Origin of the sequence: Rothia koreensis (assembly GCF_004136575.1) — a bacterium.
In the GTDB taxonomy this organism is placed as follows: Bacteria; Actinomycetota; Actinomycetes; order Actinomycetales; family Micrococcaceae; genus Rothia; species Rothia koreensis.
Genome location: NZ_NOIQ01000001.1, coordinates 171,999 through 225,730 on the forward strand (window position 1 = coordinate 171,999; position 53,732 = coordinate 225,730).

Below are 53,732 nucleotides of genomic sequence, written 5' to 3' on the forward strand. Positions count from 1 at the left end.
ACGTACTGTTGAGACATGGACGCGTCGCTTAACGAGCTCTTCACCGACCGCGAACTCAGCGCCGGTCTTAACCATGCCGGTAAGAAGTATGCCGCTGGTCGTGCGGCCGAGCTGCTGGCCGAGGACCCCGTTCGGACGGCGCAGCAGCTCGTTGACCTGCTCCGTGAGGAGGCACGGGCCGCGGAGGCGGAGTTCGAGCAGGTCCGCGGCAACGCTTAGCTAGCAGAGCTCTCAGAGCTCGATCTCTCCTCGGAAAAGCAAACCGCCGGCTGCCGTGGCTACACCGGGGGCCAGCCTCGCTCACATCCAGACGGTAGGAGCTAAAGCCTTTGCGGTTACCACCGTACCCCAGCGCTCAGACGCCGAGGACGAAGACGGCGACCGGAGCGGGGAGGCGAGCGAGGCGAACGGTGGGTGGAGCTCGCCGTGGCCGGAGTGGGTGGCTTCCTTTCAGCCGGGGGCGGACCGGCCAAGTCGCCAGTACCCGTAGAAGGAGACGTCCCGTTTGGGTATGCCACGGTCGTTGACTAGGTGTCGCCGAATGCCAGTGGCCAGCTTGGCCTCGCCAGCCACCCACGCATAGAGAGGGCCTTCGGGCAGTTCGGCACCAGCAACCGCCTCCAGCGCGCGGACGCCGGGACGCAGACTCTCGCTGTCGCGGCTGAGCCAGTGGACACGCACGCCGGGCTGCGTAGGAACGGCGCGGATGTCATGCTTGGTCGCCACCTCCACGAAGACTTCCGTGGGCGACGGGTTCGGATCCCTGTCTAGGATCGACAAGATGGCTGGCAACGCAGTTTCGTCACCCGCCAGTAGGCGTCCTCGGGTGTGCTCAGGCGGACCGTACATGGAACCGAGATCGAAGATCCCGGCAGGGTCTCCCGGCTGGACCCGACGTACCCACGAGGTCATGGGCGAGTCGCCGTGCAGAGCGAACTCGATGTCGAGTTCCTGCTCGGCTGGGCGCAGGCTGCGGACGGTCAGAGTGCGCACCCACGGACGGGTCGCTTTCGGCATCCGCAGGACCTGAACCATCCACGCTTCGTTCGAGGCGGTCGGCATCTGCAGCTTATGTTGCCCCTCGCGTGGGAAGAAGAGTCGCACAGCCTGGTCAGCTTCTCCTGGAACGAGGTGCCGTATGCCAGGCCCACCCAGGGTGAGTGTGGTGAAGCCGGCGGAGACCGGCTGACAGCGCCGTACCTCCAAGGTGAGCATCTTGCGCTCTCGTGGGAGGCGGACCCGGGGGCTCAACGCCACACTCGCAGGTTGTCGGTTCTGGTGTTTTCATAGCTCATGACACTATTGTGAGTAAAAGCTCAGCTATTTGCTACTCGCTTTTCACCGGCCAGGAGGAACAACGGATGACCCCCGGCGATCGCCGCCTCGCCCCACGTCGCAAGCCCCGGCAGGTTCGCGCCGAACTCACCCGCGAGCGGGTCCTCACCGCAGCTGCTCAGGTTTTCGCCGAGTACGGATACGCGGCCGGCACAACCAACCGCATCGCCGAACGGGCCCGCATGTCCATCGGCTCGCTGTACCAGTACTTCCCGAACAAGGACGCCATCCTCGCCGAGCTGCTGGTCCGGCACATCGACCGCGGCTCATGGACAGGAGCCGAAGAACTGGACATGACTCCCGGCAGCCTCGAAGGCGTCATCCGGTCCCTGGTGCGCGACGCGATCGACAATCACCGCGACGACCCCCAGCTCCTGCAGATCATGATCGAGGTAGCGCCTGTCTCCAGTGACCTGATCGAAGCGATCGACCGGCACGGCAAAGCCCGGGTGAGCCAGGTGCGCGAGGTGTTCGCCCGTCATCCCGACGTCCAGGTGAAAGATCTCGACATGGCCGCAGAACTCGTCGTGGGAACCTTAGAGATGAACACCCACAAACTCATGGCAACCCTCCACCCCGACCACGTCGAAAGGCTCGAAACGGAGCTAGTCGCCATGGTTACTCGATACCTGCGCGGCGATCGGTAACGACGAGCTCGCCCCGGCAATGCCGACAACGCTCGCCATGCTGCCTCTTGGCATCGAATCACTCAGTCACGCGTAGTGCGTCGGGGGAGACCCGAACGCACGTGTGAACGCCGCGGTAAATGCTGCCGGGGACGAGTACCCGAGCCGGACGGCTACCTCGGTGACCGACGCTGACGGGAGCATCCGGAGGCCGGCGAGCAAACGCGCTCGAGATCGCCAGGCCGCCGGGCTCGTCCCTGTCTGGGCGAGGAACCGGCGGTCGAACGTCCGCAGGCTCATTGCTGCCGTTCGCGCCCAATCGGCGTTCGACACCGCCAGGTCGGGTTCAGCCAGGTAACGACGGCACAAGGATCGGAACGGCTCATCGTGTGGCAGAGAGACCGACAACGGTGTGGGCGTCAGTCCGCGAAGCTCATGGAGGATGAGGTCGATGACTGCCCCGTCGCGCCCCGCAGCATCGTAGTCCGCGGCGAAGGCGTTCGCGGTGCGCAAGAGCTCTCGAAGCAGCGGGCTGATCTCGGCGACGACGCATCGGGTCGGCCACCAGGGTACGGCGTCAGGTTCGATGTACAGGCTCCACGTCGTCACGGCGTCCATGACCACCTCGTGCGTGGTGCCGGCCGGTATGAGCACGGCCCGGTGAGCGGGCACAGTCCACGACCCGTCGTCGGTGTCGACCTGCATGACGCCCCGCGCGCCATACAGCAGCTGAGCGCGGCGGTGAGAGTGCCGCGGGAGCAGATGGCCGGGTGCGTAGTCGGTGCCGATCGGCAGCACGTCGATCGGCAGATGGTCCACCTCAGACAGATTGACGTTGTGCACTCGGTCATCATAATGGCTGAGACTCGAAGGAAGGTGGTGCGGATTCGATTGCCTGCCGTGGGTGTCGCGTGTTCAGATGGAGGTATGAAGCTGCTGGTCCTGTTCTTCGCGATCTCGCCGTGGGGTTGATTATCGTGCTGTTCGGTTCCGGCAATGGTCTCGTCGTTGTCCCGATCAGCAGGCTTCGCATGTCAGAGCCGAAGCGGAAGGTCGATCTTTGATGCAAGGAGTAGCTGTCAGCCAAGCGTCCGTCGGAGACCAGAAGGCGATCCACGACCTCGTCGATCGCGCCTACCGTGGCTACGTACCCCGGATCGGCAAGCGGCCCGCACCGATGACGGACAACTACAGGCAGCGGATCATTGACGGCGAGGCCTATGTGACGCGGATCGATGGCTGCATCGTCGGGCTCATCGTTCTCTCACCCCGCGACGATTATCTGCACATTGGGAACATTGCGGTCGATCCTGATCGGCAGCGCGAAGGCATCGGGACTGCCCTCCTCGGGTTCGCTGAAGAGCGAGCTCGCGAACTCGGCCTGACCGAGCTGCGCCTCTATACAAACGCGGCCATGACCGAAAACCTTGACTACTACCCGAAACGTGGGTTCACGGTTGTCGAACGGCGACACGAGGACGGCTTCGACCGCGTCTACTTCTCCCGGGTTCTCTAGATCACTCGGCGACAGGCATGCCAAGGTGCCGTGCGCTGATCTTTGACCAGAAGTCGGCCGCGTAGTCGGTGACAGATCAGTTGCCGATACCGGGTTCCACCGACGAGTTGCAGCTCGCCTCAGATTCTTCGCCGAGCATGACGCGCACGAACTGCGCGGCGGGGAACGCGGCGGGAGTGCATGGTCCCCTCGGATAGCGCCGCTCCAGTGTGTCGATCGGAAGGTCCACGTTGGGCCCGCGATCGTTATGATGGCCGAAACTCAAAAGAAGTTGATGCGTAATCGATTGCCCGCCACATGCGTGTCACGGTCAGATGGAGGCATGACACTCCTGGTTCTGTTCTTCGTGGGTCTCGCCGTCGGTGTGACCACCGTGCTCTTCGGCTTCGGCGGTGGTTTCGTCACCGTCCCGATCATCCTGCTCGTTGACGCGTCAAGGGGCGGCGATGCGATACGAATCGCGGTGGCGACATCGGCGCTGGTCATGGTCGTCAACGCGATCATTGCGACCCTCTCCACGAGGCGCAGCATCTTGGAGCATCTCCGTGGTCGCCGAGCACTGTTCGTTCTCCTCGCCGTCGGCGGCGCAGCGGGTTCAGCGGCGGCCCTGTTCGTCCCGGACGCGGTACCGCGGTGGGGATTCGTCGCCTATATCGGCATCACTGTCGTCGATCTTCTGCTTCGCCCTGGGTTCCTCCCGCGACGAGCGACCGCGAGGCCCGCCGATGAGGCTGCGGGTCGTGGACTGCCGGACGCACTCGGGGCCCCGGTCGGAGCGATCGCGTCGTTCCTCGGTGTCGGGGGAAGCGTGATGACCGTGCCCATGATGCGCCGGTCCGGCATGGAGATGAGCACAGCCACCTCCCTGGCCAATCCTCTGACGATCGCCATCGCCGCGCCGGCCATGCTGGTGGCGTTCGCGTTCGGCGGGGGAGTGGCCTCGGGTTCCGGGTTGATCGGAACAGTCGACGTGGCATCGGCCATCGCTCTGTTGGCGGGAGCAGTTCCGGTCATCGTCGTCCTGCGCAGGCGACCCCCGAGGATCCCGGAGGCGGTGCATAGTTGGGCGTATCTGGTGTTGCTCGTCGTCGCCGCGACTACCGTCGCGCTCACCGGGTGATCAACTGCTCAGAACGGGGGCGGCACCGCGGAGGAACTGAGCGACTGCGTCTTCGACGAGCGCGTCCAGTCGGTCGGTGTCGAGGAGCCCGTTGTTGACCATGATGGCCAGGCCGTTGACGGTCGCGTAGAGGATCATCCCGATCTCATCGACCGGCCCGGCTTGAAGCGCGTGGATGGCCTGCCCTTCTTCGATCAGCTCGACGAGTGGAGCGAAGGCTTCCTCGGCGGCACGGGTGATCTGCGGCGTGTCGGGTTCGTGCTTGGCTGCGTTCATCAGTTCGAGGAGGGCTGGGTTCTCGGTCGCGAAGCGTGCGAAGGCGACCGAGGCTCTGCTGATTCGGGCCGCGAGATCTTCGTCGCTGTCGGCGATGGCATCGCGGATCGTCGCTCCGAGGCGCGTAAAGCCCGTCTCGGCGAGGGCGTCGAGGAGGTCCTGGCGTTCGGGGAAGTGCCGACGGGGCGCTGCGTGGCTGACGCCGACTTCCCGGGCGAGGTCGCGCAGCGACAGTTGTGCCAGTCCGCGTTCGCGCAGGCTGCGCTCCGCGGCCTCCATCAATGCCTGGCGCAGCTCCCCGTGGTGGTAGCGGCGCTGTTCGTCCTGTCGCGTCATGGCACAACGATAGAGCACCAAAGTAGACATTGACAACTTAGGTAGGCAGTGGCTACATTCGTGGCAGGGCCTCGCGCCTGTTCAACCACGACGAAAGGAACACCCCCATGTCTCATGACGCAGACCGTGCCGACATCATCGAACTCTTCGGTCGCTACGCCGACATCGCCGACACGAAGAACTTCGATGACCTGCCACCGCTGGTCCACACCGACCCGTTCACGCTGGACTTCGCATCCGTGACCGGCATGCCCCCGATGCAGGCCCCGCTGGCCGAGTACGTTCAGGTGCTGCAGGGATCGTTCTCGCCGTTCATCGCCACGCACCACACGATCACCGGTCACGTCATCGAGATCGACGGAGACCGCGCCACCGCCCACGCGCACGTGCAGGCCGAGCACTGGGTCCCGGATGAGGTCGCTGACGGTCGGGCGAACCGGTGGCTGGTCGTCGGCTTCTACGACAACGAGGCCACCCGCACAGATGAAGGATGGCGATTCAGCAGGGTCAAGCTCACCGCTGTCTACCAGGAGAACGCGCATCTCCTCGCCGGAAACGCAGAACCCGCGGACAAGAGCTGACCGGCGGGGGTACCGATCGTGAGGTCACTCGGTGGCGTCGGCGAGGAGTCCGTGCAGGACAATGTCGGTCATGAGGTCGTGATCGTCGGCATCGTCGGATCGTCCCATCAGCCTGGCCAACGGAGGTTGGCTGTAGAGGCTCGTGGGGGAGGTGGTCAGGAAATAGAACAGGTACCAGGGCATCGGGCGAATCCGACCGTCGTCCACCAGGCGCTCGAAGAGCGACTTGATGGTGTCGTTCATCGGAGCGAGCAGCTCATGCAGATGCGCCAGCCGTGGCGAATCGATCCGGGCCTCCTGGTCGATCAGCCGAGCGAAGTGGGCCGACTCCGATGCCGCCCGATGCAGGGCGCGGATCGCGCCGACGAGACGCTCGAGGTCGTCCCTGCCGTCCTGCTCCAGCTCGACCGTGATTACCTCGAGCCACGGTCCCATCGCGTACTCGACCACGTGCTTCCAGAGGCCCTCCTTCGAGCCGTACCGGTCGGAGATGAACGTGTGCCCCATGCCGAGCTCGGTGCTGAGGCGGCGCACGGACACCGCCTCGTATCCCTGGTCGGCGAACGCCTCCAGGGCGTGTTGCAAGACGGTCTCCGGCTCGAGCACAGGGTCGGTCTTGGTCGGTCGGCCCGGGCCGCGGCGCACTGAACGAGTCATCAAGCTCCTCCGTTCGATCAATACTCAGACTAGTAATCCGACGCCTGCCGGATTATTCTGATGATACGTGCTCGCACACCGCGGCCGCGATACGTGAAAGGGTCCTCATGACTGATCTGCACGGCAAGTCCGCTCTGGTCACCGGCTCGGCGCGGGGAATCGGGCGCGCCATCGCGCTGCGATACGCGTCGCTCGGGGCACGAGTCGTCGTCAACTACGCCAGCAGCGAGGAGGCGGCGTCTGCCGTCGTCAAGGAGATCGAGGCGCTCGGCGGGGAGGCGATCGCCATCCGTGCCGACGTATCCGACCTTGGTGCGCTGGACCGGCTGTTCGAAGAGTCCATCGCGGCGTTCGGCACGCTCGACATCGTCGTGGCCAACGCGGGTGTGGAGATCGTCGACCAGCCGATCCTCGAAGCGACAGAGGAGCAGTTCGACCGTCTGTTCGCGACCAACGCCAAGGGCACCTTCTTCACCCTGCAGAAGGCCGCCCGTCATGTTGCCGATCACGGCCGGATCATCAACGTCGGCTCCAGCACCACGGCGATGGTGCAGCCCGGGGTGGGCCTGTACGGGGCGAGCAAGATGGCCGCTCGCTACGCCGTCGAGGTCCTCGCTCTGGAGGTGGGGGCGCGCGGTATCACCGTGAACTCGATCATCCCGACCGCCATCGAAGGCGCAGGTGTGTTCACCGAAGTACCCGACGACCACCCGATGCGCGCCCTCCTGAAGCAGGGTCGGCCCATCGAGGGGAGATTCGGCACCGTCGATGACGTCGCCGACGCCGCCGAATACTTCGCAGGGCCCCTTTCCCGCTGGATCAGCGGCCAGCACCTCCTCGTCAGCGGCGGCGCACCCGCCTGACCGACCGAATTCCGACCTCCTCACGAACGGAGCGCACGTGGCACGCGAGAACATCGACATCACCATCCCCGACCTGCGCGGAAAGCGCGCTGTCGTCACCGGGGCCAGCGACGGCATGGGCCTGGGCATCGCGACCCGGCTCGCCTCCGCCGGGGCGCAGGTCGCACTCCCCGTGCGCAACCCGCGCAAGGGAGACGCGGCGCTCGCGACGATCCGGGAACACGTCCCGAACGCCGATGTGACCCTGCACTCGCTCGACCTGTCCTCCCTGGACTCCGTCGCCGCCTTCGGGCAAGAGATGACACAGCAGGGAGACCCGATCGACATCCTCATCAACAACGCCGGCGTCATGACGCCACCGGACCGGCAGGCCACTGCCGACGGCTTCGAGCTGCAGTTCGGAACCAACCACCTCGGCCACTTCGCCCTCGTCGCGCACCTGTTCCCGCTGCTGCGCACCGGACGGGCCCGCGTCACTTCGCAGATCAGTATCGCCGCCGACCAGCACGCCATCAACTGGGACGACCTCAACTGGGACCGCAACTACCACGGCCGGGCCGCCTACAGCCAGTCAAAGATTGCGCTCGGACTGTTCGGGCTCGAGCTCGACCGGCGCAGCCGCGAATCAGGTTGGGGCATCACCAGCAACCTCTCCCACCCAGGCGTCGCCCCGACCAATCTCCTGGCAGCGCGGCCTGAGGTGGGCCGAACGCGACAAACACCGCTGCGCCGAGTCATCACGACACTGTCCGCGCGAGGCATCCTCTTCGGCACCGTCGAGACGGCGAAACTGCCCGCCCTGATGGCGGCCACCGTGCCCGAACCTGCCGGCGGGAAGCTCTACGGGCCGACCGGATTCCGACACCTGGGAGGCCCGCCCGGAGAGCAGTCCGTCTACTCCCGTCTGCGCAACCCGGAAGAAGCCGGCCGTGTCTGGAGCGTCTCGGAGCGACTGACACAGACTGCCATTCCCGACGTTCGCGAGTAGCGACGTCGATCGGGCGCATCCTCGAGTCGAGAGGCAACAGCGATTCCGGATGACCGCTCTGGTCGTCGACCCTGTCGGCTTGCTCATCCGGGAGGAGGACTTTGGCCGCGACGCAGGAACATCCAGCTCGGCTAAAGGTCGCCTTCCGTGGGGCAACCGCTGATGAAGCAGTTCCGGTCATCGTCGTCCTGCGCAGGCGATTCCCGCGGATCCCGGAGGCGGTGCATAGTTGGGCGTATCTGGTGTAGCTCGTCGTCACCGCGGCCACTGTCGCGCTCACTAGGTGATCGATGCCCTCGGGCCCCGAACTGAGGCAAACCGTCTACACGGAATCCAGTCTCGGCGGCGTGCGAGACCTCTGAGGTGGAGGATGCTGCAGTTCAGAGATCGATCTCGTCGGACTCCAACCGCTTGCCCATGCTCACAGCCTGGTAGGTCGCGTAGCCCAGCCTCTCGTAGAACTCGATAACGCTTGTGTTCTCGGGGCGCACTTGGAGCTGGACCTTGGGGCAGCCCAGGGCAGCGAGCATGGATTCGGCGCGGCGGACGAGCTCCGTGCCGAGTCCTGTCCCGCGATGGGAGGCGGCGACGGCGAGATAGTGGATCCACCCCTGTGGCCGACGTAGCCAGCCAGAGCGCTGCCGACCACGTGCCCCTCGTCGTCCTTGGCGATCAGGAACATCTCCGGCTGCGTCGTCGTCTTTCGCCAAACGTCCTTCACTGGATCGTTCCATGGCCGCGTGAGCCCGGCCTCGGTCCAAAGAGCCACAACGGCGTCGGAGTCATCGGCTGTGAAAGCGTGAATGTGGGCCATGTGGGCACCCAGAACATCTACGACGCCGGCGAACTCCCGCCCCAGAACGACCGGCAGCGTGACCGGAAAGAATGCCGCACCCGACCGGATCTTGCCGTCCATCGGATTCACCCCGGCCGCCACGGTTCTGACTCTGATCTGGCCATCACCAGGTTCCGGAATCGGTACGTCCTCCATATGGAGAACCTCAGGCCCGCCGAACTCTGACACCAAAACAGCTCGCATTATCGCTCCTTTTGACGGTGGAGCGGCACGCGCGCACACCCCGACCATCGTCGGTAGTGCCGCGGACGCAAAGCGTGGCTCGTGGTTGCAACGGCTTGGACCACCCCTCGGCCAAACCACTCAAGCCTTTTCGACAACGCATATGTTAACTCATGACGTGGCTCCTCGAAGCCGCGCCCCGCACTCGCGCGACCGTCCGTCGACCTCGGCGGACGCGCCGGACCGCGCGCGCCTTCAGCTGCGCCGCAGTCCGTCGATCATGAGCTCGATCACGCCATCGGCCTCCTGACGCCGCTCGGAGTGCACCGCCGCCACGGCGATGCCGTGGAGCGCGAGCATCACCGCGCCCGCGGGGACGTCGTCTCGAAGGTGCCCCTGTTCGATGCCCCGGCTCAGCATCCCAGTGACCGCGTCTTCGAGCACCTGCCCCTCGTCGGAGAGTGCGCCTCCCGCCGACTCGGATGCAGCGAACAGCGTTCGGGCAAGACCGCGCTGCGAATACATGTGGTCGACCATCTCGCGGAGGAACGCTCCCAGGGCATCGCCGGGCGGCAGGGTCTCCATGAGCTGATCCGCGCGGCCGCGGAGCGCGGCGACCTCGCCCTCGAACACGGCGGCGAGCAGAGCGTCGCGGTTCGGGAAGTGGCGGTAGAGCGTGCCCGCACCGACGCCGGCCCGTCGCGCGACGTCCTCGAACGGCACCTCCTTCTGCTCCTCGGAGAAGATCTCGCGCGCAGCGCGCACGATCGCGTCGCGGTTGCGCTGCGCGTCGGCGCGGAGGGGCTTGGGCTGGGTCATCGTCACCTCGGATTGACAAGCGGAGGGAGTCTCCGTATCTTCTAAGCGGGGAAGGCCCCCGGTTAATGCTAACGCAGCGAGGTCGTATGCGGATACTGATGTTCGGACGTGGCGTCATCGCCTCCGTCACCGGCTGGGCGCTGGTGGGCGCAGGACACGACGTCGAGTTCTACGTACGCCCGGGGCGTGCGGAGCTCTACGGCGACGAGATGACCGTCGACATCCAGGATTCTCGTCGTCGGCGGCGGCGGGATCAGCACGTCCGGGAGACATGGTCGCCGCGATACCGCGAGGACCTCCCGGAGGAGCACGACTTCGACCTCATCGTGGTGAGCCTTCCCCACCACCGCCTTCCCGCCGCGGTCGACTTCCTCTCGACGCGACTGGGCGAGGCGACGCTCGTGATGCTGAGCAACATGTGGGACGAGCCGCTCGACATCATCGCCCCGCTGCCGCGTGAGCAGGTGGTCTGGGGGATTCCGCCCGCCGGCGGCGGATTCGACGCGACCGGACGGCTTCGCGCGACGCTGCTCTCCACCGTCGTTCTCGGACGTGTCGGCGCGAGCCAGACGGATCGCGAGCTCGCGGTGCGCGAGGCGTTCAGCCAGGCGGGAATCCGCGTGCGCGAGCAGCCGGACATCCGCGGCTGGTACTTCCTCCATACGGCCACCGACGCGAGCCTGTACTCCCAGGCGCTCCGGCACGGTTCCATGGCCGATCTGATCGGCAATACCGCGGCCCTGCGCGAGGCGATGCTGGTCGGCCGCGAGCTGCTCCCGGTGGTCGCGGCTCGCGGCGTCGATCTGCGCCGCCATCTGTCGTCGACGCTGGCGTTCCGACTGCCGTCGTGGCTGGTCGCGGGAGCTTTCGCGCTGGCGAACTCGAAGGTTCCCTTCGTACGGCGTGCCTTCGAGACGCACGACGACCCCGCCGCGGAAGAGCCTCGGGCCGTGTACCGCGACGTCCTGTCCGAGGCGCAGCGCCTCGGCGTTCCGACCCCACGGCTGGCGGCCGCGGCTGCGGACTTCTGACGCGGCCCGAGCAACTGACTCAGCCGTCTCGCCATCACCTCTCACCTGGAAAGGAGACGCTCGCGTGGCTTCTCTGCTCTTTCGACTCGGTCAGTTCTCCGCTCGCCGTCGCTGGCTCGTCATCATCGCCTGGCTCGTCATCCTCGGCGCTTCCGCCGTGACCTTCACCGCATTCTCCGGCGCAGTGTCATCGGCGTTCTCGATCCCGGGAACGCAGACCGACAAGGTGCAGGCAGAGCTCAAAGAGAAGTTCCCGGCCGCTCAGGGCGGCACGGGAACGATCGTGTTCGCTACCGACGATGGAACGGAGTTCAGCGATCAGCAGAGGGAGGAAGTGGGAGCATTCCTGTCTGACCTCAGCGACATCCCCGAGGTGAAGGGGACCGTAGACGGGTTCGACACACAGCAAGAGCTCGATCTCCAGCGCCAGCAGATCGACGACGGCAGAGCTCAGCTCGAGGCCGCCCGTGCCCAGATCGCGCCCGGACAAGCGGCGCAGCAGGAGGAGCTGGACCGACAAGCCGCCGAGCTGGAGCAGGCGGCCGCGCTGCTGGAGCTGTCCGAAGACGCGCGGTTCGTGTCGGAGAGCGGATCCGCTGCGATCGGAACCGTCACGTTCACGAAGAACACCGACGAGGTGCCTGAGGAGACCAAGACGACGATCGCTGACCGAGCGGAGCATGCCGCGATCGACGGTGTCCACGTCTATGTGTCCGATAACCTCGCCCAGAGCAGCCCGTCGCTGATCGGGCCGGGCGAGATCGCCGGCATTCTCGTTGCCGCGATCGTGCTCTTCCTGATCCTCCGCACGCTGCTCGGAATCACGCTCCCGCTCCTCTCCGCATTCCTCGGCGTCGGAGTCGCGTCCCTGGCGGCGCTGTCATTCTCGGGCATCGTCGAATTCACGACGTTCACACCGATCCTCGGAATGATGCTCGGCCTGGCGGTCGGCATCGACTACTCGCTCTTCATCATCAATCGACACCGCACGCAACTGAAGCGAGGTATGGGACTCATCCAGTCCATCGGTCTGGCCAACGGCACGTCAGGAAACGCCGTCGTCTTTGCGGGTGCCACCGTCATCATCGCGCTCCTGGCGCTCAACGTCACCGGGATCCCCCTGCTCGGCCTCATGGGCACCGTAGGTGCCGTCGCAGTCGTCGTCGCGATCGCGATCGCCACCTCGTTCACTCCTGCGCTCCTCTCGATCGTCGGGTTCCGCATCCTCAGCCGAAGCGAACGCGGCACCATCGGACACCCGGCCACGCAGGGCGTGCCCCATACGCCGATGCCGACCTGGCGCGCGATCACGACGGTGATCGTCGGTGTCATCGCGCTCGGCGTGATGGCGATCCCTGCCAGCCAGATGCGTCTCGGTCTGCCCACGGGCAGCGCCGAAGCTCCCGACTCCACGCAGTACCTCGCCTACAGCACCATCTCCGACGAGTTCGGTGCAGGGCAGAACGGCCCGCTGCTCGTCGTTGCGAACCTCCCCGAACCGATTACTGATGACGAGGTGACAAGTTCCTCGGTCGAGATCGGCCAGGCACTCTCGCGCCACTCAGACGTTGCCGCGGTTCTTCCCGTTGGTACCTCTGCGGACCGCGACATCATCGCCTTCCAGGTCACGCCCCGCAGTGGCCCCGACAGCCCCGCGACGGAGCGACTCGTCACCGATCTCCGCGAGCAGACCATCACGACAGGCGACGGAGACGCCACGCTCGGAGTCGCCGGCAACGCGAGTGCGAACATCGACATCACTCAGAAGATCGCGACTGTCCTGCCGATCTATCTCGCCGTGGTGATCGGGCTCTCCCTTCTCATTCTGATCCTCGCGTTCCGCTCTGTCCTCGTGCCGATCATCGCGACCGTCGGCTTCGTGCTCTCTCTTCTCGCGACACTCGGCAGCCTGACCGCGATCTACCAGTTCGGGTGGCTCGGGGAGCTGTTCGGAGTGCACAACCCGGGCCCGATCATCAGCTTCCTGCCGATCATCCTCATCGGGATACTCTTCGGTCTCGCCATGGACTACCAGCTCTTCCTCGTGACGGGCATGCATGAAGCTCATGCTCGTGGGGCAAGTGCGCGCGTCGCCGTCCAACGCGGAGTGCACGCGGGTCGAGCCGTCGTGATCGCCGCCGCCGCCATCATGATCTCCGTCTTCGCGGGATTCATCTTCTCCGATACATCCACCGTGAGACTCATCGGATTCGGGCTCTCGTTCGGCGTTCTCCTCGATGCGTTCGTCGTCCGGATGCTCCTGATCCCCGCCGTCATGCACCTGCTCGGTGAGCGCGCTTGGTGGTTCCCGAAGTGGCTCGATCGGCTGACGCCCAACGTCGACATGGAAGGCCGTGCACTCGAATCCCACGTCGAACACCACGTCAGATCTCGTGCGTCACAGGAGCGACTGACGTACACGAAGGCGTAGACAACGCTCCACCCATTCTGGTCATTGGCGGACACCGATCAAGCCTCCTGATCGGAGTGGGCATCGAGCGCATCGACGATGTGCTGCGGGTGGGCCATGTACGTTCCTTTGCTCGGAGCGGGGCGGACTTGGAGCGGTGGTCGAAGGTGCTCAGGCCCGCAGAGGTCTGTATTCGTCCGTCGATTCCGCCATGTCCGTCGCTAGGCAGTCATCCTCTTTGACTATGCGTCAGGACCTTGTGCTGGTGTTTCGGTCTGCGAAGCGGGCGCGCGCTTCGGCAGAGACGGGGGTGAAGAGGTTGACGAGGTTCCCGTCCGGGTCGCGCAGCAGTGCGGAGCGGTTTCCCCACGGCATGTCGGTAGGTACTTGCACCCAGGAGTCGACCTGGTCCTGAAGGCGACGGTGCACGGCATCGACATCAGCGACACGAAGCTCGATGATCGCGGTGCGGTTGGCGCGAGGTTCAGCGACACCTTCGCCGAACAGTGGCACGGTGCTGGAGTGTCCGATCGCGAGAGTCGCCAGCGGGGTCACCAGCTCGGCGAAGACAGGTGCGGGGCGTTGAGCGCAGATGCCCGTCACGAGCTCGTAGAAGCCGACCATTTCGTCGAGGTCGTCAGTGATGATGCGTACGGAGGCGAGTTCCATGAGTGTTTCCCTTCACTACTACAGCGTTCAACGCTACGCTACAGTATCGTAGCGAAACGTGGAAAGGACGACTCATGCCTACTCAGCGCCAGGCCGACCCATCAGCTGGTACGGGCTCCAGGATCGACGCGCGGACTCAGCGCTCGCGTGCGACCGTCCTTGCCGCGGCAACGGACCTGCTGGAATCGACTGGGGTCGGCGGGTTCAGCGTCGACGAGGTTGCGCGCAGGTCTGGCGTGGCGAAGACTACGATCTATCGGCATTGGCCGACCCGAGAAGCCCTCGTGCTCGATGCGTGTGCAGGTCTCGATGATCGCTACGACCTCCCCGACACCGGGACTCTTCATGGCGACCTCAGGACGTTCGTCGCCGATCTCGTGCGCATGGTGGAGCAAGCGGGATGGGCTGCTGTGCTGCCTTCGATTGTCGATGCGGCGGAACGCAATGCCGCGTTCGCCGATATGCATGCGCAGATACAAAAGGGGCACGCGTCCCTGGTGAGTCAGATCGCCGAACGCGCGATCGGTCGCGGCGAGCTTCCTGCCGAAACCGATACGGCACTGCTCGCCTCTACCGTTCTAGGCCCAGTCTTCTACCGTCGGTGGTTCTCCCGCGAACCGTTCGATGCTGCGTTCATCGATGCGGTCACGACTCGAGCAATCCGCGGCGCACAAGGATCCGACTAATCTCGGCGACGTTGTATCGAGACGGGCACTTCAATCGGAATGGCTCCGGATCGGATGGTGTCCAACGACAATACGGTTAGTCAGGCAGTACTCGGCAGCACGAGCGGAAGGAAGATCTGATCGACGATGGCGGCGATGTCTTCGCGCGGCAACGGCTTCAGCGTCATGAGCGTTTCGTGCCGAAGGAGGTCGAATGGCAGACGAGCTGTGCGCTCCGTCAGTCGATCGGGATCGATCTCGCCTCGGCCCACCGCCCGCGATAGCACACCTTCGATGATCGACCACCGCTTTTCGACCAATCCAAGCCGTAGTTGGGCCGGGCTTGTCCCTGTCGCGCCATAGTACGCGGACAGCTCTGCGGTTAATGAGGCGGCGAACATCGCGAAAGATTCATTGAGCTGCACCATCAGCCCGATGATGTCCTCGCGGAGGGTTCCGGTGTCAGGGTCGGCGAGCAGGAACCGATCGCTCGCGTAGTGGATGGCATCCCTCACCAGGTCGGTCTTCTTGTCCCAGTGCCGGTTCAGGCCGGGCCGGCTTGTTCCGGCTCGCCGAGCGACTTCCGACAATCTGAACCCGTCATACCCTCGCGCGAGTAGCTCTTCCCACGCTGCCGACAGGATCGCGGACCGGAGGGTCTCTCCACGTCGTCGTCGAACGGGCTGAGACTCTTGTTCGTTAAGGTGCATGAATGTACCTTAACATGGTATGTTCACGAAGAACTCGCGAGGTGGCTGTCACTTCGCGAGTCGGAGAAGCGGAGAGGAATCGCTATGGAGATGAAGGCAACAGTCGTCGTGAAGACGATGGGGCGCGAGTTCGACGAAACCGCCGTCGACCAGTGGGAGCTGGCGGCTTCCCGCAGGGCGCTGCGCAATCTGAAGACGATCGCGGGCGGACAGATCATGATGGATCTGATCGCGGAGCAGGTCGCCGAGGGTGACCGCTACCAGAAGAGCATCATCGAGGAGTCAGGCGGCAGGTTTCGAGAGTCGCGCACGGAGTTCACCGTGCGCGGTCTGACCGGAACGCAACTGGCGACCTGGTTCCAGGCTCAGGCCGGGTCCGGCGAGTTCGGCGACAAGTCGTTGCTGCTCAACGCTCATCCGGAGCACTACGTCGAGCCACCAGCGTACCGAGGCGGCATGGTCGAGACGATCGGCGGATACCTCACCAGATTCAAGGTCTCTGTCGCCCGCGAACTCCCGCCTCAGGTGGCTGTGTTCCGGCAGCCCGAGTACCCGATCACCTTGATGAACGCACTCCTCAGCCTGGACGACGGAACCCCTTTCGCCTACTGCGTTCACCAGGCTCGTGACACGGACGACGGTGCCGACGTCGTCGTGCGAGTGGTCTACCCAGCCGCAGCGCCGGATGCGCTCATCGAGGGCCACTGCGAACATCTCGCCATCGAGTTCCGCAGCTGGATCAGGAACGCCGCAGCATCCCTCGCGTAGGCGGAGGCGCGAGTGCATCGGTCCCGCGACTCTCCTTCCGGACTTCTGCGGTCGCAGGCCGGTAGCTCGACACTTCATCAGAACACGATCAGTTCGACACCGCCGCGATCGGTTGGCCCACGGCGGCCGGTGTAACGGGAGCGTGAAGCTTGAGGGGCCCTGCTCGCGAGCCGAAAGGACCAGTGCATGTACGCGTCCAAGATTGACTTCCCCGTTACCTTTCTGGTTACCCCGGTGGGCCTGGCATGGCGTATTGCCCTGTCTCTCTTATGACCCGGGTCATGTTGTCACCGGGTCTGGGGCGTTGGATGATCGCTGATAGGGCGAGCTCAGCCTCGTGCGTAACCCGGAAGAAGCTGGCCGAGTCTAGAGCGTCTCGGAGCGACTGACACAGACACGGCCATTCCCGACGTTCGCGAGTAGCGACTCTGGTCGGGCGCTTCCTCGAATCGAGAGGCACAGTGATTTCGGATGATCGCTCTGACCGTCTATCCCGTCGGCTTGCTCGTCCGGGAGAAGGACCATGGCCGCGACGCAGGAGCAGCCAGCTCGGCTGAAGGTCGCCTTCCTTGGGTCAATTGCTGATGAACCGGACCACCGCATCAGGTCTCGGCGGCATTCGGTTGAGGTTCGGCATCGCCAGACGGTTGCTCGCGGCAGGTGGGGCCGCGCCATCCATGATTGATTTGACCGCGCTTCGGATCATGAGATGACGGTCAGTGGACCTTCGTCGGCGCTGGGCGGTTCGAAGTGATCGAAGTAGGAGGCCGCGAGCTCAGGCTCGAGTTGATACGCGTCCGGCTGATCGGTCCGGCGAGCGGCCACCCTTTCGAGCACGGTCGCGCGGGGCGTGTCGAGATAGATCGTCTCCGGCTCGACACCAAGCGATCTGACCAGGCTGCGCCACTTCTCGCGTTCCCGCCGCGACCAGAACGAGAAGTCCAGGACAACATCCACCCCCGTGGTGACGAGGCGGCTCAGCCGGGTGCGGAGCTCGGCCTCGATCTCTTGGTGGAGATCCGTCGGCAACGGCATCGACCGGATGCTGCGACGCCATGCTTCCTGATCGAAGGACAGCCGCGCCATGCCGCCCTCTTCGAGCCGGCGAGCGACGGTCGACTTTCCCGAACCGGCCGGACCGCACATGAAGATGACCCTGGTCACAGATACTCCTCCTGTGGTCCCGCGCAGCCTCCCAGGCTTTGTGCTCTCAGAGTCGACACGAATATGACGCGACTGCGGCATCGAGAGCACTCGGCACCAGATTAGTTGACTCGGGAGTGCCGACGTCGACACGCAACGGGTTCGTGGTCGTGCCTTGGATCCACATGCCTGATTGCCGACGGTCGCGAGCATGACGTACTCCATCGTGAAACCGCCGCCCCTGGCGTCAGTCGCGAGACCGACGGCATGCAGGATCTCCGTCTCCGGGCGTACATCGGAGGACTGTCACCAGTGCGCGCCCCGCGCCCGACGTCAAGGGGCGGCCAATCGTCATGAAGCGCGGTGACTCGGCAGGTGTTGCGCGGCTGTCTAGGTTGCCCCCGATGCTCACAAAGATCGGGAAGATGGCAAATGGACACCGTTGTTGCCCTAGTAGTGCAGTATGATGCACTCATGGATGTGAACGCAGAGGGCTTGGCCCGCGCCATCGGCGCGAGGGTGAAGCAGGAGCGAGCTGCCCACGGCTGGACGCTCGACCGGCTTGCCGAGTATGCCGGCGTGAGCAGGCGCATGGTGGTCAGCGTCGAGCAGGGCTCGGTCAACCCGAGCGTGGGAACGCTCCTGCGGCTCTCTGACGCCCTCGGCGTGGGGCTTCCTGCACTCGTCGAGCCCCCAGCTCCGACGGAGGCGAAAGTGACCCGCGCCGGCCAGGGTGCGGCCCTGTGGACAGGCGAGCATGGCGGGTGCGGCGTGCTCGTGGCCGGAACTCGGCCACCGGACGTCGTCGAGCTGTGGGACTGGACGCTCGGTCCCGGTGACCGCCATGAGAGCGGGGCCCATGCCGAGGGCACCCGCGAACTCCTCCAAGTCCTGGAGGGCACGGTCACGGTCGAGGCCGACGGGCGGTCCCATGTGCTCGCGGTCGGCGACGCGCTGGCGTTCCACGGCGATGCCGAGCACTCCTATTCCAACCCGAACGATGCCCCTGCCAGGTTCGCGCTCTGCGTCCATGAGCCGGGAGTGGGCCGCGCTCGTCGAACGGAGGCCGTCGATGACTGAGACTCAGACCCCCGATGCCTTCCTCGCTTCATGCGAGATTGCCCCTGCAGTGCTTGAGCTGCGCCCGGATTATCGCGCCCTCCTCGTCGTGGTGAGTGGGCTCGAGCCCCGGACGTCGTCATCGGCGGCCGACGAGCTGATCGACCGTGCTGAGGCTCGTGCGCGAGAGCTCCTCGCGCACTCGCCGGTGGACGAGCTGGACCACATCGCGGCCTGGCGAGAGGCGTATCGGGTGTTCGGCGCGAAGCCGCAGCGCACCCGTAACAGCGTCGAGGCGCTCACCCGGCGCGCGAAGAAGGGCCTGCCGCGGATCAACGCGCTCACCGACACCTATAACGCGATCTCGGTCCTCCATCAGATCCCGCTCGGCGGTGAGGATTTCGATCTCTACGAGGGCCACGCCCGTCTCGTCCGCGCGATCGGTGACGAGCCCTTCGATACGACCGCGGGCGGGGAGACGGTCATCGAGCATCCGGAGCCCGGTGAGGTCGTCTGGCGCGACGACGCCGGGGTGACGTGCCGGCGCTGGAACTGGCGGCAGGGCCGTCGGACCGGACTCACCGACGGCACCCGGAGCGCGTTCTTCATCTTCGACGCCCTTGCGCCGGTCCCTGATGCGCAGGTGCTCGCTGCCGCTGACGCGTTGGTCGACGCGCTCTCGGACCTCGGCCCCGGCGTCCGGGCCGCGAGCCGACTTCTCGGGACGCCGTGCCTGGACGTCCCTCGCCCGCTGACCTCAGGAGCAGACTCATGAACACCGAGTATCCGTCACCGGCCGGCCCAAGGCCTGATAAGCACGACCATGCGACACTGACTGGGGACACCTGGGCCGTTCACGGCGGCAACCGCACCGACGAGACCACCGGCGCGATCCGCACCCCGATCGTGATGGCGAACTCCTACCGCCTGCCCGCCGACCCGGCCGGCTTGGCCGAGGGCGACCCCGACCTGTTGGTCTACACCCGAGAGTCCGGAGCCAATCAGCTCGGCCTGCAGGACAAGCTCGCCCGCGCCGAGCACGGCGAGGCCGCCGCTGTGTTCAGCACAGGGATGGCGGCTCTGCACGGTGCGCTCTTCACGATCCTGAGTCCGGGCGACCACGTCATCGCCTCCGACGTCCTCTACGGGGGCACCTTCGACCTGTTCAGCTCGCTACTGCCCGAGAAGATGGGCATAGAGGTCGACTTCGTCGACATCACCGACCCCGACGCCGTCAGAGCGGCCATCCGTCCGAGCACGCGGCTGATTCACACCGAAGTCGTCGGCAACCCGGACCCGAAGGTCGCCGACATCGCTGTGCTCGCCCGAATTGCTCACGAGCATGACGCCCTCCTGTCCGTGGACTCGACCTTCACCCCGCCGCCGCTGGTGCGACCGCTCGAACACGGGGTCGACCTCGTGATCCATTCGCTCACCAAGTACATCAACGGTCACGGGGACGCGATGGGCGGAGCGGTGATTGGGAGCCGCGAGCTGGTCGATGCGATCAAGTACGGGGCGCTGCACCACGTCGGTGGGGCAATCGCCCCGTTCAACGCCTGGCTGATCATGCGCGGCTCGCTCACCCTGCCCCTGCGGCTGCAGCGCCACTGCGAGAACGCCCAGGCCGTTGCCGAGTTCCTGGCCGCGGATCCCCGCGTCGCTCACGTCGCCTACCCCGGGCTCACGGGTGACCCCCACCACGCAGCGGCTTCGGTACAGCTGTCCGGCGGCTACGGCGGCGTCGTCTCCTTCACCCTCGCCGGGGACCCCGCGGACCGGGTCCGGTTCATCGAGGATCTGCGCCTGATCACCCCCGCGGTCTCGCTCGGCCACGACGAGACGCTCATCGCCTACGAGGCGTACCCGCCCGAGCGCGCCGCCGGCTTCAGCCAGCCCTTCCGCGAGCACGGCCTGATCCGCCTGGCCATCGGGCTGGAGTCCTCACAAGATCTGATCGCCGACCTCGACGCGGCCCTCACCACCGTCTATGGGCCGGCCGCCTGAGCTTATCGCTCAGCCCCTGGCCTCGCCCGTCGACATCGCACAGGAGCAGACATGACCTGCACGTTCACCGGCCTCAGCGGCTTCCCCTTGACGCCGCTCAAGGACGAATCCGTGGACGAGGCGGCGTTCGCGGGCCTCGTCGAACGCTCGGCCGCAGCCGGTGTCGACTCGATCACGGCACTTGGCTCGACAGGCTCCTACGCCTACCTCACCCCGGCGGAGCGGGCCTGCGTCGCCAATCTTGCGGTCGAGCACGCCGGGGACACCCCGGTGCTTGTCGGGGTGGGGGCACTGCGCACCTCCCATGTCCTCACCAACGCCGAAGCCGCTCAGGCTGCTGGCGCTGCCGGGCTTCTGCTGGCCCCGATGAGCTACCAACCCCTGACCGATCACGACGTGTTCGAGCTCTACCGTGCAGTTACCGTCGCGACCGACCTGCCGGTGATCGTCTACGACAATCCCGGCACAACCCACTTTGAGTTCACCCACGAGCTCTACGCCCGCATCGCTGAGCTGCCCGGCATCGCCTCGATCAAAATCCCGGGCGTCCCCGCTGACCCCGAGGCCGCCCGAGAGCACGTCGGGGCGATCCGTGCCGTCATTCCGGAGCACGTCACGATCGGCGTCTCCGGCGACGCTTCCGCTGCCACGGGCCTCAACGCCGGCTGCGAAGCCTGGTGCTCGGTCATCGGCGGAACCCTGCCCGAGCCGGCTCTGGCGATCACCCGGGCCGCCCAGGAAGGCCGGGCCGCCGACGCCTTCGCGGAGTCGGAGCGGCTCGCGCCGCTGTGGGACCTGTTCACCAAGTTCGGTGGCAGCCTGCGCGTCGTCGCCGCGATCGCCGAGCAGCTCGCTCTCGCCCCGCGCGGCTGCCTGCCCCTGCCGATCCAGCCACTTTCCGACGACCAGCGCGCGAGGATCTCCGGCGTCCTGGACAGCCTCGTGTTGAATTAGGCGCTCTGTATCCGGGGCGCGAATTCTGGTCACCGGCACGGTGTTGGCTTGAGCGAAGGAGGTCCCTTGTCTACCTCCGGAACCGATGTGCCTCTTCGAAGTTCGTGGCACTCGCCCTACGGCAGCTTGTCGTTATCCCTGCCCAGCCGGCCGAGCCATTCGATGAGGAGCTGGGTCTCTGCCCTGCCAAGGACGTCTGGATTCGCTGCGGCAATCTCGATGGCGGTGGTGAGAGGGTCGTCGGCTCGTGTTCCCTTGCCGGTGATCGCTGAGATAACACCCTCACGGACAGCTTGAGAGAGCCCCGGGTCCGGCGCTGCCAGGATAATCTGACGCAGGGTGACGCCGATGTTGGTCACGAGGATGTGCGCGGCAGCCTGCTCAGAGGGCACCAGGAGCCGACCCTGCTCGGCGGCCCGCGCCGTGAGCGCGCGTAGGATCTCGCTGGGACGCGACTGCGCCTCGGGGGAGTGCCCAGGGCGGACCTTCCCGTACATCAGCGTGTAGAACCCGGGGTTGGCCAGGCCGAAGGCGACGTGGGCGTCCCAACCGGCGCGGATGTCCTGGATGGGGTCGCCGGAGGACTCCATCGACGACTTCTCGCCCAGGTAGAGGTCGAACCCGTGCGCGATGACAGCGTCGATCAGCCCTTGCTTGGAGCCGAAGAAGTGGTAGAGCGTCGGCATCTTCACTCCGACCGCCTCACAGACCGCCCGCAGGGAGAAGTCCTCGCCGGGAGAGGCGGCAATGAGGTCCGCGGCCGCCAGGATCATCCGCTCCCGTGTATCGCTTGTCGGCGTTCCTGTCATGATGCTACGTTAGCTTATGTATCAGAGAGATACAGTTGCATAGTGACGATACAGAGGGAGCTTCATGGCTGAGCACACACTCAAGGGCAAGAACGTTCTGATCGCGGGCGGCGCGAAGAACCTCGGCGGGTTGATCGCTCGCCAGGCGGCCGAGGCTGGCGCGAACGTGGCGATCCACTACAACTCCGACTCCAGCCGCGCCGACGCCGAGCAGACGCTCGCTGCTGTCGAAGCTGCTGGAGTCAAGGGCGCTACGTTCCAGGCAGACCTCACGGTTCCGGCGAACGTGACCCGCCTGTTCGCCGACGCGGAAGCGGCGCTGGGTACGATCGACATCGCGGTGAACACCGCCGGCAAGGTCCTGCGCAAGCCGATCGTGGAGACGACCGAGGACGAGTATGACTCGATGTTCGACATCAACTCCAAGGCCGCTTACTTCTTCATCAAGGAAGCCGGGAAGAGTCTCGCCGAGGGTGGCAAGATCGTCACCATCGTCACCTCGCTGCTGGCGGCCTTCACCGACGGTTACTCCACCTATGCCGGCGGCAAGTCGCCGGTGGAGCACTTCACCCGCGCGGCGGCGAAAGAGTTCTCCGACCGCGGCATCTCCGTGACCGCGGTGGCACCCGGTCCGATGGACACCCCGTTCTTCTATGGGCAGGAGACTCCGGAGCGAGTCGCTTTCCACAAATCGCAGGCCATGGGCAATGAGCTGACCAAGATCGAGGACATCGCCCCCATCGTCCGCTTCCTCGCCACCGAGGGCTGGTGGATCACCGGTCAGACCATCCTCGCCAACGGCGGCTACACCACCCGCTGAGAACGGAGCAGACTCATGACCGATCAGACTATTCCCGAGCCAGTGGCGTCCTTCATCGACGCCGTCAATCGCCATGACGAGGCCGCGTTCCTCGACGCCTTCACCGCCGCCGGCGCGGTCGACGACTGGGGGCGGATCTTCACCGGCCGCGATGCAATCAAGGCCTGGAGCGACAGGGAGTTCATCGGCTCCCGCGGCACGCTTGCCGTCGAGGAGGTAGACGCTGCAGGCGAGACGGTCACCGTCGTCGGCGACTGGCGCTCCAACCACGCCAACGGCCGCTCGAAGTTTATCTTCGACGTCGACGGCGACAAGCTCGCGAAGATGACGATCCGCGAAGGCTAGAACCGACACTGGCATCTCGAGCGGGCGTCCAGCCAGATGGACGCCCGCTCGGTGTTGTCGCCTTCGAAGCAAACGCACGACACGCATATACGAGGTTCGTCAACCATGACTACCGTCCCGCTCGCCCGCACCGGGCAACGTCGATCCGAGGTCGGCCCTGTCGAGCTCTTCTTCGACCTGGTCTACGTCTTCGCCATCATCCAGCTCTCGCACCTGCTCATCGAGCACCTCTCTTGGGAGGGTGCAGCCCAGACCATCGTGGTGTTCGCCGCGGTGTGGTGGGGCTGGAACTACACCGCTTGGGCGATGAACTGGCTGGATCCGAGCCGCACTCCGGTGCAGCTGCTCTCCGGGGTGCTCATGCTTGCCGCGCTGGGCATGTCGATCGCCATTCCTAGTGCCTTCGGCGACGGAGCCTGGTTGTTCGTCGGGTGCTATCTATTCATGGGCATCCTTCGTCCAGTCTTCATGATGATCGCCTACCGTGGAAACCAGCTCGCAGCCAACTACCGCATGCTCCTGCTGTGGACCCTCCTGGCCGGCATCTTCTGGGCCCTCGGTGCGGCACTGCCCCTCGAGTGGCGGCTGGGTCTCTGGTTGATCGCGGTGCTCATCGACTACGCGGCCCCGCTGGCCCACTACCGGATCCCCGGCATCGGTGCAGCACCCATGCACCTGTGGGACACAGACGCCGAGCACCTGGCCGAGCGCAACCGTCTCGTCTTCATCATCGCCCTCGGCGAATCCATCCTGCTCATGGGCGGCAGCATCGTGTCCCACGGCCAGCTTTCTCCGTCGCTCGCCCTGAGCATGCTCGTCGGCTTCGCATCCCTGTTCGTGCTCTGGTGGAACTACTTCGCCCTTGCTGGCCCTGATACTCACGGCGGGGACTCGTCGACCGGGGCTCTCCGATCGGCCTATGCCTACGCGCATGCCTTCATGGTTCTGGGCGCGATCCTCGTCGCCGTCTCCATCGAGCTGCGACTCTCCCATGATCACCTCGCGCCCGCAGTCGTTATCGTGACGGCAGCAGGTCCGCTCGTCTACCTGGCGGGGAACCTGTTGTTCCTCCGGTCCCGGTTCGGACGCCTCGCGCGGTCCCGGTTCATCGCAGCAGCCGTGCTGGTGGTGATCACGGTCGCCGCGATGCTGCTAATCGATCACGTGCCGGTGATTGCCTTGAGCGTCGCCGTGCTCGCCGTGACGGCGGTTCTCGCTGCCCACACCGCGTACACGACAGCAAAACGGTCGGCACTCGAATAGCTGGTGGTTACCTCGCATTCGTTCACGTGGGATTCTTCTGCGCCCGATCGCGGTGCTCAGGAGCGAGCGATGCGCATTGGCTCGCGACTGTGGACCCCTGCGACGACCGACCGCATCCCGCTGAGCAGCACGTCCAGGTATCCCAGGGCAGACATTCACGGCTTCGCGAAGCCTCACACCCCGAGCTCGCTGAACCTGATCATCATGTGGTCCTCACCTTCCAGCGCGAGTCGATATTCTTCGGTCGCGTAGGCGGGATCCGACTCCCGGTGTTCGCGGACGATTGCATCATGACTTGTCAGGTCGGGCAGCCTAATGACGCCCAATTTCGTCCTGGCCTGGTGGCCGTGGCAACCCCTCGGTTCGACGGGTCAAGATCGGCGCGAGGGAACACGATCCGAGTACGTTTGCCGCACGGTGTCACGTGGACCTGAAGTGTATCCGGTTCTCCACAGTCATAGCAGGCCGTGGCTGCCTGCTTGTTTACACACCAGTCCCGTGCACAACTGATCGGTTCAGCGGGGTCGGCTGTGTGCCGCGGCGGCCTCGATGAAGCGGCGTGTGAGAGCTGCGGTGCGGCTGGGCAGCCACGCCAGGCGGAGGCTGGCAGGCGGTGCTTCGTCGAGCGCGATGAAGGTGACCCCCGCTGGGGTATTGGCCGATGCCGCCGACAGGGCGGTGGCCCCGACGCCGCGGTCCGCGGCGATGAGGGCGATCCACTCGTCGTAGTTGTCGCATTCGACGACCTTCTCCGGTCGGTGCGCGGGATCCCACAGGTCGACCCGTGTGCTGCCGCTGGCCGTGTTGATGACCAGGGGATGTCTGGCGAGTTCGTTCCAGGTGTACCGCTCATTCTTGGCGAGCGCGGAGCGGCTGCTGACTGCGGCAACTCGGGGCTCGTTGAACAGGACCAGGGACGTCGCACCTGGGACGGTGAGCTCGTGCCGGACCAGTGCGACGTCGACTTCTCCACGTTCGAGCGCCGATGCCAGATCATCGCGACGCATAAGGCGCGCCGATGCGCCGGTCGTCTCCTCGAACGTTTCGACGACCTCGGTGACCCACGGGGTCGGCGGCACCCAGGAGAACCCAATCTTGAGGCTGCGCTCATTGCGGGCCTCGGCCACGGCGAGATCGAGGTCGCGCAGGAGGACTTGGGAGCGCCGCAGGAATTCACGTCCGGCGTCGGTGAGACGCACCGATCGGGAGGTGCGTTCGAGGAGTCGGACCTCGAGGCCCTGCTCCAGTTGCTGGATCGTGCGGGTCAGGGCGGGCTGGGTGACCATCAGCAGCCGGCTCGCCGCAGTGAACGACAGGTTCTCCGCGACGGCTACGAAGGCGCGTAGGTGCCTCAGTTCCACATCCATAACCCCCAAGCATAGATCATGCAAACGCGGCAATTCTCTTCTGTGCACGCCGTGCTTAGCGTTGAAGTGTTAACGAAAACGAACGGAAAAGTGAGAGTCATCCGATGGGAATTTCGGGATCAGCAGAAACTGCATTCGAGGAGCTACTCGCCGTGCGTGGGCACGGCCCGGTCGCCGCGGACGAGGTCAGGCGCACGGGAGACGACCCGCTGTTCGCCTCGCCGTTCCGAATCGGCACCACCCTCGCCGATGCCCTGGCAGCACGCGCCATCGCCGCGAACGACCTGTGGGAGCTGAAGACAGGCCGGCGGCAGAAGGTCAGCATCGACGTGCGGGCAGCGGCAGCCACCGCGCTGGGTGGAGAGGACATGACGCTTGCACGCTCTGGCGATGATCGCTATCACCCGATCCCGGTGTCCCCGGACGTCGCGCACATGGTTGCCCTGACGCAACCGTGGCCGACACGCGACGGTCGATGGTTCGTTCCGCACTTCAATCTTCCTCACCTCGAACGCCGCGTCCTGGACGTGCTGAAGGCGGAGGCCACGCCGGAGTCGGTAGCTGCCGCGGTCAGCCGATGGGACGCCCAAGATCTCGAGGACGCGATTGCGGAAGCGAAGGCCGCAGGCGGCATCGTGCGCACCCCCGAGGAATGGCTGGCACACCCACACGGAGCCCATTTGGCTGAGCAGCCGGTCGTGCGGATCACCAAGATCGCCGACGGCCAGCCCGAGCCCCTCCGCGCCGGGTCGCAGCCCCTGTCCGGCGTCCGCGTGCTCGACCTCACTCGCATCCTCGCCGGCCCGACCGCATCGCTGAGCCTCGCCGAGCACGGTGCGGACGTTCTCATGGTCACCGCCCCGCACCTGCCCCAGGTCACCCCCTTCGTGAGGGACACCAGTCACGGCAAGCGCAGCGCATTTCTCGACATCACCGACCCCGAGCAGGCCCAGACGCTTCACCACCTGGTGCGCGATGCCGACGTCTTCGTCGAGGGATACCGCCCCCATCGGTTGGCCGCACACGGCTTCGGGCCCGATCAGCTCGCACAGGAACGGCCTGGCCTCATCTACGTCACCGTCAACTGCTTCGGCTCGGACGGCCCGTTCGGCGACCGCGCCGGGTGGGACCAGGTCGCTCAGGCTGTCACAGGTGTAGCCGATATCCAAGGGACGGTGTCAGGGAAGGGCCGGCCGCAGCTGACACCTGTGTACCTGTGCGATTTCCTCACTGGGTTCATGGCCAGTTTCGGAGCAATGGTCGCGCTGCGCCGCCGTGCAACCGAGGGCGGCAGCTACCGCGTGGAAGTCTCTCTCGCAGGCGCGGCGATGCTGTTGCAGCGCCAGGGCCTCATCACCGGATTCACAGATGCGCCCGGGCAGCTGACGCCAGAGGAATTCGAGCGCTACGCCGTTCTCGACGAAGGAACGGTCTACGGCGACCTCAAGAGCCTCGGCCCGGTGATCGGCATGTCCGAGACCCCACCTGCCTGGCAGCGCACCACTCCCGCTCTGGGCAGCAGTCGCCCCGAATGGCTCGCCCGATGAACGCGCACCGGAACCGTCTCCACGAGAAAGAAGCACAGCCAATGACACCGCTGCTCCAGTCCCGCCTGCCGATCGTCGCGGCCCCGATGGCCGGTGGGCCGTCGACCACGGCACTGGCCCGGGCCGTCGCCTCGGCCGGAGCCTTCCCGTTCCTCGCCGGCGGCTACAAGTCCGCTGAGGCCCTCAGAGCCGAGATCGATGAACTTCAAGACAGCGTCCAGGACTTCGGGGTCAACCTCTTCGTGCCCTCGACTGAACCCGTCGACGAGGAAAGGTTCGCCGCCTACGCCGAGGAACTCGCGGACGAAGCCGGAGCCTACGGGGTGCTGCTGGACCCGGCACCGGTCGTCGATGATGACCATTGGGAGGAGAAGCTCGCGCTGCTTGTCGAACGTCCGGTGCCGGTCGTGTCGCTGACCTTCGGACTGCCCGACCGCGCCGATATCGCGAGCCTTCAGCGCGCGGGCACCCGGGTGCTGGCGACCGTGACCACTGTGGGCGAGGCGTGCCAGGCCCGCGAAGCCGGCGTCGACGGGCTCGTGGTGCAGGGCTCTGGTGCGGGAGGCCACCGCGCGACCTTCGACCCGGCTCGCGCCGTCGCGGACGTGGAGACCGCCGACCTGGTCGGCGAGGTCATTCGGTCAACGGATCTGCCGGTGATCGCCGCCGGCGGGGTCGACGGGCCAGACGCGGTGCGCGGGCTGCTGCATGCCGGAGCTGAGGCCGTCGCAGTCGGGACTCTGCTGCTGCGCACCGACGAGGCGGGGACCTCGCCCACGCATCGGCAGGCTCTCGGTGACGACTCATTCACCGAGACCATCCTCACCCGTGCCTTCACCGGCAGGCCCGCACGAGCCCTGCGCAACGAATTCATCGACCGTCACCACGCGACCGACCTGAGCGCCTACCCGGCGGTGCACCATCTTACCCGCGGCCTGCGCCAGGCCGCGGGTAAGGCCGGCGACGCCGACCGGCTCCACCTATGGGCCGGGACCGGTTGGCGCTGTGCTGTTACCGGACCCGCCGCCGCCGTCATCGACCGCCTCGCTGAAGGAGTCTGAACTATGCTGCTCATGACCACCGACGTGATGCGCCGGCGCGACGAAGCGCGTCTGAACACTCTGCTTGAAGCCAACGACGCCGCTGTCGTGGAGGCATTGGGCGTCCCCGACACCGTTCGTTACTGGTTTCTTACCGGCGACCTCAGCGGTGATGCACTGCAGGAGCAGGCCGTGGAGGTGCTGCCATGACCGCGACGTTCCCCGGCTGGATCGTGCGCAAGGACGATGGTGCGAGCACCGCCACCCTTGAGGATCTCGACGACTCGATTCTCGAAGACCTCGACACGACGATCCGCGTCCGCTTCACTAGCATCAACTACAAGGACGCCCTGGCACTCCACGGTCGTCCCGGTGTCGTCCGCCATACCCCGCTCGTTCCGGGGATCGACCTGACCGGCGAGATCGTCCAGACGAGCCATCCTCGGTGGAAGGCCGGCGACGTGGTGACTCTCAACGGTGCAGGCCTCGGCGAAGAGCATCACGGCGGGCTCGCCGGCATCGCCCGCGTCTGCGGAGACGACCTCGTCGCGGTCACCGAGGCCTTCACTCCGCGTCAGACCGCGGCCATCGGCACCGCCGGCTTCACCGCGGCGCTGTCTCTACTGGCGTTGGAGCGCCACGGCCTCGACCCGCAAGACGGGCCTGTGCTCGTCACAGGAGCGGGTGGTGGATCCGGGAGCATTGCCGTCGCCCTCCTGGCAAGCTCTGGTTATCGGGTCGTCGCCGCCACCGGGAGGCCCGACCGGCTCGCCGAGCGCCTGTCGGGCCTCGGGGCTGCCGAGGTCATCGACCGGTCTGAACTCGAGCAGCAGACTCGACCGCTTGGTGGGCAGCGATGGGCAGGCGTCATCGACTCCGTCGGCGGCAGCGTACTGGCAGGGGCCCTGGCCACACTGCAGCACGGTGGCGTCGCAGCGGCCTTCGGCCTTGCTGCGAGCTCCCACCTGCCGACTACTGTGCTGCCGTTCATTCTTCGCGGCATCGCCCTGCTCGGCGTCGACTCAGTACGTACCGAACCGGCGCTGCGCCAGGCGGCCTGGGAGCGGCTGGCGCGCGACCTCGACCCTGTCCACCTGGACTCCCTTATCCGCACGGTCCCACTGTCCGAGGCAAGGACCGCCGCCGAGTTGCTACTCGCCGGTCAAGGCACCGGGCGCACCGTCGTAGAGGTGACTCCGTGAGCAGACGACGAGCGATGTCCGGCCAGGAACTGGTGTGGGCTGTGACCAGCGATGTCTGAATGCTGGTACGCGACCATCTCGTACGACTCGGACCATGACTCTCCCGTTGCAGCATCCGGCCAGTGAGGCCAGAGTGCGTCAGCTACGGCGAGTGGCCAGAGATGGGGCCGGCAAGGCCGCCGCTCAGCGAGGTGAGTCTCGTGGACATCTCCTTGATGAGACGAGAACCGATCGCCGAGCTGAAGTCGATCAGTTCCGCGGAGCAACTACTTGATGCGGTGGGCGAGCAACCAGGCGTGGAGGTCCTCGACGAGGTACACGATGCGCGTGCCGATCTTGACGTAGGGCGGGCCATCGCCGGTTACTCGCCACTTCTTGAGCGTCGCGGGCGCGAGCCCGATGTAGTAGGCCGCGTCAGTCGTGGCGAGGGCGGCGCGGCCGGTCTCAGAAGAAGACGTGAGGCGAACCCTCGGGTTTCGGTCGGCTGCTTCAGACATGACGGCCCTTCTTCCTGCGTGGCACCAGGCTACATGGGCGACTTCGTTGGCCGCCTTAGACCGGACGACGACAAACGTATCCTAATAATGTACGTTATTGCGCATACATTCCGGTAGGATGGAGCCCATGGACATCGGGCTCTACGAGCCGCCGTCGACGCCTCCCCGGGTGAGCGTCAGCGCGGTGACGGCCGCTTATGAGGACGCGCGGTCCGTCGTGCCGTCGACTGTCCACCGCACCGTGGCGCTGTCCGTGCGGCGCGGGTCCGAGAAGACGGCCCGGCTCCGGCTTGAGCGACTGGCTCGCGTCGTCATGGCGACCGATTCCCGCATCGCCCACCCGGCCGCGGTCTGGTCGGCGGACTGGTCGTCGATGCCTGTCGAGGCGTTTGAGGCTCTCGATGGCGGCATTCGCTCCGCATGGTCCTCGCCATCCACCCGCAACGCCATGCGCGACTCTGTCCGAGCCGTGGTCCGAGAGTCCCTCAACGCCGGTATCCTCACCCACGACCGGGCGACCCCGTTGCTGAACGCGGTCAAGCCGGAGAAGCTGCCGCGCGACGAGGAGAAGCAGTCCCGGGGGCACGTCCCGGCGTCCCGAGTACGAGAGGTGTTCCACGAGCTCGCCCGGGACGACTCGATCACCGCCCGGCGTGACGCCGCGCTTATCGCGCTCCTGGTCGGCGCTGGACTGCGCCGCGACGAGGCCGCATCGGCGATGCTCGACGACCTCGACGCCGACCGCGAGACGCTCGTGGTCACTGGCAAGGGCGGGAATGTGCGCTCGGTACCGCTGGCTCCGGGCACCCGGCGAGCAGTCAAGGCCTGGCTGAACGTGCGCGGAGACGGGCCCGGCCCTATCCTCGCACCCCTGACCAAGACGAAACCGCGCGAGCCGATCATCGGTCGTCGGCTGTCGACCGACACGGTCGCCCAAGTCGTCGCGCGCCGGTTCGGACCCGGCATCGCGCCCCACGACCTGCGCCGGACCTTCACCGGGGATCTGCTCGACTCCGGTGCCGACCTCTCGACGGTCGCGAAGGTCCTCGGACACACCAGCACTCAAACGACGGCAGGGTACGACCGCCGCGGCCACGCCGCCCGGCGCGCGGCCGTCGAGAAGCTCGACGTGCCGTTCGAGGACTACGGCGCTGACGACTAACGCGTCCCGTGCGGTCACCGGCCCTCAGCGCATGCGCTCCGCCAGCTGGTCGAAGAAGTCGGCGAGCATCTGAGCAGCACCGTCGGCCATGAGCTCGGCCCCGCCGAATCTGTACACCTCGTAGCCGGTGAGCCTCAGCCGACGGTCCTCGGCGACCATCTCGCTGTAGAGCTTTGGGCTCGCGACGTCGCCGTGCGCGTAATGCTGCTTCCCGTCGACTTCGAGCACGACGCGGTGCCTGCTCGAGAAGAGGATGAGGAAGTCCATCCGCTGCCGGGCGAGCGGGCTGCCGTTCTGGCCCGTCGCCCGCCGCGCCAGCTGCGTGGCCGGGTCGAAGTGGAGATAGACCTGCGGGATCAGCGCCGGCACGTCGAAACGGTTGTTCCTGTAGCGCGCTGCGTACGTGTCGAAGACGAGGGTCTCGACGGGGTTAACGCCGAGCGACTCGCGCAGCCGCGCGTGGAGATGGACGCCGACCTCCCTGTCCGACGTGGTTTCGGGGAGACCTTGCCGCTGCCGCCACCAATCGATCAGGTTCTGGTAGGTCAGACCGTCTGCCGGAATCGGCTGGTCGAAGACGAGGCAGTACTCGCCGTTGCGCGTGATCTCGATGTCGTTGTTGACGGCGTCGCGCAGCACCAGCTCGGGCTTCGGCCCGTTCGCCGCGAAGATGAGGTTCTTCGGCGGCGTAACGACGCCGCCGCCTCGGTCATGAGCTGCCAGGAGCGCGTTGAGGTCGGCGAGGAGCACCTCGTTGAGATCGAGTTCGGCGACCATCCTCCGGGCGAGGGAGACGAGCTTCGGGAGGTCCCAGCCCTTCGTGTAACCCTTGATGACGTCGCGCTTGGTGTACTCGCTCTCGGACGGCTCGGTGTTCATCACGGGCCAGGAGAGCTTGAGCTCTTCGCCGAGCACCGTCTCCAGGTCCTGCCTCGTGTAGGTGCCGATTAGCGCCTCCTCGATGGCGCTCCTGAACGCCCGCGACGAGACCTTCGGCGGTGTCTTCGGGGCGGTGGTGAGCGCCGGGCTGAGGAAATCGAAATCGGCCACGGCACCATTGTCGCCGAGTCGTGTCCGATCCGGCTCGCGCAGAGAAGCCCCCGAACCCGATCTCAGTGGACGGGTTCGAGAGCTTCTTGTCGGGTAGACCCTGGTGGACAGGACCTGCTCCTCAGGCGCTCAGCCGCGCGTCGCTCGAGCATTGCCGCCCGTCTTTCCATGCTCTGGACCTTGATCTCGGTCATCCTGTCCATGTCCATCACCTCCCCTCGAGGATCGATCGGCTACGGCTGACGCCCCGCTGGAGTTCGTGGTCTCCCTGCTCCTTCGAGACCGTCTTCAACGGGACTGGCTCGTGCTTCAAGCGCTCCTTCTCGGCGCGCTCGGTTTCGCGTCCCCGGTCCTCGGCGGCGCGCTGCCTGGCCAGCACGTCCTCGCCGATGGGCTTCCGGGCAGAGGACTGGAACGTGTTCGGGTTGGGCACGTGCCCGATCGGCGTCCGAGGGCCGATGTCGGAGGCCAGCGCGTAGACGGTCTTGCCCTCGGTCTCGATCCGGTTGTCACCGGCGGCGAACCTGAGCTGCTCGTATTGCTGGCGGGTGAGCTGAGTCCATATCCGCGTGAACTCCTGCTCGGTGCCGTCGTCGCGCTTACGCGTCTTCTTCTCGGCGAGCAGGTGCAGGCCCGCCCTCTCCCGTGCGCCAGGGCCCGGTTCCGCGAGCTGGAAGTCGACGTACGCGCCGCCGTCGGCTCGCTCGCTGCGCACGACGGCGACGAGCTCGGCGCTGCGGCGCTCCTCTGGCGTGAGGTGCGTGGCCCGACGCTCCGTGCGCTGCTGGGCGCTCGTCGTGGGCGTCGACTCCGCTGCCGCGGTCGCCGGCTGCGGTTGGGACTCGACCTCCGTGCTCGGCTTTTCGGCTCGATCGGCAATCGCTGGCTCGTCGGCGCGCTGAGCCTCTGCTGCCGACCGCAAGTCGGCTGCCTCGAGATCGGCGCGCACCGCGTCGAGGTCCGGACCCAGCGAGCCGTCCATCGCATGCACGTACAGCTGGCCGTTCACCAACTGCCTGGCCACCTTCGGGTCTGCGCCCGGGTGCTGTCGGAGGTAGTCCTCGACCAAGGACTGACGCACCGTGACCAGCTCCCGGCCGTACTCCCGCTCGAAGGGCTCGAGGACCTCGGCCGTGCTGGCGAGCCGCTTCGGCGCGGGCCGCGTCCGTCGAAGCGGCTCGCTCCTGGCCCTCTCAGCCCACTGCGCCTCGAGTTCCTCCGCGGCCATGCCGTCGACGTCCTGTTGCAGCTTCGTGATCTCGGCCTCCGGGAGCCTCTCGATCTCCTTCGGCGGACCGACCTCGCCCCGCTCGTACGGCTCCCAGGTGCCGGCCGCGATGCGGTCGAGCTGCTCCTTCGCGCCGCCGACGGTCGCGGTGGCGTTGGCGTAGCGGTAGCCGAGCCTCGTGCTGCCGATCGACTGCTTCCGGCCCGGCACGGCGAAGGACCGGATCTTGACCTCGCCGGCCCTCGTCTGCCGCAGCTTGAGCTCGACGTCGCCGGTCGCCGCGGCCTCGGCGGCCAGGCGCTCGACGCGCTCGGCGTCGCTGAGGCCGGCCAGCTGCGAGGGGTCCTCGGCGAGCTTCGCGTAGGCCGTCTCGATGCCGCGGCGGGCGCGGTCGTGGTCGGAGATCCCGCCGCGCTCCTTGACCCAATGGTCGTGGTCCGTCCGGGCCACGGCGCGGTACTCGGGACTGCCGACCTCGGGCAGCACCGATCGGTCCTGCGGGCCGAGCCCGAACTCGTGGCCGTGCCGCGCGAGGAAGTCGTCCCAGGCCGTGCGGTAGGTGTCCACATGAGTGATCGCGCCGGCCACCCGCTGCCCTCGGCGGTACTGCCGGCCCTCGACCTCCATGTCGGTGTGGACGACGGCGTTCATCGCCTCGTGGACGTGGAACTTGCCGCCCTCTCCGCGCTCGATCGCGGCCTTGGACCCGCGGGCGTCGCCGTGCGCGACGAACTTCGACTGGGTGCCGGGCGTGTACTCCTCGCGGAAGGCCACGACCGCCTCGAAGGCCCGTTGCGTCTGCTCCGGGTCCTCCGGGTTCACCGTCGCCAGGTCGAAGCTGAAGACGAAGTGGTGCGCCTCGTCGCGCTTGACGTACGGCGTCTCGGGGGCGACCCGCAGGTGCGTCGCCGTCTCGGTGCGCTTGGCCTCGCGCCAGTTCTTCCCGATCTTGATGTGCGTTGCCTCGGCCGGGTCTTCGGGCTCGACGTACGTGCCGCTGACCCTGCGTACTGCGCCCTGCTGGCCATAGGCCTCGCGCAGCGCGCGGAACTCTTGAGCGGCCGTCTCCGGACGGCAGCCCTGGCCGTACTCGTAGAGGACGCGGGGCAGGTCGTTGCCCTCCTTCTCGCGCTCGAGATACGCGTCGAGGTTGCTCGACGAGGTCGATGGGATGTGCTTCACCGTGGCAGACATGCGGCCACCACCGACTCGACGTAGGCGTCCTGGTGCGCCAGCACCGAGGCGCGGTCCTTGACGTCCTCGAGCGCTCGCCCCGTCCCTTCGATCGCCGCCGTCGGGATCGTCCCCGGAGCACCGAGATTCATCTGGTGGCCGAGCCGCGCGAGCTGATTGACGTTGACGCCGATCGCGTGGACCTGCTTGATGAGCTCGTTGTAGGCACGCGTCCGCTCCTGCAGCGCTGCCACGATCGCGGCGACGTCGTCACCCGCAAGGGCCTCCTTGCCTTCGGCGGCGTCGGCCCGTACAAGGTCGTCGTCCTCAAGGGAGTCGATGAGGCGTCGCACGGCATCGGCGCGGCTCGGCAGAGCCGGCTCCATGGCCTGCACCTCGGCCAGACGCTGCGCCTGCTTCGTGGTCACACGCGTAAAGACGGCGGTGTCGTACTTCGAGTTGCTCTTGGGCTCCGCCCGCGTGACCGTGACCATCGAGATCCGCCTCCCTCGTGATGCATTTGTACGAACAGGTCGATGTATCATTCTCTCAATATTGTACCGTCTTAACTCCTGTACGTACAGAAACGAGGGATCGGTACGGCGACATAGCCAGCAAGCACCCCGGATATCAGACATCGCGCAAGCGCTCGTCTGATCCCGAGGTGTGCTGGCCAGGGGGCTTCGCCCCCGTGGACCCCCGGTACTCGTTCCTCGCGCTCCGCGCTCGGCCAGGAATACGCGACGGATGACTCCTCCGATGCGCAGCACGTGGCTCCTCCGACACGGCGCGGTGCGTAGCCGCGACGAGGTGACTGGCGGACGCATAAGGCCCCGACCACCATTCGGTGATCGGGGCCTTCGAGCCCTCGTCGACTGAGGTGTCACGACGCTCGGAGCACGTCGTCGAGGCTGTCCTCCTCGTCTGTCTCGACAGGCTCAGCGGAGTGTCCGCCGTACTCGGCGGCGGTGACCTTGGGCTCGGACGGAGCTGCTGCCACCAGTTCCTCGATGGCAGCGCGCAGACGCTGCATCCGCAGAGCTTCATCGGGATCGGGATCGACCGTCTTCGGCCGCCCATCACGGTCGCGGAGGATCTCCCCGGTCCGCTTGTTGCGGCGCGGCTCAGGCGCGGCGGGCTCGATGCCGAACATGTCGAGCAGGTCCTCGACGAGGGCGACGCGCGCCCGCCCCGCCCTCGCCAGGGCGTCGTCGATGGTCTTGTCCTCGGCCTCCTGCTCGGCGCGGATGGCGTCGCGCTCACGCTGGAGCTCGGCCTCCTTCTCAGCCAGCCGGCGGGCGAGCTCAGCCGCCTTCGATGTCGTGTACGTGGTCATGATCTTCTCCTTCGTCCTGGTGCTGTACTGGGGTTCCTTCTCGCCCGGCCTGACGGCCGGGTGGTCTGTGGGGAGGCCCGCGCTCCGCGCACGAAAGGGCGGCTTGTCGTGGAGAGGGACGGTGCTCGTCAGGGTTGTGGAAAGCCGCTGGGAAGGTGCCTGTGGCAAAGTGGGCGTGTACCGATTCGCTACCTGCCCGTCCGTCGAAAGAGCCCCATGCCGAGCACACCCGACCCCTCGACCAACGAGGCCCCGGACCTCGATGTCCCAGCGGAGTCCGTCCTCCTGCGCACGATCTACAAGCAGTCCGGGGTCAAGGTCGCTGACATCGCCAAGGCCTCTGGCCTGAGCGTCAGCGCCATCCACATCGCCTTCAACGGCTTCCGCTACCGAGACGGCGTGGCCAAGGTTGCGGTGCCGCCCGACCGCACGCTCGTCAAGCTCGGCGCGGTTCTGGGAGTAGAGCCCGCAGCCCTGCGCGAGGTCGGTCGGGATCGCGCAGCCGAGCTGCTGGCCGAGGTCGGCGAGTCCGATGAGACCCTGTCGGCCACGTTCGGTTCTGATGCTGAGGCCAAGGCGCACGCGGCGGGCCGTGTTGGCCTCGCCCGCCAGGTCCTGGCCGCCTTCTCGTCCGAGGAATTGCGTGCCGAGCTGATGCGCCGCACCGCTGCCGAGGACGACGCAAGGGACACTGCTGAGGCGGGAGCACGGAGCGGCTCCCATCGTCAGGAGTCCGCGCTGCGGGCGGGAGATCAGGGTCTCCAGGAGAGCTGACCGGCTTGTCGAGGACATGGACTGAGGCGTCTGCTGTGCGTCGGCGCTACCAGGAGTGGACATGGATGGTCCTTGTCGGGTCATCACTGGCCAGATCGTTACCGGCTGAGGACAGAGAGGGAGTCCTCCGGCCAGCAATGGACAGGATGTGGCCATTGGCGGGACTCTTGTACTCGTTTCGTCGCCGTCGATGACCAGCGCCCAGATCGCAGCCATTACCGGTCGCGTCATGGTTTGAGAACGAGTGGCATTCGGCCGGTAATGCCCGAGCGTGAGAAGCGCGGTCAGGAATGCCCCGGACTCGGCGATTATCTGGCGCATCGTGGCCTCAGCTGAGCCATGCATGACCAGCTCGTTGATGCTGACCACTCCCGGCCGACAGCCGAGCGTATGAGAGGCATTCGCCGGCCGTTGATGACCGACCACGTTGGTGGTGGTCATGACTCGACCGGGGATGACCCGTGCAGTCCCGGATCCGACCGCCTTCATGCGACGTCCCATCCGCTCGCGTGGGCGACGGCGGCCAGCACTGCTTGGGCCACATCACGGTCGAGGTCGGTGAGGGCATCGGAGAGGTCGACCGGGTGTTCCCCTGAGGCGAGGCTCGTGGCGATGTCGAGCACGCGGCGCTCTCCGCCGGAGAGATAGCCACCCTCGGCCTCAGCGACAGTCGGGTCGAACCAGAGCTGGCCACCATTGTCCCGACGGATCCACGGGCCAGCGAGAAGCGCACCGCCGCAGGCGGTGACGAGAAGTTCGACCGCCGCCTCAAGGGGCAGCAGGCCCCGCGCCCAGGCACGCAGGTCGTCTGCGCTGGTGGTCATCGCGGACCTCCCGGTCCCCGGCCGAGCAGACCTCGCTCGATGACGGCTCCGACGAAACCCTGCACGATGCGGTTGTCGTACACCGACTCACTCCGAACGCCCACCGTCGGCTTCGGCACCAGCTCGTCGAGGAGCACGAACACCTCCGGCGGAGCGGCCTGGAGGAACCGGCGCACCTGAGCCGGCGTCGCCGGAGCATCGGTCTGGATCGAGAGCGCCAACACGTGCTCCTTGACGTCTCGACGGTGCATCATTGCGTTGAGGAAGTCCTGCGGGGGACGGGGGGTTCGGTTTCTCGTGGTCATGATTGGTTCTCCTTATCGCTGGGGATTTATTCTGCGAATGCCGTGCGTGACTTGGTGTGGCCGATTTCGTCGGCGATGCTCCACGTCGCGTAGTCGAGAAGATGCCGTTACGCTGCGCTCCCATCGGTGTCCTGCATCGATGCGGTCACGGAGTCGAGCTTCGCCCGCAGGGTCGTGCCATCCCCGCTGCCGCCCGCCCACTTGTCGGCCGCCTCGGTCGCAGCCTGCGCGATGGCGGCGGCCTCCTTGGCCCTGAGATCTCGCAGGACGGCTGTCGCGATCTGGCTCGACGAGCCAGCTCCCGCGGAGGTCCACGCGTGGTAGACCTCGGGTCGCATGAGGCCCTTGGCCTGACGCGGCGCGGACTCGGACAGTTTCCCGTCTGTGCCTCCGAGCCACTGCCACCTCGACACATTGGTGTCGAAGTGGAATTCCTCGAGCACGGGTTCACGTCGGTCCAGCCAGTGCCGAACCGTCAGTCGTCGCCAGACCTCGCTCCCGTCCTTGGTGGTCAATGTGGGGATGATCCACCCGTCAGCCTCGAAGAGGGCGACGATCTCCCGCGAGAAATCATTGACATCCGCCCCCTGCGACTTCGACTTCTCCTGAAGCGACGCCTTGTAGAGAGCGAAGAGCATCCGCAGCGGCACGAATGGGCGAACGAACTCGTCCTTGTAGTCCTCGTAGAACGCGAGGACCGTGTTCGTCTCCCGCTTGTGCTTCCGGAGTGCTCGCTTGACCGCCTCCGGCTCCTCGAACTCCCAATACTTCGGGATCTCGACGAGCACCTTGTAGGCGACGTATTCGCGCACCTCACGCCGCAGAAGGTAGTCGTTCTTGATCGCCTTGTTCTTCACGCCATCGGGGAAGCGTGCCTCCATCGGGACGATGGTCAGCCGCCGGTCCATGGAGGCCGTTTTGTCCCTGAAGTTGAGAGCGCCGTTGAGGCTGAGGATGGTGAACATGCTCGGCTTGTAGGTGATCGGCTTTTCGTTCTTTCGGTCGATGAAGATTGGGTCGTTGGTGATGATGGCCTTGAGGTCGCTGGCGTCCTTGATGAAGTCGCCGACAGGGGTCTCATCCGGGGCATTGAACTGCGCGCCGATCAACCGCTCTTTGTGAAACTGCATCGAGTAGGACTTGAGCGGGATGCTCACGCAGTTGCGCTCCCCGATGATCGACCGGATGTGTGCGACCTCGGTGCCCTTGCCGTTGGAACCGGTCTCGGAGTAGAGCCCCACCATCTTCTGCCAATCGTTGCGCGGCCGGAGCGCGGCCCCGCGGATCTGGTCCATGTACGCCCGGACACCGTCATCGGGGTAGGTCTGTGCGTTCCACTCCTCGTAGTTCCAGATGACGTTGCCGTCCTCGTCGAGGACCTCGGGGACGGGATGCTGTTCGTCGATGAGGTCCGTCGCGGCCTTCTTGGTGAACACGTAGTCCGGCGAGAAGGGGATGCGCTCGTCGGTGCGGTAGTTGAAGATGAGGTTGCGCATCGGCACGAGATCGGGATCCGTGGTCTCGGTGACCTTCGGCGCGAGCCGCAGCAGCGCGCGATCGAACTCGCCGAGCCACTTCTTGTCGTGGGTGAAGCAGAGCTGGCTGGCCAGGTCGTCGAGAAGCTCGAGATCGGCCCGTCGGTAGAGGCCCGCGAACTCGCCGCTGTCCTGGTAGATGGAGAGGATGCCGAGACCGTCGTCGGAGTCGGCACCGCCGGGCGTGACCTCGGCGACATGGTGAAGGCGGGCCGCGACCATCGCGGCCTGTACCGGCTCGAGGCGCTCTGCGACCTTGAGCTTGTTGCCCTGCGCGCGATGCTGGTTCTGTAGGCTTACAGCCCCTGACCTCAGCGCGATGAGCTGCTTCTCGATGTCGGCCGATGCGGGTGGATCTTCCGGGTCGATGCTGGCGAGGTACGTCTCGGTGACGAACCTGACGATCTGGTTCTCGGGCAGCGTGCCGCTGGAGGCGAAGTCCGAGATCAGCGCCGGAACGTCAACCTCGGTCTCGTCAGTCAGCGCCGGTTCGTTGATCGGCGAATGCTTCTGTGACATAATGTAGGAGAGCCTTTCGCTCGTACATGAGCAGTTGAATCGCCTGAATGGAGTGGAGTTCAGACAGGCGGGCGAACTTCGTCGAATGCCCCGGTTCCCGCCGGGGCATTCGTGTATCAGGTTGCTGATGGAGCGAGGAGCTGACCGAGCTCGCGCTTGTGCTCCTGAGTCAACAGCGGCCACTTGTCGACCATCTGCTTGACGAGGGAATCGAGGTACTCCTCGGTCGCGACTTTGGACGGCGGGATCGTCCTGAACAGACCGCGGAGGTCGTCCTCGTAGATGAGGAAGTCGCGGCCGACCTTCTCCGCCGGCAGTCGGCCTTCGTGAATGTAGCGACGGATCGTCTGTGGATGGCCGAACCCGAGCGCGGACGCTCGGGCGACGGTGATCCGTGGCGGCTTGCCGTCGTTGAGGCGTGGAACGCTGATTGGAGGCTTGCGGGTGTCGACTCGGGGAGTGGTCCGACCCCGGCGAATGTCGGTGCTGGTGGACACAAGATTGACCTCTCGGGGGGTGGCTGGCGCGCGTCGTCTGCGTGACTGCTGGGACCGCGCTCTGCTATCCCGTCACGGCTCAACAGGACGTCTCAGTCCTGGAGCGGCACGCCCGGAGGGTTCTCGTTGACCACGCCGGCGTTGCCAATGCCGTCCGCGGTGCCCCGGGGCATCTCAGCCCTCAGGCAGCACAACCGTTACTCACCGCCCGGTTGCAAGTCGGTGCGGGAGTCGCTCGAGGTGTCTCAACCTCGGCGCAGCGCCTGGTGGTGTCACCCGAGCCGCCTGGGTTGCAAACCTTGTGCGGTCGGGATGGTCGCCGTGGGCCATGCATCCATGCTAACAGTAGTTTGTCATCAGTGCAAAAGCATGACGCGGTAGTATGGACTGACAGCATGCCGGCAATGCTCATGAGAGATCGTCACACAGAGGAAGTGCCATGCCCCGAGACCCCTGGAAGACCTTCGCTCACAGGCTCCGTCACGAGCGCCTCGCGGCCGGGATCAATCAGGCGACCCTGGCCGACGCGATTTCGGAGCACCTTGACCACCAGCTCGACGGCAGCACTGTGTCGCGCATCGAGAGCGGCAGGAGGGCGGTGCGTCTCGACGAGGCTGTGGTCGCTGCCGAGCAGTTGGGCGTGCCGCTGGCAGCGCTCCTGGAGGAGGTCGACACGCTGCAGGAGCGGATCGACAAGCAGCGCGACGAGCTGATCCAAGCGCGGGAGGCCGTTGTCGCCTACGAGGAGCAGTTGCACCGGGCCCGGGCCTCGGTCATCGCGATCGAGAAGGCCATCGCCGAGCTCGAATCGTCGCGACCGACCCCCATTTACTGAGTAGGTCTGTTTCCGACGCCCCGACTCTCTCACGCAGACCAGCCCCGCCGGCCGGGAGGCTAACTGGGCTTTCCTTGACCCGCGTGAAGGTGCGCGCGACCAGCTTCGCCTGCTCCGGCGACTGCGGTGGGGGAGTGTAGATCCTCAGGTAGTGCTCTCGAGGCTCGGGTGGGCCAGATTCGCTTCAGCGTCGTCGACACCAGTGGTGAGGAGATCGAGGGTGATGCGGAGGGCTGGCGGCGCGAGAACCCTGGGTTGTGAGTCGACGATCTGAGTCACGTGGTTGCGAACTGAGTTCCTCGCCGGCGGTCGAGACTCAACCAGTGACTCAAGCCATCGTGGCTGGTCACGGGGCAGATTCCGGGCTTCAGCAGAAGGTTTGAGTCACTGAGTCTCGGGTTTGCAAGGTTCGGCTTCGGTGTGCGCGTGCGCGTGTGCGTGGGAGAACCTTGCATTTCAGTGACTCAGTGACTCAATCTTGAGAGATACCCGTACTGACCGGGGAAAACGCTTGAGTCACACGTTGAGTCACAGGCGGCTGGCTGTGACTCAGTGACTCAAATTGATCGGGTCGATCGCGCGACCGCAGCCCGACCCTTTGCCCTGACGAGCAGCCGGGTCTCCACACGTGCCAGATGATCCTCAGGTACTGGCCGGACCCCGCGCGGAGCGCGGGTCTCTCGCATGGAAGGCGTAGCTCGCCGGCCGCCAGGCCGGCCAGGCTGCGTCTACCTCCTTGCTGCGCGTTCCCAGATCCAACTCTCGCCCCTCGGCCACCCTGGCGAGGAACCGCCGCCGTCGCGCTTCGGCGTACGCTTAAGCGAATTGCCGCTTCCGAGAGTCCAAGAGGAAGGGCTGATGGCTGTCACTGCTGCAGATGTCGACAGCAACCTGCTGGAGCGCGCCCGATGCAGGGAGGTCATGGCCCCGAGGAGGGTTGAGTAGCCTGAGCGGCCAAATAGTCCTACGTGTGGCGACTTGGTGGAATGGAAATTTTCGCTCTAGCATCTGGTCGGCGACAAGGCGGCACGACCGCGCAGTGTTTGACCTGTGCTGGTGGAACCCGTATCCTCCAAGTAACACGGCAGGCCCGCTTCTCGCGATGAGACGCGGGTCTGTTCTCTTTCTACCCCCGGGTACCGGGGACGCCAGGACGATGCACACGTGACGACCCCAAACAGCACCTACGCGAAGCCGTTCCTCACGGTCTCCGAGCAGATCCGTCGGCTGCGCGGGCGGGGCATGGACTGCGGCGACGACGCCTACGCGGCCGCCGTCCTGCAGCGCTACGGCTACTACCGGCTGTCGGGCTACTGGCACCTCTACCGCGACCGGCCTGCGCCTCCTGCGCCTCGGTTCGACGACGAAGGACGAGAGATCCGCCTGGACACGTTCGTGCAAGGGACCGGCCTGGCGCACGTGGTCTTCCTGTACGAGTTCGACCACGAGCTCCGCATGCGCCTGAGCGACGTCCTCAGCACCATCGAGACGGCCTTCCGCTTCTTCATCGGCCACCGGCTCGGCAGGGTCGACGCGTTCGCGCACCGGCATCCCTGGACGCTCGGCGCGACGAGGCAGGAAGATCCCAGCGCCCCGCCCGAGCCGACCACCGCCTACCGCGAGTGGATCGAGGAGTACGACCGGCACGAGCAGCGCGCCCGGGGAGACTTCGTCGTGCATTTCCGCCAGCAGTACGGCCCGCACCTGCCCATCTGGGTCGCAACAGAAGTGATGTCCTTCGGTGTGCTGAGCAGCCTCTACGACCTGATGCTGCAGTCCGACAAGGAGATCCTCGCAGCTCGTTTCCAGGTCCATGCCGCCGACGGCCGCGGAGACCGCGGAGCCCTCGGCAACTGGCTGAACATCCTCAGGAACGTGCGGAACATCTGCGCGCACTATGGCCGCGTGTGGAACCGCGCGTTCGACGTGACCATCGCCGCGCCGGGGAAGGCGCAGAGGAACGCCGACGATCCGCTCGCGCCGCTCGCGGACGACCGGACGAACAACAGGCTCTACGGAGTGCTGCTCGTCATGCGCCACCTCTTGCTGAGCATCGCGCCAGAGCGGGCAGACGTCGTCGACTTGGCCGACTTCATCGAGGACCAGTCCCGCACCGTCGGGTTCGGCATGGAGCAGCTCGGCTTCCCGGACGACTGGCGGAGCAGCCCGATCTGGGATCGGGCCTTCGCGCTCGACCGGTCGCCAATGGTGGCCGCGAGCCTGCTTGACCGCGTCGAGAGCCTGACCGTAGGGGACGCTCGTGCGGCGCTCACTGCTGCCGAGCCGAAGGCCAAGGCTGACCCTCGGACGCCGTGCCAGCTGGCGGCAGCGAAGCGTGGAGCTCAGAAGTCCTTGCTGCGCAGCTACCTCAAGCACGACGTAGTGATCGAGGTCGTGCTCGGAGGGACGAAGTTCTACCCGGCCTTCCAGTTCCAGGACGGAAAGATCATCGACGCGCTTGCGGAGATCAACCAGGCACTTGCTCGATCCTGCAAAGACTTGGACCCGACCGACATCGCCAGGGCGCTCCTGGACTGGTGGCAGACCCCGCACCAGGATCTGCCGCAGGACGCGGACGGCTCGGACCGATCGCCCCTCGACCTGCTGAACTCGGTCACCGAGGAGGAGTTCGCCGCGGCGATCGACGAGGCGGACGCCATGCGCAGCTTCGTCATGCCTCACGACTTTGACCAGGGCAAGGCGTGCGAGTCATCCTCCGTATCGGAGCGCCGGGGCACGAAGAACGCATCCGCGAGCTGACTCGGGTTGAGATGGAGGAAGGCGCTGGTGGAGGTCACAGACAGCCGTACGGCGACCGCGAGGAGACCGGCGACGGACTCGCGCCCAAGTGCGTGACCGACGCATGCAGGTGCAGGCTTCCAGACGTTCGCTATCCGCGGCGACGCGGTGGAGTTCCGGTTTAACGTCTAGTCGGGTTCCGCTCCAACCTCTTGCGCAAGCGTCGGATCCCCTGAGGGGTCCGGCGCTTTCGCTTTCAGTTCGCTACGGCTCCAACGTCATCCCGAGAACCTTTCGGACAGGAATGGTTCCGCCATGGTCGTCTTCTAGCCGACGCATGCCGAGCTTTCGAGCGACGCGTTCCGATGCCTCGTTCTCGGGGTGGATGATTGCGACCAGCTCGGGTGAGCCCACGACGTCACGTGCGTAGTCCCGGCATGCAATGGCGGCTTCGGTGGCGTAACCGCGGCCCTGCCTTGAAGTGACGACGTGGTAGCCGACCTCGAGCTTGAGTTCGCCATTCACTTCCTGCCAGGTGAGGCCGCAGTCGCCTACGAACTCCCCGTCGATCGTCTCAACGATCCACAGGCCGTAGCCGTGCTCCGCGTAGTTCTCTTCATTCCATGTGATCCACCTAGCTGCCTGCTCACGTGTTTTCGGTGCGGGGTAGAAACGCATGACTTCAGGATCCCCAAGCATGTCGGCCATGAGCTCGATGTCAGCAGGCCGCATGCGGCGGAGGCGGAGGCGTTGAGTGTTTGGCGGAGTCACCATCTCCTCGTAGTTGCAGGAATGCTTCGCTTTAAGGGCGGGCTGGGGCCAGAGGTTTGTATCTGCTGCGACGTAGTGGAGTGGAGGTTCTGGCTCTAGCCAGCATCTCGAGTCGGGTTTGGTGTGCAATCTGCAAGCGCTCGACTGGGAAGTGCATTGACTACTCACTGAGTACTCACTGGGCTGGTCTCGTGAGTGAGCGTAGCGATCGACGTATCGAACTTGACCTGACCCAGGCTGGCACGGCACGAAAGGCTGATGCCTCCCTGGCGACTTGGCGACGCTGGGAAGAGGATCCTGACTCGGTCAGTGCGAAGACTCGTATCGCCTGTGAGGACGTCCCCGAAGGTGCTTCTGACTTCGAGCGAGCGCTCTCGAAATCCGCTGTGGCCTTCACGGGTTCATGGCAAGTTTCGCCCCGACTGACCCCACGGCAGGCGTACGCAATCGCTGTGGAGCTGGACGGTTGGGCTGACAGGGACATCACTGAATGGATACGGGATCCGAGTGAATCACTCCACGACGTTGCCCCCTTTCATCACTTCGATCTTCGCGTCATGATGCTCGTGGGGGAGAACCGCGCCTGGGCTGAAGCTGTCAAGCAACGCTGCCGCGTTATCTCCAACGAGACCGAGGCCGGCACGCTTCCCTTTGACCGTCCGGGGCCTCTCATCGACGAGGTTATGATCGGTGCAGCCCTCGATGGTGCGCAGGCGTTGCTGGAGGACATGCCTGAACTCTTCGAGCGGATCCCGCAGCGCGAAGCCGTCGACGGTGATGGGGAATACTTGATCGGGGACGAAGACTGGGATGGCCTATCAGATGGGTTCGATGATGACTGCGAATGCGACGAGTGGGAGGTGCCGCTTCGACAGGGGCATCCACTACTCCCAGCGGTCCTGGCCCAGCGTCACCCATTCACTTGGTTCGATGCACGTGAGCCTTCCGGCCCAGGCTACCCGCAGCGGTTGGCCGGGTCTCTAGTCGCCGGTTAAAACACGCGGCGTGGTGCCCCATAGTCAAGTGCTCGCGAAGGGTCGAACGTGGTTTTGCGAGTGCTCGCGCGCTTATGTAGCGTAATTGCACTATGACCGGTTCCGCCTACTTCGGTAGGTCCAGGGCCGGTCTTCAATTTTTTCCTCAGGCGGTGTTCGTGGGCGGGGATATCAAGGCGTACAAGACGTATGTCGAGCAGGTGGAGATCCTGGCTGGTCGCGGCATGGACATGGGAGACCGAGATGCCGCGGTGGAGTTCCGGTTCAACGTTTAGCGCTGTTGACAGCTGTCGTCACAGGCCTCCCTGTGTGATTAAATCGGTTGGCAGGTAGGCTGCCGAGCGCACCTGCGTCGCGTGGAACGAAGGACCCCGAGTATGTCGAACTCATCGACTGCCACTAACGTTGCTCTGATCGAGCCGATCCATCCAGGCGAGGTCCTCATGGAGGACTTCGTCGAGGGGTTCGGCATCACCCAGAACAAGCTCGCCGTCTCAATCGGCGTGCCACCGCGGCGGATCAACGAGATCGTCCACGGCAAGCGAGGCATCACAGCAGACACCGCACTGCGCCTCGCGAAGTACTTCGGGACCTCCGCAGAGTTCTGGATCAACCTGCAAAGCCACTATGAGCTGGGTCGCGCGGAGGATCTTGCGGGGGATCAGATCTCTTCGATCACGCCTCTGCAGGTCACGTGACCGGGCAGCTCATCGCGATCTCCGGTCTGCCCGGGGTCGGCAAGACGAGCGTTGCCGAGATCTTGGCTGCGCGCACGAGGTCGGTCCACCTGTCCATCGATGCGGTCGAAGAGTCGATCCTTGCCTGCGGCCTGCCTTCAGGGTGGCAGGTCGGGGTTGCTGCGTATGAGGCAGTGGGTGCGATGGCGGAGCAGAACCTGCGGCTCGGGCACGATGTCATTGTCGATGCGGTCAACGACAGTGAGGAAGCTCGCCAGACCTGGCGTACTGCGGCCTCGCGGACCGGTGCTCATCTGTATTTCGTACACCTTGTGATTTCCGACGTGGGGGAGCACGAGCGGAGGCTCATGGGCAGGAAACGCGGGTTCGTCCATGTCGGTGAACCTAGGTGGTCGGACGTTCAACGGCGTCGCACCGAATATGCCGCGTGGACCAGTGACGTACTTGAGGTCGACACCTTGTCGCATGGAGCCGACGAGGTCGCACGCGCGCTCATTGAGCGCTTCAGCTGGAGATGAGGCAACGTCGACGCAAGTGGTTCTTCGTATCGGAATGCGACGCCGGTGGGAAGCTCCACTGCCTCGGCGGTGTGACCCACTGACAGGGCAGTGCTCGGCAAGAGGCGCAACCGTTGACGCTCGAACTAGGTTGGGCAGGCCGCCGAGCTGGCCCTGTCCGAGAACTTCAATCAGCGCGGATTGGACGGCGAAAGCTGTAGGTTCCACGACCGGTGCCCGGAAAAGGTCTATCAGGACATTGATCTTCCCCACGAGCCCCACGTCGTGGATAGGGCACAGCCGGTTTTCCTTGACGCGCTGTACCTCGGTATCGACATCATTTGCCATTGCCATGTGATCGCTCTGAACTACCATCACTACCTTTCGGAGAGCCACTGTGCAGGTGTCCCGTATGGCAACGAGAAATCGAATCTCGAGCCTCACCGGTGCGGTGTGATGCCAACTTCTAGCCAATTGGCCGCCGGGCTTCGACTGCCAGACGGTGGATCATACATGTCCATGGGTGACGTGCTGAGTCGCGGGATGCTGATGAGCCGAAACGCCTACAGGCCACTGATTCATTGTTTGATGTGTTTGACGGTTGGGATGGGGTCCTTAAACTAAAAGTGCCCCGGGGCACGCCGGGGCACTCAATGGAAGGAGGCGAAATGACGGTTGTAGTCGGACTCTCAGCCACCCTCCTAGACCTGAGGAGCGCAAGAGGAATCGTCGGACTCATCCGAGACCTCCGCGTACCCAAGGGCCAAGGACCTAGGGGGTCGAGTCACCGCTCGGCGTCCTGGTCGGTCCAATCATGAAGGAGCCAACCATGAAAAATAAGGTCACCGATATAGCGTTCGGCATGTTCATCACTGCACTCTCCTACGCAACACACCAACCCGTGTGGCTGACAGTCACGCTGGCTGGACTGACCGTTGTCCTGGCCGGCGTCATGACAGCCCGAGCGGTGATCCGTCATGACCGATGAGCCTGCGCTTGAAGCCGTGTCCACGGCTCGCCAGGAACGGGACGACGCCGACCACAGGTTCCGTCTCTCCATGGCTGCCGCCGTTGATCGGGGTATCCCGTTGTCGCGTATCGCTCTTGTAGCCGGGATGAGCCGTCAGGGCGTGTGGGCCGCCGTGCAGAAGCTCAAGGGCTAGTCACTTCCGTTGGTGGGGTGCCGAAGTCGGTGCGGAGAGTCCGCCTTCTCGATGTCGTCTCGGCCGGTTTCATCCGCGTCGATCCTTGCCCTGGACGGGCTGTGTTCTCGAGAACGCAGCACATTGCTGGGTCTGTGGTTGGATCTCGAGGCCGAATTCTTCGATGTGTTGCATGTGATATGAGACGTCGTGAAAAGAACTCACCAGATAAAAGGGCCCCATCTCAAAAGAACAAATTATCACCCTCATGCGTGGCGGTGTACTCGAGGGATTCGTAAAACCGGTGGGCATCAGGTCTCTGCTTGTCGGAAGTGAGTTGAGCAAGAGTCGCGCCTCGGCTTCGGCCCCATTCATGTGCCCAGGCAAACATGGCCGGCCCCAGGCCCGTGCCGCGGGCCCATGAGGCTGTCCGGAGCGCTTCAATCTGCGGACGTTTCGCTCCACGGCGGGCCATGCCGGGAATGACGGTTAGCTGGAAGGTCCCGCACGGCCTGCCGCTCTCGTCACAAATCAGCGCCAAGAACTGATTCGGATCTGCAGAAAGTTCGTCGAAATCGACACAGTACGCCTCGTGGCATCCTCCCTCACGGGCGTTGCCGCGGATGTCATCGGACAGAATCGCTACCAGGTCTTCGATATCCCCGCATTGATTACGGGAGATGGTGAACGATTTGTCCCCGATATCGGCTTCCTTCACGAGTTGATCCTCCGCGCTCCATATTTGACCTGCCGTCGGTGGCACCGGAAGCGCAAAAGTCTTATCCGAGGAGTCGGTTGTTAACGGACGGCTTCGTCATAGGTGGTGTTGATGAGCTGGTACAAGGCGTGGCCCTGCCAGCTTCCATCGATGTACAGGTACTTCGGGGCGAGGCCGTACTGGGTGAACCCGCATTTGGATAGGACCGCTTGTGAGGCATGGTTCGATACCAGGGTTTCGCCCTGGAGCCGATGCAGACCAAGGGTGGTGAAAGCGTATTCGATGGCCCAGCGTACTGCGGAGGTGGCAATGCCTTGACCCGTGTGTTGGCGGTCAACGGTGTAGGCGATACTGGCTGATCGGAACGCTCCGTAGACGACACTGTTCAGGTGCAACAGGCCAAGGATCTGAGTGTTGTCTTCGATGAGCCAGAAGAATCCGCGTGATGCTTCTTGGTCGGCTTTGGCATTCCTGATCGCTGTTTCCTGACCTGTCGCGGTGTAGAACGACTGGGCTCGTCTCGGGGACCCGGTGCGCATGTGGTCTCGATTGCGTCTGTAGAACATGGCCAGACGCGTTGCATCGGACAGAGACGGGGCACGATAGGTCAGGGTCATCATCACTTCTCCGTAGATGGGGTGTCGATGTCTGGCTCCAGGGTGTGAGGCGGGATGTGGAGCCAGTGCGTCTTGTCCATGGCTGAAATATAGCCGACCGCATCGACGGCCGGCTGGCGGCAGTCCCGTATTTCTGGCTGCAACGGATGCTGAAGCTGAGGCCAGTTTGCGTGGTGGATGCTCAGCGGTGACGTGACAGGTCGTGAACGTCATCGCCGAGATTCTGCTTGCTTCGGCAACCCATGACGTGTGCGCAGATACGGTGCATGAGGTCCGTCAGAATCTCTGTTTGAGGCGGTCCGCGGGCCTCGATGGGTCAGTAGAAATGGACGTGGCAACACGCCCCGGTACGGTTCATGGATCCGTCGTCCCTCATGAGGCCTCTGCCGGGACGGATTTATGGCATTCGAAATCCAACGATTGGGGGGGGCGTCACCAACCACTGGGGTTGCGATCGTGCCGGTCAGTCAAGCGACCTACCTCAGTGGGTCAGAAGAAGCAGGTCGTGACCTGATTGCGGTGTGGATCGGTAATGACTCTGTTGCGGAGGCCATTTACGTGATTATCCTTTTGGGTAATGGAGACGACGGTCCGACGGCTGAAGAGTGATAGCGCGCAGACCGCCATCATCTCCTGAACGCCATTAAAGGAGTCTGGGGGGTATTGCAGCTGACCGCGGAGATCGCGAGGTTGTTCGGGGTGACCCGGCCTACGGCGTAGAGGGGCTGTACAACGTGCCGCAACGGTGGGGGATTGATGAATTGATGCCCGGAATGGTCCCGCCAGGGTGGGCGTAGATGTGCAAGTGCTTCGGCGCCAGCCTAAGCTTTACCCCGGTTTCGTGAGCGACCGCCGCGACCGACTGGCCTGTATCGACGCCGCCCCGCGGTTGGAGTCGGTACTTCGACGTGCTGGTTTTATCCGCTGGTGGCCCTCATGGGCGTCCTCTCCGGCGGGACCACAAACACTCGGAACCTGCTAGACACTGTCAGATTAACTGGAGCAGCCTCAGAACGGTGACGAGGCAATCGATAGCACGAAGGGCTCCGGAGGCGGCAATGCCTGGTAGAACGTCCGGCCTCATCTCGGATCGGTCCCAAGGCCATTCCTCGTTGAGGCTCTTGTCTACCCGGCCTCTGCAGTATCCTTGCTGCGCGTCATCGTTGCGGAGGCTTCGCTATCCCGGATCCTGAGGGCAACAGGGGTTGAGGCGAGCGCCACCGCTGCGGCAACCAAAAACGCGAGGTGGAACGGGAACAGGGCTCCGCCGTCGTTGCCTGAGTTCACATTCGGTGCGGTGGTGAGAGTGAGGACGGAGGCGAGGAGCGCCACCCCGACAGCGCTGCCGAGCTGCTTTCCGGCGTTGAAGATCGGGGATGCCTTGCCGGTGTCGGTGCTCGAAATCGTGGCCATCGAGATCGCCTGCGACGGGATGAACACCGCTCCGACCCCGAGCCCGAGCAGGAGGAGGTCCCCACGCATCCACCATAGGCTCGTCCCGGTCCCGGCGATCGCCATTAGCGCGAGACCGGCACCGATGAGGATCAGCCCGGTGGTTGTAAGGCGGCGTGGCCCGAGGCGGTGGTAGAGGACCCGGGAGACAAGCTGCCCACCGATGATCACCCCAACTGCGGAGGCCACGCTGGTCGTGCCGGCCTCGAGAGCCGAGGCACCCAGGGCCTCCTGCAGGAATGTGGAGACAACATAGAGGCCGCCGATATAAGCGACCGAGGCCAGTCCGTAGAGGCAGGTGGCCGAGGTGAAGAGGTGATTGCGAAACAAGCGCAGCTCGATCAGCGGCCGATCCACTCGTCGCTCCACGATAACGAGCAGCACCAATAGAATTGCCCCGGCGACGATCAGTGCGAGCACCAACGGGTGATCCCAGCCGACCGATGAACCTTCCGAGACCCCGGTCATCAATGCCCCGAACCCGGTCGCGGCCAACAAAAATCCGGCCATGTCCAGGCGCCCCGGGCTCGGTTGGGTGTGGGGCTTGAGGCGCACCAATCCCCAGAAGAGTGCGAGGAGGCCAATGGGTACGTTGACGAAGAAGACCCACCGCCACGACCCGTACGTCGTGAACAAGCCGCCGAGGACAGGTCCCAGTGCGGGCCCGATCGCGGTCACGAGCGCCAGGGTCGCCGACAGTTGTACTCGCTCCGACGGCGGATACACCCGGAACAGCATGGCCAGCCCGACGGGAAGCATCACCGCGCCACCAACTCCCTGGATCGCGCTGAAGACGACCAGCTCCGGCAGGGACGTGGCGATACCGCAAAGGGCCGAACCGAGTGTGAACAGGCCAATCGCTCCCAGGAGCGCGCGCTTCCCACCAATGCGGTCGCCGATCCATCCGGAGACCGGGATAAACACCGTTAACGCGACCAAATAGGCTACTTGGACCGCCCCGACCTGGGCGACCGACACCTCAAAATCGTGTGCAATCGCCGGCAGTGCCACGGTCACGATCGTCGTGTCGAGCACCGACATAAACATTGCTGCGACATAGACGACGGCGACGACTGCGCGTTGAGAAACGTTCTCAGTAACCATGTGGTTCACCCTACCGAACAAGTTGAGTAAGTCAACTATGTGGTCGAATAAGATGACTGCATGGTTCCCTCTCATGATCATGACGACAAGACTGCCCGGGATGTGTGGCACTGCATTCGGGGGCTGATCGCGTCGCCGGATGTCGTCGCAAATGAGCATCAGTTCATGCACGAGGTCGGACTCGGGGCGGGCCCCGTCCGCGCACTTCGCGCACTGCTCGCGGTCGGCCCGCAATCCATGCGGACCCTGGCCGAATACCTTAGCTGCGACAAGTCCTACGTGACGGGACTCGTCAAACCGCTCCAAGCCAATGAGCTCGTCACGCTCGAACCCTGCAGCTCGGACGGGCGGGTCAAGATCGTGAACCTAACCCCGCACGGCACGGTGATAGCCAGGCAGGCACAGCAAGTCCATGAGACCCCACCTGAGGTCCTCGGCAGGCTCGAAGCATCCGATCTTGACCAGTTACGTGCGATCCTGGAGCGTCTGGGGGCACCTTCGCGGGGGTCCCACTCGTGCGGGACTTGAGGAATTGGGTAGTCCTGAAAACCCGTAGCAAGCCACACTGTACGGAGAGTCCCTCCAGGCCTCGGCGCGTGATTTTTACCTGTGGATCGTAGAACGGACTAACACGAATAGCTTTGAGTTTCCCGCCTCCGTAGGCGAAGCACTTCGATCCAGCGACACCAGGTGTTTCGCATGAAGTATGGACAGTTGTTATTCCCGTCCTCTGTATGGCCGTCCAATACGCGTGTATTAGCGCTAATAATACGATCGTATTGTCGATGTTGGGGGTTCCCCATGTTTCGGATCCTTGAAATTCTGCGTCTGTTGGCCCCGTTGCTCGGCGTCATCATGCTGATCAGCTACCGTCACCGGGCCTCAGAACCTGCGATGTGGGGGATTGCTGGCGCTCTGGCTGGAGCTGTCGGTTCGTTCGTGGGATTCTTCAGCCCTCGGTCGAGATTGTTGGGTGAGGGCGAGGTCTCAGGGATCTGAATTGTCGAGCGCCTGCAAGGACCAACGGCCGGAACCATCACGCTGCCGCAACGAATGTGCTGGGCGCCCTTCCGAATCTTGGTCCCGTCAGCCGCGCCCGCCAAACTCCATCGCAGATGAACTCCGTCTGCCCCTGAACCATCAACGGGCGCCCGAGAAGCGGCCCCTGTCCTGCGACAAGGTTGCCTTGAGGTCGACGGCTGCCTGGTCGGCAAGGATCTCCTGCTCTCCTGCGGCGAGGCCCTCGAGGGCAATGCGGACTACGTCGGCGGGGTCGTTCTTGGGTACATCGACGTCGGCCATCATGTCGGTGTCGGTGCT

61 protein-coding genes and 1 pseudogene (1 of these 62 only partly in view) are annotated in these 53,732 nt (G+C 65.1%); 35 read left to right on the plus strand and 27 right to left on the minus strand.

Annotation, left to right across the window (positions count from 1 at the left end; translation table 11 throughout):
- Positions 1 to 15 precede the first annotated feature (15 nt).
- The gene (locus EWU68_RS00840; protein WP_129313988.1) at positions 16 to 219 is read left to right on the plus strand and encodes a hypothetical protein; all 204 of its coding nucleotides are present in this window, start codon (positions 16 to 18) and stop codon (positions 217 to 219) included.
- Positions 220 to 450: 231 nt separating this feature from the next.
- On the opposite strand, the gene EWU68_RS00845 is transcribed toward EWU68_RS00840, so the two are convergent.
- Positions 451 to 1,215 carry a siderophore-interacting protein gene (locus EWU68_RS00845; protein ID WP_129313989.1) on the minus strand — a complete coding sequence of 255 codons (765 nt, stop codon included), beginning with the start codon at positions 1,213 to 1,215 and terminating at the stop codon, positions 451 to 453.
- 146 nt (positions 1,216 to 1,361) lie between these two features.
- On the opposite strand from EWU68_RS00845, the gene EWU68_RS00850 reads away from it, so the two are divergent.
- Complete coding sequence (locus tag EWU68_RS00850; protein WP_129313990.1) at positions 1,362 to 1,982, plus strand: TetR/AcrR family transcriptional regulator; 621 nt, start codon at positions 1,362 to 1,364, stop codon at positions 1,980 to 1,982.
- A gap of 66 nt (positions 1,983 to 2,048) precedes the next feature.
- Here EWU68_RS00850 and EWU68_RS00855 read toward each other — a convergent pair whose 3' ends face one another.
- On the minus strand, positions 2,049 to 2,804 hold the full coding sequence (locus EWU68_RS00855) for an AraC family transcriptional regulator (protein WP_129313991.1): 756 nt from the start codon (positions 2,802 to 2,804) through the stop codon (positions 2,049 to 2,051).
- Positions 2,805 to 3,024: 220 nt separating this feature from the next.
- Between EWU68_RS00855 and EWU68_RS00860 the strand changes: the two genes are divergently transcribed.
- Complete coding sequence (locus tag EWU68_RS00860) at positions 3,025 to 3,477, plus strand: GNAT family N-acetyltransferase (protein WP_129313992.1); 453 nt, start codon at positions 3,025 to 3,027, stop codon at positions 3,475 to 3,477.
- A gap of 322 nt (positions 3,478 to 3,799) precedes the next feature.
- A complete protein-coding gene (locus tag EWU68_RS00865) occupies positions 3,800 to 4,597 on the plus strand; it encodes a sulfite exporter TauE/SafE family protein (RefSeq protein WP_129313993.1) in 798 nt (265 codons plus the stop codon).
- Here the strand turns inward: EWU68_RS00865 and EWU68_RS00870 are convergent, their stop codons facing one another.
- A complete protein-coding gene (locus tag EWU68_RS00870; RefSeq protein ID WP_129313994.1) occupies positions 4,598 to 5,209 on the minus strand; it encodes a TetR/AcrR family transcriptional regulator in 612 nt (203 codons plus the stop codon).
- 107 nt (positions 5,210 to 5,316) lie between these two features.
- On the opposite strand from EWU68_RS00870, the gene EWU68_RS00875 reads away from it, so the two are divergent.
- Entirely contained in the window at positions 5,317 to 5,790 is a 474-nt protein-coding gene (locus EWU68_RS00875; protein WP_129313995.1) for a nuclear transport factor 2 family protein, read from the plus strand.
- A gap of 24 nt (positions 5,791 to 5,814) precedes the next feature.
- Here the strand turns inward: EWU68_RS00875 and EWU68_RS00880 are convergent, their stop codons facing one another.
- Entirely contained in the window at positions 5,815 to 6,447 is a 633-nt protein-coding gene (locus EWU68_RS00880; protein WP_129313996.1) for a TetR/AcrR family transcriptional regulator, read from the minus strand.
- A gap of 107 nt (positions 6,448 to 6,554) precedes the next feature.
- Between EWU68_RS00880 and EWU68_RS00885 the strand changes: the two genes are divergently transcribed.
- Entirely contained in the window at positions 6,555 to 7,310 is a 756-nt protein-coding gene (locus EWU68_RS00885; protein WP_129313997.1) for an SDR family oxidoreductase, read from the plus strand.
- A gap of 37 nt (positions 7,311 to 7,347) precedes the next feature.
- Positions 7,348 to 8,298 (plus strand): SDR family oxidoreductase, encoded by a 951-nt coding sequence (locus EWU68_RS00890; protein ID WP_129313998.1) that lies wholly within the window; start codon positions 7,348 to 7,350, stop codon positions 8,296 to 8,298.
- A gap of 380 nt (positions 8,299 to 8,678) precedes the next feature.
- Here the strand turns inward: EWU68_RS00890 and EWU68_RS13100 are convergent, their stop codons facing one another.
- From EWU68_RS13100 to EWU68_RS00900, 3 genes and pseudogenes are all read right to left on the minus strand, one after another.
- A complete protein-coding gene (locus EWU68_RS13100; RefSeq protein ID WP_338049668.1) occupies positions 8,679 to 9,008 on the minus strand; it encodes a GNAT family N-acetyltransferase in 330 nt (109 codons plus the stop codon).
- 155 nt (positions 9,009 to 9,163) lie between these two features.
- A pseudogene (locus EWU68_RS13490) lies at positions 9,164 to 9,385 on the minus strand (hypothetical protein); the annotation flags it as partial.
- A 186-nt stretch (positions 9,386 to 9,571) separates the two neighbouring features.
- Entirely contained in the window at positions 9,572 to 10,135 is a 564-nt protein-coding gene (locus EWU68_RS00900; protein WP_129314000.1) for a TetR/AcrR family transcriptional regulator, read from the minus strand.
- A 65-nt stretch (positions 10,136 to 10,200) separates the two neighbouring features.
- On the opposite strand from EWU68_RS00900, the gene EWU68_RS00905 reads away from it, so the two are divergent.
- Both EWU68_RS00905 and EWU68_RS00910 read left to right on the plus strand, forming a co-directional pair.
- The gene (locus EWU68_RS00905; RefSeq protein ID WP_238692236.1) at positions 10,201 to 11,166 is read left to right on the plus strand and encodes a ketopantoate reductase family protein; all 966 of its coding nucleotides are present in this window, start codon (positions 10,201 to 10,203) and stop codon (positions 11,164 to 11,166) included.
- Positions 11,167 to 11,230: 64 nt separating this feature from the next.
- The gene (locus tag EWU68_RS00910; protein ID WP_129314001.1) at positions 11,231 to 13,597 is read left to right on the plus strand and encodes an MMPL family transporter; all 2,367 of its coding nucleotides are present in this window, start codon (positions 11,231 to 11,233) and stop codon (positions 13,595 to 13,597) included.
- A 228-nt stretch (positions 13,598 to 13,825) separates the two neighbouring features.
- On the opposite strand, the gene EWU68_RS00915 is transcribed toward EWU68_RS00910, so the two are convergent.
- Positions 13,826 to 14,245, minus strand: a complete 420-nt coding sequence (locus tag EWU68_RS00915) for a VOC family protein (protein ID WP_129314002.1) — start codon at positions 14,243 to 14,245, stop codon at positions 13,826 to 13,828.
- A gap of 74 nt (positions 14,246 to 14,319) precedes the next feature.
- Between EWU68_RS00915 and EWU68_RS00920 the strand changes: the two genes are divergently transcribed.
- Entirely contained in the window at positions 14,320 to 14,931 is a 612-nt protein-coding gene (locus EWU68_RS00920; protein ID WP_129314003.1) for a TetR/AcrR family transcriptional regulator, read from the plus strand.
- Positions 14,932 to 15,011: 80 nt separating this feature from the next.
- On the opposite strand, the gene EWU68_RS00925 is transcribed toward EWU68_RS00920, so the two are convergent.
- Positions 15,012 to 15,620 (minus strand): TetR/AcrR family transcriptional regulator, encoded by a 609-nt coding sequence (locus EWU68_RS00925; RefSeq protein ID WP_129314004.1) that lies wholly within the window; start codon positions 15,618 to 15,620, stop codon positions 15,012 to 15,014.
- Between the two features lie 90 nt (positions 15,621 to 15,710).
- Here EWU68_RS00925 and EWU68_RS00930 point away from each other — a divergent pair, with 90 nt between their 5' ends.
- Positions 15,711 to 16,388, plus strand: a complete 678-nt coding sequence (locus EWU68_RS00930) for a hypothetical protein (RefSeq protein WP_202976667.1) — start codon at positions 15,711 to 15,713, stop codon at positions 16,386 to 16,388.
- A gap of 702 nt (positions 16,389 to 17,090) precedes the next feature.
- Here EWU68_RS00930 and EWU68_RS00935 read toward each other — a convergent pair.
- Positions 17,091 to 17,552, minus strand: a complete 462-nt coding sequence (locus EWU68_RS00935) for a P-loop nucleotide/nucleoside kinase family protein (RefSeq protein WP_238692237.1) — start codon at positions 17,550 to 17,552, stop codon at positions 17,091 to 17,093.
- A gap of 453 nt (positions 17,553 to 18,005) precedes the next feature.
- On the opposite strand from EWU68_RS00935, the gene EWU68_RS00940 reads away from it, so the two are divergent.
- The 4 genes from EWU68_RS00940 to EWU68_RS00955 are packed head-to-tail and all read left to right on the plus strand — an operon-like array spanning position 18,006 to position 21,551.
- On the plus strand, positions 18,006 to 18,611 hold the full coding sequence (locus EWU68_RS00940) for a helix-turn-helix domain-containing protein (protein ID WP_129314006.1): 606 nt from the start codon (positions 18,006 to 18,008) through the stop codon (positions 18,609 to 18,611).
- Entirely contained in the window at positions 18,604 to 19,365 is a 762-nt protein-coding gene (locus tag EWU68_RS00945) for a B3/B4 domain-containing protein (RefSeq protein ID WP_129314007.1), read from the plus strand. Before EWU68_RS00940 ends, EWU68_RS00945 begins: the two co-directional genes overlap by 8 nt.
- On the plus strand, positions 19,362 to 20,597 hold the full coding sequence (locus EWU68_RS00950; protein WP_129314008.1) for a trans-sulfuration enzyme family protein: 1,236 nt from the start codon (positions 19,362 to 19,364) through the stop codon (positions 20,595 to 20,597). The genes EWU68_RS00945 and EWU68_RS00950 overlap by 4 nt, the downstream gene beginning before the upstream one ends.
- 51 nt (positions 20,598 to 20,648) lie before the next feature.
- Positions 20,649 to 21,551: a dihydrodipicolinate synthase family protein gene (locus EWU68_RS00955; RefSeq protein ID WP_129314009.1), complete on the plus strand. Its 903-nt coding sequence runs from the start codon at positions 20,649 to 20,651 to the stop codon at positions 21,549 to 21,551.
- Between the two features lie 116 nt (positions 21,552 to 21,667).
- Here the strand turns inward: EWU68_RS00955 and EWU68_RS00960 are convergent, their stop codons facing one another.
- Complete coding sequence (locus EWU68_RS00960) at positions 21,668 to 22,360, minus strand: TetR/AcrR family transcriptional regulator (RefSeq protein ID WP_129314010.1); 693 nt, start codon at positions 22,358 to 22,360, stop codon at positions 21,668 to 21,670.
- A 64-nt stretch (positions 22,361 to 22,424) separates the two neighbouring features.
- On the opposite strand from EWU68_RS00960, the gene EWU68_RS00965 reads away from it, so the two are divergent.
- From EWU68_RS00965 to EWU68_RS00975, 3 genes are all read left to right on the plus strand, one after another.
- Positions 22,425 to 23,180, plus strand: coding sequence for an SDR family oxidoreductase (locus EWU68_RS00965; RefSeq protein ID WP_129314011.1), 756 nt, complete (start codon positions 22,425 to 22,427; stop codon positions 23,178 to 23,180).
- Positions 23,181 to 23,195: 15 nt separating this feature from the next.
- On the plus strand, positions 23,196 to 23,525 hold the full coding sequence (locus EWU68_RS00970; RefSeq protein ID WP_129314012.1) for a nuclear transport factor 2 family protein: 330 nt from the start codon (positions 23,196 to 23,198) through the stop codon (positions 23,523 to 23,525).
- 105 nt (positions 23,526 to 23,630) lie between these two features.
- The gene (locus tag EWU68_RS00975; protein ID WP_129314013.1) at positions 23,631 to 24,788 is read left to right on the plus strand and encodes a low temperature requirement protein A; all 1,158 of its coding nucleotides are present in this window, start codon (positions 23,631 to 23,633) and stop codon (positions 24,786 to 24,788) included.
- 173 nt (positions 24,789 to 24,961) lie between these two features.
- Here EWU68_RS00975 and EWU68_RS12960 read toward each other — a convergent pair whose 3' ends face one another.
- Both EWU68_RS12960 and EWU68_RS00980 read right to left on the minus strand, forming a co-directional pair.
- Entirely contained in the window at positions 24,962 to 25,114 is a 153-nt protein-coding gene (locus EWU68_RS12960; protein ID WP_156265261.1) for a hypothetical protein, read from the minus strand.
- Between the two features lie 189 nt (positions 25,115 to 25,303).
- Positions 25,304 to 26,155, minus strand: a complete 852-nt coding sequence (locus EWU68_RS00980; RefSeq protein ID WP_129314014.1) for a LysR family transcriptional regulator — start codon at positions 26,153 to 26,155, stop codon at positions 25,304 to 25,306.
- Between the two features lie 104 nt (positions 26,156 to 26,259).
- Between EWU68_RS00980 and EWU68_RS00985 the strand changes: the two genes are divergently transcribed.
- Genes EWU68_RS00985 through EWU68_RS01000 form a run of 4 tightly spaced genes read left to right on the plus strand, consistent with a single transcriptional unit; the run spans position 26,260 to position 29,944 of the window.
- Entirely contained in the window at positions 26,260 to 27,702 is a 1,443-nt protein-coding gene (locus EWU68_RS00985) for a CoA transferase (RefSeq protein WP_129314015.1), read from the plus strand.
- Between the two features lie 41 nt (positions 27,703 to 27,743).
- Positions 27,744 to 28,763 carry an NAD(P)H-dependent flavin oxidoreductase gene (locus EWU68_RS00990; protein WP_129314016.1) on the plus strand — a complete coding sequence of 340 codons (1,020 nt, stop codon included), beginning with the start codon at positions 27,744 to 27,746 and terminating at the stop codon, positions 28,761 to 28,763.
- Between the two features lie 3 nt (positions 28,764 to 28,766).
- Complete coding sequence (locus EWU68_RS00995; protein WP_129314017.1) at positions 28,767 to 28,952, plus strand: hypothetical protein; 186 nt, start codon at positions 28,767 to 28,769, stop codon at positions 28,950 to 28,952.
- Entirely contained in the window at positions 28,949 to 29,944 is a 996-nt protein-coding gene (locus EWU68_RS01000) for an MDR family oxidoreductase (RefSeq protein ID WP_129314018.1), read from the plus strand. The genes EWU68_RS00995 and EWU68_RS01000 overlap by 4 nt, the downstream gene beginning before the upstream one ends.
- A gap of 266 nt (positions 29,945 to 30,210) precedes the next feature.
- Here the strand turns inward: EWU68_RS01000 and EWU68_RS01005 are convergent, their stop codons facing one another.
- Positions 30,211 to 30,441, minus strand: coding sequence for a helix-turn-helix transcriptional regulator (locus EWU68_RS01005; protein WP_129314019.1), 231 nt, complete (start codon positions 30,439 to 30,441; stop codon positions 30,211 to 30,213).
- A gap of 127 nt (positions 30,442 to 30,568) precedes the next feature.
- Here EWU68_RS01005 and EWU68_RS01010 point away from each other — a divergent pair, with 127 nt between their 5' ends.
- Positions 30,569 to 31,603 carry a tyrosine-type recombinase/integrase gene (locus tag EWU68_RS01010; RefSeq protein WP_202976669.1) on the plus strand — a complete coding sequence of 345 codons (1,035 nt, stop codon included), beginning with the start codon at positions 30,569 to 30,571 and terminating at the stop codon, positions 31,601 to 31,603.
- Positions 31,604 to 31,627: 24 nt separating this feature from the next.
- On the opposite strand, the gene EWU68_RS01015 is transcribed toward EWU68_RS01010, so the two are convergent.
- The 4 genes from EWU68_RS01015 to EWU68_RS01030 all read right to left on the minus strand — a co-directional run bounded on the left by EWU68_RS01015 (position 31,628) and on the right by EWU68_RS01030 (position 36,390).
- Positions 31,628 to 32,653, minus strand: a complete 1,026-nt coding sequence (locus tag EWU68_RS01015) for a hypothetical protein (RefSeq protein WP_129314021.1) — start codon at positions 32,651 to 32,653, stop codon at positions 31,628 to 31,630.
- Positions 32,654 to 32,861: 208 nt separating this feature from the next.
- Positions 32,862 to 35,075 (minus strand): hypothetical protein, encoded by a 2,214-nt coding sequence (locus tag EWU68_RS01020; RefSeq protein WP_129314022.1) that lies wholly within the window; start codon positions 35,073 to 35,075, stop codon positions 32,862 to 32,864.
- The gene (locus EWU68_RS01025) at positions 35,060 to 35,548 is read right to left on the minus strand and encodes a hypothetical protein (protein WP_129314023.1); all 489 of its coding nucleotides are present in this window, start codon (positions 35,546 to 35,548) and stop codon (positions 35,060 to 35,062) included. The genes EWU68_RS01020 and EWU68_RS01025 overlap by 16 nt, the downstream gene beginning before the upstream one ends.
- Positions 35,549 to 35,937: 389 nt before the next feature.
- On the minus strand, positions 35,938 to 36,390 hold the full coding sequence (locus tag EWU68_RS01030) for a hypothetical protein (RefSeq protein ID WP_129314024.1): 453 nt from the start codon (positions 36,388 to 36,390) through the stop codon (positions 35,938 to 35,940).
- 216 nt (positions 36,391 to 36,606) lie between these two features.
- Here EWU68_RS01030 and EWU68_RS01035 point away from each other — a divergent pair, with 216 nt between their 5' ends.
- Positions 36,607 to 37,164 carry a helix-turn-helix domain-containing protein gene (locus tag EWU68_RS01035; RefSeq protein WP_129314025.1) on the plus strand — a complete coding sequence of 186 codons (558 nt, stop codon included), beginning with the start codon at positions 36,607 to 36,609 and terminating at the stop codon, positions 37,162 to 37,164.
- Between the two features lie 485 nt (positions 37,165 to 37,649).
- Here the strand turns inward: EWU68_RS01035 and EWU68_RS01040 are convergent, their stop codons facing one another.
- The 4 genes from EWU68_RS01040 to EWU68_RS01055 form a co-directional block, all read right to left on the minus strand.
- Positions 37,650 to 37,988: a hypothetical protein gene (locus tag EWU68_RS01040; protein ID WP_129314026.1), complete on the minus strand. Its 339-nt coding sequence runs from the start codon at positions 37,986 to 37,988 to the stop codon at positions 37,650 to 37,652.
- Positions 37,985 to 38,293 carry a hypothetical protein gene (locus EWU68_RS01045; RefSeq protein WP_129314027.1) on the minus strand — a complete coding sequence of 103 codons (309 nt, stop codon included), beginning with the start codon at positions 38,291 to 38,293 and terminating at the stop codon, positions 37,985 to 37,987. Before EWU68_RS01045 ends, EWU68_RS01040 begins: the two co-directional genes overlap by 4 nt.
- Before the next feature lie 107 nt (positions 38,294 to 38,400).
- Positions 38,401 to 40,347, minus strand: a complete 1,947-nt coding sequence (locus EWU68_RS01050; protein WP_129314028.1) for a phage/plasmid primase, P4 family — start codon at positions 40,345 to 40,347, stop codon at positions 38,401 to 38,403.
- Between the two features lie 116 nt (positions 40,348 to 40,463).
- A complete protein-coding gene (locus EWU68_RS01055; RefSeq protein WP_129314029.1) occupies positions 40,464 to 40,844 on the minus strand; it encodes an excisionase family DNA-binding protein in 381 nt (126 codons plus the stop codon).
- Between the two features lie 439 nt (positions 40,845 to 41,283).
- Between EWU68_RS01055 and EWU68_RS01060 the strand changes: the two genes are divergently transcribed.
- Both EWU68_RS01060 and EWU68_RS01065 read left to right on the plus strand, forming a co-directional pair.
- On the plus strand, positions 41,284 to 41,679 hold the full coding sequence (locus EWU68_RS01060; protein WP_129314030.1) for a helix-turn-helix domain-containing protein: 396 nt from the start codon (positions 41,284 to 41,286) through the stop codon (positions 41,677 to 41,679).
- A 1,164-nt stretch (positions 41,680 to 42,843) separates the two neighbouring features.
- Complete coding sequence (locus EWU68_RS01065) at positions 42,844 to 44,439, plus strand: Abi family protein (protein ID WP_129314031.1); 1,596 nt, start codon at positions 42,844 to 42,846, stop codon at positions 44,437 to 44,439.
- Between the two features lie 243 nt (positions 44,440 to 44,682).
- Here the strand turns inward: EWU68_RS01065 and EWU68_RS01070 are convergent, their stop codons facing one another.
- The gene (locus tag EWU68_RS01070; RefSeq protein ID WP_156265264.1) at positions 44,683 to 45,192 is read right to left on the minus strand and encodes a GNAT family N-acetyltransferase; all 510 of its coding nucleotides are present in this window, start codon (positions 45,190 to 45,192) and stop codon (positions 44,683 to 44,685) included.
- 188 nt (positions 45,193 to 45,380) lie between these two features.
- Here EWU68_RS01070 and EWU68_RS01075 point away from each other — a divergent pair, with 188 nt between their 5' ends.
- From EWU68_RS01075 to EWU68_RS01095, 6 genes are all read left to right on the plus strand, one after another.
- A complete protein-coding gene (locus tag EWU68_RS01075) occupies positions 45,381 to 46,184 on the plus strand; it encodes a hypothetical protein (protein ID WP_129314032.1) in 804 nt (267 codons plus the stop codon).
- 92 nt (positions 46,185 to 46,276) lie between these two features.
- A complete protein-coding gene (locus tag EWU68_RS13125) occupies positions 46,277 to 46,459 on the plus strand; it encodes a hypothetical protein (protein WP_156265265.1) in 183 nt (60 codons plus the stop codon).
- A 102-nt stretch (positions 46,460 to 46,561) separates the two neighbouring features.
- Positions 46,562 to 46,882, plus strand: a complete 321-nt coding sequence (locus tag EWU68_RS01085; RefSeq protein WP_129314033.1) for a HigA family addiction module antitoxin — start codon at positions 46,562 to 46,564, stop codon at positions 46,880 to 46,882.
- Positions 46,879 to 47,400 (plus strand): P-loop nucleotide/nucleoside kinase family protein, encoded by a 522-nt coding sequence (locus EWU68_RS01090; protein WP_129314034.1) that lies wholly within the window; start codon positions 46,879 to 46,881, stop codon positions 47,398 to 47,400. The genes EWU68_RS01085 and EWU68_RS01090 overlap by 4 nt, the downstream gene beginning before the upstream one ends.
- Positions 47,401 to 48,208: 808 nt before the next feature.
- The gene (locus EWU68_RS12965) at positions 48,209 to 48,367 is read left to right on the plus strand and encodes a hypothetical protein (RefSeq protein ID WP_156265266.1); all 159 of its coding nucleotides are present in this window, start codon (positions 48,209 to 48,211) and stop codon (positions 48,365 to 48,367) included.
- Positions 48,357 to 48,542 (plus strand): hypothetical protein, encoded by a 186-nt coding sequence (locus EWU68_RS01095; protein WP_129314035.1) that lies wholly within the window; start codon positions 48,357 to 48,359, stop codon positions 48,540 to 48,542. Before EWU68_RS12965 ends, EWU68_RS01095 begins: the two co-directional genes overlap by 11 nt.
- 223 nt (positions 48,543 to 48,765) lie before the next feature.
- On the opposite strand, the gene EWU68_RS01100 is transcribed toward EWU68_RS01095, so the two are convergent.
- Complete coding sequence (locus EWU68_RS01100) at positions 48,766 to 49,239, minus strand: GNAT family N-acetyltransferase (protein WP_238692239.1); 474 nt, start codon at positions 49,237 to 49,239, stop codon at positions 48,766 to 48,768.
- Positions 49,240 to 49,319: 80 nt separating this feature from the next.
- Complete coding sequence (locus EWU68_RS01105; protein WP_238692240.1) at positions 49,320 to 49,859, minus strand: GNAT family N-acetyltransferase; 540 nt, start codon at positions 49,857 to 49,859, stop codon at positions 49,320 to 49,322.
- Between the two features lie 396 nt (positions 49,860 to 50,255).
- Here EWU68_RS01105 and EWU68_RS01110 point away from each other — a divergent pair, with 396 nt between their 5' ends.
- Positions 50,256 to 50,465, plus strand: coding sequence for a hypothetical protein (locus EWU68_RS01110; protein ID WP_129314036.1), 210 nt, complete (start codon positions 50,256 to 50,258; stop codon positions 50,463 to 50,465).
- Positions 50,466 to 50,981: 516 nt separating this feature from the next.
- On the opposite strand, the gene EWU68_RS01115 is transcribed toward EWU68_RS01110, so the two are convergent.
- Positions 50,982 to 52,412, minus strand: coding sequence for a DHA2 family efflux MFS transporter permease subunit (locus tag EWU68_RS01115; RefSeq protein WP_162421320.1), 1,431 nt, complete (start codon positions 52,410 to 52,412; stop codon positions 50,982 to 50,984).
- 60 nt (positions 52,413 to 52,472) lie between these two features.
- On the opposite strand from EWU68_RS01115, the gene EWU68_RS01120 reads away from it, so the two are divergent.
- Complete coding sequence (locus tag EWU68_RS01120) at positions 52,473 to 52,940, plus strand: MarR family winged helix-turn-helix transcriptional regulator (protein ID WP_129314038.1); 468 nt, start codon at positions 52,473 to 52,475, stop codon at positions 52,938 to 52,940.
- A gap of 273 nt (positions 52,941 to 53,213) precedes the next feature.
- Positions 53,214 to 53,411, plus strand: a complete 198-nt coding sequence (locus tag EWU68_RS01125; RefSeq protein WP_129314039.1) for a hypothetical protein — start codon at positions 53,214 to 53,216, stop codon at positions 53,409 to 53,411.
- A 141-nt stretch (positions 53,412 to 53,552) separates the two neighbouring features.
- On the opposite strand, the gene EWU68_RS01130 is transcribed toward EWU68_RS01125, so the two are convergent.
- On the minus strand, positions 53,553 to 53,732 hold the 3' portion of the coding sequence (locus EWU68_RS01130) for an SDR family oxidoreductase (RefSeq protein WP_238692241.1). Its footprint extends 549 nt past the window's final position; only the last 180 of its 729 coding nucleotides appear in the window; the start codon falls outside the window, past its right edge; the stop codon is at positions 53,553 to 53,555.

What these genes read in the sequence shown, in the direction of transcription:
- EWU68_RS01085 (WP_129314033.1), top strand. Translation starts at nt 46,562, where the DNA reads ATGTCGAACTCATCGACTGCCACTAACGTTGCTCTGATCGAGCCGATC.
- EWU68_RS00960 (WP_129314010.1), bottom strand. Translation starts at nt 22,360, where the DNA reads ATGACAGGAACGCCGACAAGCGATACACGGGAGCGGATGATCCTGGCG.
- EWU68_RS01045 (WP_129314027.1), bottom strand. Translation starts at nt 38,293, where the DNA reads ATGACCACGAGAAACCGAACCCCCCGTCCCCCGCAGGACTTCCTCAAC.
- EWU68_RS00945 (WP_129314007.1), top strand. Translation starts at nt 18,604, where the DNA reads ATGACTGAGACTCAGACCCCCGATGCCTTCCTCGCTTCATGCGAGATT.
- EWU68_RS01105 (WP_238692240.1), bottom strand. Translation starts at nt 49,859, where the DNA reads ATGATGACCCTGACCTATCGTGCCCCGTCTCTGTCCGATGCAACGCGT.
- EWU68_RS00920 (WP_129314003.1), top strand. Translation starts at nt 14,320, where the DNA reads ATGCCTACTCAGCGCCAGGCCGACCCATCAGCTGGTACGGGCTCCAGG.
- EWU68_RS01070 (WP_156265264.1), bottom strand. Translation starts at nt 45,192, where the DNA reads ATGGTGACTCCGCCAAACACTCAACGCCTCCGCCTCCGCCGCATGCGG.
- EWU68_RS01115 (WP_162421320.1), bottom strand. Translation starts at nt 52,412, where the DNA reads ATGGTTACTGAGAACGTTTCTCAACGCGCAGTCGTCGCCGTCGTCTAT.
- EWU68_RS01125 (WP_129314039.1), top strand. Translation starts at nt 53,214, where the DNA reads ATGTTTCGGATCCTTGAAATTCTGCGTCTGTTGGCCCCGTTGCTCGGC.
- EWU68_RS01040 (WP_129314026.1), bottom strand. Translation starts at nt 37,988, where the DNA reads ATGACCACCAGCGCAGACGACCTGCGTGCCTGGGCGCGGGGCCTGCTG.
- EWU68_RS00880 (WP_129313996.1), bottom strand. Translation starts at nt 6,447, where the DNA reads ATGACTCGTTCAGTGCGCCGCGGCCCGGGCCGACCGACCAAGACCGAC.
- EWU68_RS00970 (WP_129314012.1), top strand. Translation starts at nt 23,196, where the DNA reads ATGACCGATCAGACTATTCCCGAGCCAGTGGCGTCCTTCATCGACGCC.
- EWU68_RS01095 (WP_129314035.1), top strand. Translation starts at nt 48,357, where the DNA reads ATGACCGATGAGCCTGCGCTTGAAGCCGTGTCCACGGCTCGCCAGGAA.
- EWU68_RS01060 (WP_129314030.1), top strand. Translation starts at nt 41,284, where the DNA reads ATGCCCCGAGACCCCTGGAAGACCTTCGCTCACAGGCTCCGTCACGAG.
- EWU68_RS00965 (WP_129314011.1), top strand. Translation starts at nt 22,425, where the DNA reads ATGGCTGAGCACACACTCAAGGGCAAGAACGTTCTGATCGCGGGCGGC.
- EWU68_RS01010 (WP_202976669.1), top strand. Translation starts at nt 30,569, where the DNA reads ATGGACATCGGGCTCTACGAGCCGCCGTCGACGCCTCCCCGGGTGAGC.
- EWU68_RS01030 (WP_129314024.1), bottom strand. Translation starts at nt 36,390, where the DNA reads ATGACCACGTACACGACATCGAAGGCGGCTGAGCTCGCCCGCCGGCTG.
- EWU68_RS00905 (WP_238692236.1), top strand. Translation starts at nt 10,201, where the DNA reads ATGCTAACGCAGCGAGGTCGTATGCGGATACTGATGTTCGGACGTGGC.
- EWU68_RS00860 (WP_129313992.1), top strand. Translation starts at nt 3,025, where the DNA reads ATGCAAGGAGTAGCTGTCAGCCAAGCGTCCGTCGGAGACCAGAAGGCG.
- EWU68_RS00870 (WP_129313994.1), bottom strand. Translation starts at nt 5,209, where the DNA reads ATGACGCGACAGGACGAACAGCGCCGCTACCACCACGGGGAGCTGCGC.
- EWU68_RS00850 (WP_129313990.1), top strand. Translation starts at nt 1,362, where the DNA reads ATGACCCCCGGCGATCGCCGCCTCGCCCCACGTCGCAAGCCCCGGCAG.
- EWU68_RS00845 (WP_129313989.1), bottom strand. Translation starts at nt 1,215, where the DNA reads ATGCTCACCTTGGAGGTACGGCGCTGTCAGCCGGTCTCCGCCGGCTTC.
- EWU68_RS00990 (WP_129314016.1), top strand. Translation starts at nt 27,744, where the DNA reads ATGACACCGCTGCTCCAGTCCCGCCTGCCGATCGTCGCGGCCCCGATG.
- EWU68_RS00950 (WP_129314008.1), top strand. Translation starts at nt 19,362, where the DNA reads ATGAACACCGAGTATCCGTCACCGGCCGGCCCAAGGCCTGATAAGCAC.
- EWU68_RS00865 (WP_129313993.1), top strand. Translation starts at nt 3,800, where the DNA reads ATGACACTCCTGGTTCTGTTCTTCGTGGGTCTCGCCGTCGGTGTGACC.
- EWU68_RS00925 (WP_129314004.1), bottom strand. Translation starts at nt 15,620, where the DNA reads ATGCACCTTAACGAACAAGAGTCTCAGCCCGTTCGACGACGACGTGGA.
- EWU68_RS00875 (WP_129313995.1), top strand. Translation starts at nt 5,317, where the DNA reads ATGTCTCATGACGCAGACCGTGCCGACATCATCGAACTCTTCGGTCGC.
- EWU68_RS01120 (WP_129314038.1), top strand. Translation starts at nt 52,473, where the DNA reads ATGGTTCCCTCTCATGATCATGACGACAAGACTGCCCGGGATGTGTGG.
- EWU68_RS00975 (WP_129314013.1), top strand. Translation starts at nt 23,631, where the DNA reads ATGACTACCGTCCCGCTCGCCCGCACCGGGCAACGTCGATCCGAGGTC.
- EWU68_RS01005 (WP_129314019.1), bottom strand. Translation starts at nt 30,441, where the DNA reads ATGTCTGAAGCAGCCGACCGAAACCCGAGGGTTCGCCTCACGTCTTCT.
- EWU68_RS00915 (WP_129314002.1), bottom strand. Translation starts at nt 14,245, where the DNA reads ATGGAACTCGCCTCCGTACGCATCATCACTGACGACCTCGACGAAATG.
- EWU68_RS00985 (WP_129314015.1), top strand. Translation starts at nt 26,260, where the DNA reads ATGGGAATTTCGGGATCAGCAGAAACTGCATTCGAGGAGCTACTCGCC.
- EWU68_RS01035 (WP_129314025.1), top strand. Translation starts at nt 36,607, where the DNA reads ATGCCGAGCACACCCGACCCCTCGACCAACGAGGCCCCGGACCTCGAT.
- EWU68_RS01020 (WP_129314022.1), bottom strand. Translation starts at nt 35,075, where the DNA reads ATGTCTGCCACGGTGAAGCACATCCCATCGACCTCGTCGAGCAACCTC.
- EWU68_RS01000 (WP_129314018.1), top strand. Translation starts at nt 28,949, where the DNA reads ATGACCGCGACGTTCCCCGGCTGGATCGTGCGCAAGGACGATGGTGCG.
- EWU68_RS00930 (WP_202976667.1), top strand. Translation starts at nt 15,711, where the DNA reads ATGAAGGCAACAGTCGTCGTGAAGACGATGGGGCGCGAGTTCGACGAA.
- EWU68_RS00940 (WP_129314006.1), top strand. Translation starts at nt 18,006, where the DNA reads ATGGATGTGAACGCAGAGGGCTTGGCCCGCGCCATCGGCGCGAGGGTG.
- EWU68_RS00885 (WP_129313997.1), top strand. Translation starts at nt 6,555, where the DNA reads ATGACTGATCTGCACGGCAAGTCCGCTCTGGTCACCGGCTCGGCGCGG.
- EWU68_RS00980 (WP_129314014.1), bottom strand. Translation starts at nt 26,155, where the DNA reads ATGGATGTGGAACTGAGGCACCTACGCGCCTTCGTAGCCGTCGCGGAG.
- EWU68_RS01110 (WP_129314036.1), top strand. Translation starts at nt 50,256, where the DNA reads ATGGCATTCGAAATCCAACGATTGGGGGGGGCGTCACCAACCACTGGG.
- EWU68_RS00840 (WP_129313988.1), top strand. Translation starts at nt 16, where the DNA reads ATGGACGCGTCGCTTAACGAGCTCTTCACCGACCGCGAACTCAGCGCC.
- EWU68_RS01050 (WP_129314028.1), bottom strand. Translation starts at nt 40,347, where the DNA reads ATGTCACAGAAGCATTCGCCGATCAACGAACCGGCGCTGACTGACGAG.
- EWU68_RS12965 (WP_156265266.1), top strand. Translation starts at nt 48,209, where the DNA reads ATGAAAAATAAGGTCACCGATATAGCGTTCGGCATGTTCATCACTGCA.
- EWU68_RS13125 (WP_156265265.1), top strand. Translation starts at nt 46,277, where the DNA reads ATGACCGGTTCCGCCTACTTCGGTAGGTCCAGGGCCGGTCTTCAATTT.
- EWU68_RS00955 (WP_129314009.1), top strand. Translation starts at nt 20,649, where the DNA reads ATGACCTGCACGTTCACCGGCCTCAGCGGCTTCCCCTTGACGCCGCTC.
- EWU68_RS00995 (WP_129314017.1), top strand. Translation starts at nt 28,767, where the DNA reads ATGCTGCTCATGACCACCGACGTGATGCGCCGGCGCGACGAAGCGCGT.
- EWU68_RS01025 (WP_129314023.1), bottom strand. Translation starts at nt 35,548, where the DNA reads ATGGTCACGGTCACGCGGGCGGAGCCCAAGAGCAACTCGAAGTACGAC.
- EWU68_RS00900 (WP_129314000.1), bottom strand. Translation starts at nt 10,135, where the DNA reads ATGACCCAGCCCAAGCCCCTCCGCGCCGACGCGCAGCGCAACCGCGAC.